The sequence below is a fragment of the Pantoea endophytica genome (assembly GCF_002858935.1).
Lineage (GTDB): Bacteria > Pseudomonadota > Gammaproteobacteria > Enterobacterales > Enterobacteriaceae > Pantoea > Pantoea leporis.
In genome coordinates this window covers 112035-169705 of sequence record NZ_PJRT01000020.1, presented here as the reverse complement: position 1 = coordinate 169705, position 57671 = coordinate 112035, and the positions used below count along the sequence as shown (strand labels likewise).

The 57671-nt window shown below is 50.5% G+C and carries 50 protein-coding genes and 2 pseudogenes (2 of these 52 cut by a window edge); 23 read left to right on the top strand and 29 right to left on the bottom strand.

The window, feature by feature from the left end:
* Both PZBJ_RS13905 and PZBJ_RS13900 read right to left on the bottom strand, forming a co-directional pair.
* A protein-coding gene (locus PZBJ_RS13905) for a DUF3226 domain-containing protein (protein ID WP_101762953.1) crosses the window boundary here: on the bottom strand, window positions 1–460 show its 5' portion. It extends 377 nt beyond the left edge of the window; the window shows 460 of its 837 coding nt (coding positions 1–460); the start codon lies at window positions 458–460; the stop codon falls past the left edge of the window.
* A gap of 3 nt (window positions 461–463) precedes the next feature.
* A complete protein-coding gene (locus PZBJ_RS13900) occupies window positions 464–2704 on the bottom strand; it encodes an AAA family ATPase (RefSeq protein WP_101762952.1) in 2241 nt (746 codons plus the stop codon).
* A gap of 602 nt (window positions 2705–3306) precedes the next feature.
* Between PZBJ_RS13900 and PZBJ_RS13895 the strand changes: the two genes are divergently transcribed.
* Window positions 3307–4752, top strand: a complete 1446-nt coding sequence (locus PZBJ_RS13895) for a hypothetical protein (RefSeq protein WP_101762951.1) — start codon at window positions 3307–3309, stop codon at window positions 4750–4752.
* An 80-nt stretch (window positions 4753–4832) separates the two neighbouring features.
* On the opposite strand, the gene PZBJ_RS13890 is transcribed toward PZBJ_RS13895, so the two are convergent.
* From PZBJ_RS13890 to PZBJ_RS13875, 4 genes and pseudogenes are all read right to left on the bottom strand, one after another.
* Window positions 4833–5393 carry a hypothetical protein gene (locus PZBJ_RS13890; protein WP_101762950.1) on the bottom strand — a complete coding sequence of 187 codons (561 nt, stop codon included), beginning with the start codon at window positions 5391–5393 and terminating at the stop codon, window positions 4833–4835.
* A 58-nt stretch (window positions 5394–5451) separates the two neighbouring features.
* Window positions 5452–5701, bottom strand: a pseudogene (locus PZBJ_RS13885) (DinI-like family protein).
* Window positions 5702–5718: 17 nt separating this feature from the next.
* Window positions 5719–5910, bottom strand: coding sequence for a hypothetical protein (locus tag PZBJ_RS13880; RefSeq protein ID WP_240632912.1), 192 nt, complete (start codon window positions 5908–5910; stop codon window positions 5719–5721).
* A gap of 196 nt (window positions 5911–6106) precedes the next feature.
* Complete coding sequence (locus PZBJ_RS13875) at window positions 6107–8413, bottom strand: replication endonuclease (RefSeq protein ID WP_101762947.1); 2307 nt, start codon at window positions 8411–8413, stop codon at window positions 6107–6109.
* Window positions 8414–8500: 87 nt separating this feature from the next.
* Here PZBJ_RS13875 and PZBJ_RS13870 point away from each other — a divergent pair, with 87 nt between their 5' ends.
* Window positions 8501–8773 carry a hypothetical protein gene (locus PZBJ_RS13870; protein WP_101762946.1) on the top strand — a complete coding sequence of 91 codons (273 nt, stop codon included), beginning with the start codon at window positions 8501–8503 and terminating at the stop codon, window positions 8771–8773.
* Between the two features lie 31 nt (window positions 8774–8804).
* Here the strand turns inward: PZBJ_RS13870 and PZBJ_RS13865 are convergent, their stop codons facing one another.
* From PZBJ_RS13865 to PZBJ_RS13835, 7 genes are all read right to left on the bottom strand, one after another.
* Window positions 8805–9683 (bottom strand): DNA adenine methylase, encoded by an 879-nt coding sequence (locus PZBJ_RS13865; RefSeq protein ID WP_101762945.1) that lies wholly within the window; start codon window positions 9681–9683, stop codon window positions 8805–8807.
* Complete coding sequence (locus PZBJ_RS13860; RefSeq protein WP_101762944.1) at window positions 9680–9907, bottom strand: TraR/DksA family transcriptional regulator; 228 nt, start codon at window positions 9905–9907, stop codon at window positions 9680–9682. The genes PZBJ_RS13865 and PZBJ_RS13860 overlap by 4 nt, the downstream gene beginning before the upstream one ends.
* Window positions 9907–10137, bottom strand: coding sequence for a DUF2732 family protein (locus PZBJ_RS13855; RefSeq protein ID WP_101762943.1), 231 nt, complete (start codon window positions 10135–10137; stop codon window positions 9907–9909). Before PZBJ_RS13855 ends, PZBJ_RS13860 begins: the two co-directional genes overlap by 1 nt.
* A 68-nt stretch (window positions 10138–10205) precedes the next feature.
* Window positions 10206–10523 (bottom strand): hypothetical protein, encoded by a 318-nt coding sequence (locus PZBJ_RS13850; RefSeq protein WP_240632915.1) that lies wholly within the window; start codon window positions 10521–10523, stop codon window positions 10206–10208.
* Between the two features lie 67 nt (window positions 10524–10590).
* Window positions 10591–10773, bottom strand: coding sequence for a phage filamentation protein Fil family protein (locus PZBJ_RS13845; RefSeq protein WP_101762941.1), 183 nt, complete (start codon window positions 10771–10773; stop codon window positions 10591–10593).
* Between the two features lie 10 nt (window positions 10774–10783).
* A complete protein-coding gene (locus tag PZBJ_RS13840) occupies window positions 10784–11293 on the bottom strand; it encodes a phage regulatory CII family protein (RefSeq protein ID WP_101762940.1) in 510 nt (169 codons plus the stop codon).
* A 30-nt stretch (window positions 11294–11323) separates the two neighbouring features.
* Window positions 11324–11545, bottom strand: a complete 222-nt coding sequence (locus PZBJ_RS13835; RefSeq protein WP_101762939.1) for a regulator — start codon at window positions 11543–11545, stop codon at window positions 11324–11326.
* A 114-nt stretch (window positions 11546–11659) separates the two neighbouring features.
* Between PZBJ_RS13835 and PZBJ_RS13830 the strand changes: the two genes are divergently transcribed.
* The 5 genes and pseudogenes from PZBJ_RS13830 (at window position 11660) to PZBJ_RS13800 (ending at window position 16564) form a co-directional block, all read left to right on the top strand.
* Window positions 11660–12244 carry a phage repressor protein CI gene (locus tag PZBJ_RS13830; protein WP_101762938.1) on the top strand — a complete coding sequence of 195 codons (585 nt, stop codon included), beginning with the start codon at window positions 11660–11662 and terminating at the stop codon, window positions 12242–12244.
* A gap of 1 nt (window position 12245) precedes the next feature.
* Window positions 12246–13277, top strand: coding sequence for a phage integrase (locus tag PZBJ_RS13825; RefSeq protein ID WP_101762937.1), 1032 nt, complete (start codon window positions 12246–12248; stop codon window positions 13275–13277).
* A gap of 288 nt (window positions 13278–13565) precedes the next feature.
* Window positions 13566–14432: a glycosyltransferase family 17 protein gene (locus PZBJ_RS13820; RefSeq protein ID WP_276308737.1), complete on the top strand. Its 867-nt coding sequence runs from the start codon at window positions 13566–13568 to the stop codon at window positions 14430–14432.
* An 891-nt stretch (window positions 14433–15323) separates the two neighbouring features.
* Window positions 15324–16010 (top strand): annotated as a pseudogene (locus PZBJ_RS13805) (phage integrase); the annotation flags it as partial.
* Window positions 16010–16564, top strand: a complete 555-nt coding sequence (locus PZBJ_RS13800; protein WP_101762933.1) for a hypothetical protein — start codon at window positions 16010–16012, stop codon at window positions 16562–16564. The pseudogene PZBJ_RS13805 and the gene PZBJ_RS13800, both read left to right, overlap by 1 nt.
* Window positions 16565–16862: 298 nt before the next feature.
* On the opposite strand, the gene PZBJ_RS13795 is transcribed toward PZBJ_RS13800, so the two are convergent.
* The 4 genes from PZBJ_RS13795 to PZBJ_RS13780 form a co-directional block, all read right to left on the bottom strand.
* The gene (locus PZBJ_RS13795; RefSeq protein ID WP_101762932.1) at window positions 16863–17567 is read right to left on the bottom strand and encodes an MgtC/SapB family protein; all 705 of its coding nucleotides are present in this window, start codon (window positions 17565–17567) and stop codon (window positions 16863–16865) included.
* A 341-nt stretch (window positions 17568–17908) separates the two neighbouring features.
* Window positions 17909–19792: a TolC family protein gene (locus tag PZBJ_RS13790; RefSeq protein ID WP_101762931.1), complete on the bottom strand. Its 1884-nt coding sequence runs from the start codon at window positions 19790–19792 to the stop codon at window positions 17909–17911.
* 5 nt (window positions 19793–19797) lie between these two features.
* Window positions 19798–21039 (bottom strand): HlyD family type I secretion periplasmic adaptor subunit, encoded by a 1242-nt coding sequence (locus PZBJ_RS13785; protein WP_101762930.1) that lies wholly within the window; start codon window positions 21037–21039, stop codon window positions 19798–19800.
* On the bottom strand, window positions 21036–23336 hold the full coding sequence (locus PZBJ_RS13780; protein ID WP_101762929.1) for a type I secretion system permease/ATPase: 2301 nt from the start codon (window positions 23334–23336) through the stop codon (window positions 21036–21038). The genes PZBJ_RS13785 and PZBJ_RS13780 overlap by 4 nt, the downstream gene beginning before the upstream one ends.
* 267 nt (window positions 23337–23603) lie before the next feature.
* Between PZBJ_RS13780 and ddlA the strand changes: the two genes are divergently transcribed.
* On the top strand, window positions 23604–24698 hold the full coding sequence (gene ddlA, locus PZBJ_RS13775; protein ID WP_101762928.1) for a D-alanine--D-alanine ligase: 1095 nt from the start codon (window positions 23604–23606) through the stop codon (window positions 24696–24698).
* 16 nt (window positions 24699–24714) lie between these two features.
* Here the strand turns inward: ddlA and PZBJ_RS13770 are convergent, their stop codons facing one another.
* Window positions 24715–26139, bottom strand: coding sequence for a GGDEF domain-containing protein (locus PZBJ_RS13770; protein WP_101762927.1), 1425 nt, complete (start codon window positions 26137–26139; stop codon window positions 24715–24717).
* Between PZBJ_RS13770 and PZBJ_RS24230 the strand changes: the two genes are divergently transcribed.
* Window positions 26047–26337, top strand: a complete 291-nt coding sequence (locus PZBJ_RS24230) for a hypothetical protein (RefSeq protein ID WP_167391194.1) — start codon at window positions 26047–26049, stop codon at window positions 26335–26337. The genes PZBJ_RS13770 and PZBJ_RS24230 overlap by 93 nt on opposite strands.
* 96 nt (window positions 26338–26433) lie before the next feature.
* Here PZBJ_RS24230 and PZBJ_RS13765 read toward each other — a convergent pair whose 3' ends face one another.
* Window positions 26434–27909 (bottom strand): SulP family inorganic anion transporter, encoded by a 1476-nt coding sequence (locus PZBJ_RS13765; RefSeq protein WP_101762926.1) that lies wholly within the window; start codon window positions 27907–27909, stop codon window positions 26434–26436.
* Between the two features lie 682 nt (window positions 27910–28591).
* Entirely contained in the window at window positions 28592–29401 is an 810-nt protein-coding gene (locus tag PZBJ_RS13760) for a 5'-nucleotidase, lipoprotein e(P4) family (RefSeq protein ID WP_101762925.1), read from the bottom strand.
* A gap of 109 nt (window positions 29402–29510) precedes the next feature.
* On the opposite strand from PZBJ_RS13760, the gene PZBJ_RS13755 reads away from it, so the two are divergent.
* Window positions 29511–30230 (top strand): purine nucleoside phosphorylase YfiH/LACC1 family protein, encoded by a 720-nt coding sequence (locus tag PZBJ_RS13755; protein WP_101762924.1) that lies wholly within the window; start codon window positions 29511–29513, stop codon window positions 30228–30230.
* A gap of 30 nt (window positions 30231–30260) precedes the next feature.
* Here PZBJ_RS13755 and PZBJ_RS13750 read toward each other — a convergent pair whose 3' ends face one another.
* The 4 genes from PZBJ_RS13750 to PZBJ_RS13735 all read right to left on the bottom strand — a co-directional run bounded on the left by PZBJ_RS13750 (window position 30261) and on the right by PZBJ_RS13735 (window position 34336).
* Window positions 30261–31580: a gluconate:H+ symporter gene (locus PZBJ_RS13750; protein ID WP_008103467.1), complete on the bottom strand. Its 1320-nt coding sequence runs from the start codon at window positions 31578–31580 to the stop codon at window positions 30261–30263.
* A 78-nt stretch (window positions 31581–31658) separates the two neighbouring features.
* A complete protein-coding gene (gene idnO, locus PZBJ_RS13745; RefSeq protein WP_101762923.1) occupies window positions 31659–32423 on the bottom strand; it encodes a gluconate 5-dehydrogenase in 765 nt (254 codons plus the stop codon).
* Between the two features lie 9 nt (window positions 32424–32432).
* The gene (gene idnD, locus PZBJ_RS13740; RefSeq protein ID WP_101762922.1) at window positions 32433–33464 is read right to left on the bottom strand and encodes an L-idonate 5-dehydrogenase; all 1032 of its coding nucleotides are present in this window, start codon (window positions 33462–33464) and stop codon (window positions 32433–32435) included.
* Window positions 33465–33634: 170 nt separating this feature from the next.
* Window positions 33635–34336: a response regulator gene (locus PZBJ_RS13735; RefSeq protein WP_101762921.1), complete on the bottom strand. Its 702-nt coding sequence runs from the start codon at window positions 34334–34336 to the stop codon at window positions 33635–33637.
* A gap of 481 nt (window positions 34337–34817) precedes the next feature.
* Between PZBJ_RS13735 and PZBJ_RS13730 the strand changes: the two genes are divergently transcribed.
* From PZBJ_RS13730 to PZBJ_RS13720, 3 genes are all read left to right on the top strand, one after another.
* The gene (locus PZBJ_RS13730; RefSeq protein ID WP_101762920.1) at window positions 34818–38450 is read left to right on the top strand and encodes an ATP-binding protein; all 3633 of its coding nucleotides are present in this window, start codon (window positions 34818–34820) and stop codon (window positions 38448–38450) included.
* A gap of 99 nt (window positions 38451–38549) precedes the next feature.
* Window positions 38550–39173: a response regulator transcription factor gene (locus PZBJ_RS13725; RefSeq protein WP_101762919.1), complete on the top strand. Its 624-nt coding sequence runs from the start codon at window positions 38550–38552 to the stop codon at window positions 39171–39173.
* A 322-nt stretch (window positions 39174–39495) separates the two neighbouring features.
* A complete protein-coding gene (locus tag PZBJ_RS13720) occupies window positions 39496–41499 on the top strand; it encodes an NADPH-dependent 2,4-dienoyl-CoA reductase (RefSeq protein WP_101762918.1) in 2004 nt (667 codons plus the stop codon).
* On the opposite strand, the gene rlmG is transcribed toward PZBJ_RS13720, so the two are convergent.
* The gene (gene rlmG / locus PZBJ_RS13715) at window positions 41500–42618 is read right to left on the bottom strand and encodes a 23S rRNA (guanine(1835)-N(2))-methyltransferase RlmG (RefSeq protein ID WP_101762917.1); all 1119 of its coding nucleotides are present in this window, start codon (window positions 42616–42618) and stop codon (window positions 41500–41502) included.
* Window positions 42619–42699: 81 nt separating this feature from the next.
* On the opposite strand from rlmG, the gene PZBJ_RS13710 reads away from it, so the two are divergent.
* A complete protein-coding gene (locus PZBJ_RS13710; RefSeq protein WP_101762916.1) occupies window positions 42700–43200 on the top strand; it encodes a M48 family metallopeptidase in 501 nt (166 codons plus the stop codon).
* On the opposite strand, the gene PZBJ_RS13705 is transcribed toward PZBJ_RS13710, so the two are convergent.
* Window positions 43197–44885, bottom strand: coding sequence for a chloride channel protein (locus tag PZBJ_RS13705; protein WP_101762915.1), 1689 nt, complete (start codon window positions 44883–44885; stop codon window positions 43197–43199). The two genes, PZBJ_RS13710 and PZBJ_RS13705, sit on opposite strands and share 4 nt — an antisense overlap.
* Window positions 44886–45024: 139 nt before the next feature.
* Here PZBJ_RS13705 and PZBJ_RS13700 point away from each other — a divergent pair, with 139 nt between their 5' ends.
* From PZBJ_RS13700 to sstT, 3 genes are all read left to right on the top strand, one after another.
* On the top strand, window positions 45025–46011 hold the full coding sequence (locus PZBJ_RS13700; RefSeq protein WP_101763015.1) for a Gfo/Idh/MocA family protein: 987 nt from the start codon (window positions 45025–45027) through the stop codon (window positions 46009–46011).
* 271 nt (window positions 46012–46282) lie between these two features.
* Window positions 46283–47254: a TerC family protein gene (locus tag PZBJ_RS13695; protein WP_008103489.1), complete on the top strand. Its 972-nt coding sequence runs from the start codon at window positions 46283–46285 to the stop codon at window positions 47252–47254.
* Between the two features lie 232 nt (window positions 47255–47486).
* Window positions 47487–48734 (top strand): serine/threonine transporter SstT, encoded by a 1248-nt coding sequence (sstT, locus tag PZBJ_RS13690; protein WP_101762914.1) that lies wholly within the window; start codon window positions 47487–47489, stop codon window positions 48732–48734.
* Between the two features lie 43 nt (window positions 48735–48777).
* Here sstT and PZBJ_RS13685 read toward each other — a convergent pair whose 3' ends face one another.
* Genes PZBJ_RS13685 through uxaC form a run of 3 tightly spaced genes read right to left on the bottom strand, consistent with a single transcriptional unit; the run spans window position 48778 to window position 53139 of the window.
* Entirely contained in the window at window positions 48778–50268 is a 1491-nt protein-coding gene (locus PZBJ_RS13685) for a UxaA family hydrolase (protein WP_101762913.1), read from the bottom strand.
* Window positions 50269–50272: 4 nt separating this feature from the next.
* Entirely contained in the window at window positions 50273–51721 is a 1449-nt protein-coding gene (locus PZBJ_RS13680) for a tagaturonate reductase (RefSeq protein ID WP_101762912.1), read from the bottom strand.
* Between the two features lie 2 nt (window positions 51722–51723).
* The gene (gene uxaC, locus PZBJ_RS13675) at window positions 51724–53139 is read right to left on the bottom strand and encodes a glucuronate isomerase (RefSeq protein WP_101762911.1); all 1416 of its coding nucleotides are present in this window, start codon (window positions 53137–53139) and stop codon (window positions 51724–51726) included.
* Between the two features lie 373 nt (window positions 53140–53512).
* Between uxaC and PZBJ_RS13670 the strand changes: the two genes are divergently transcribed.
* From PZBJ_RS13670 to PZBJ_RS13645, 6 genes are all read left to right on the top strand, one after another.
* The gene (locus PZBJ_RS13670; RefSeq protein ID WP_101762910.1) at window positions 53513–54814 is read left to right on the top strand and encodes an MFS transporter; all 1302 of its coding nucleotides are present in this window, start codon (window positions 53513–53515) and stop codon (window positions 54812–54814) included.
* Between the two features lie 88 nt (window positions 54815–54902).
* Entirely contained in the window at window positions 54903–55676 is a 774-nt protein-coding gene (gene exuR, locus PZBJ_RS13665) for a transcriptional regulator ExuR (RefSeq protein ID WP_101762909.1), read from the top strand.
* 334 nt (window positions 55677–56010) lie between these two features.
* Window positions 56011–56688: a DedA family protein gene (locus tag PZBJ_RS13660; RefSeq protein WP_101762908.1), complete on the top strand. Its 678-nt coding sequence runs from the start codon at window positions 56011–56013 to the stop codon at window positions 56686–56688.
* Window positions 56685–57053, top strand: coding sequence for an EnvZ/OmpR regulon moderator MzrA (mzrA, locus tag PZBJ_RS13655; RefSeq protein ID WP_101762907.1), 369 nt, complete (start codon window positions 56685–56687; stop codon window positions 57051–57053). Before PZBJ_RS13660 ends, mzrA begins: the two co-directional genes overlap by 4 nt.
* A 174-nt stretch (window positions 57054–57227) precedes the next feature.
* Window positions 57228–57599 carry a DUF1090 domain-containing protein gene (locus tag PZBJ_RS13650; RefSeq protein ID WP_146001298.1) on the top strand — a complete coding sequence of 124 codons (372 nt, stop codon included), beginning with the start codon at window positions 57228–57230 and terminating at the stop codon, window positions 57597–57599.
* Window positions 57600–57634: 35 nt separating this feature from the next.
* On the top strand, window positions 57635–57671 hold the start of the coding sequence (locus PZBJ_RS13645; protein WP_007890363.1) for an ElaB/YgaM/YqjD family protein. Its footprint extends 269 nt past the window's final position; only the first 37 of its 306 coding nucleotides appear in the window; its start codon is at window positions 57635–57637; its stop codon lies beyond the right edge, outside the window.

Below are 57671 nucleotides of genomic sequence, written 5' to 3'. Positions count from 1 at the left end.
CATTATCAGGTGTAACGCTAAGATTGAATTCTTCCTTAATTGAATTTAACCTTGCAGGTACACCTTCTTCATCAGCATCAAAAAAGAAAAGAAACTTGAAGCTGTAACCTAAATCTTTTGTAAAATCATCATCACCTTTAAGTTCAGAGTAAGCTTTAACCAACTTACTCCTTTCATCTTGCCTTCCATCCCCGCTAAGATTATGGAGGAAAACGATGCTATTCTCTTTCTCTAAAGCCAGACATGGAAGAAGATAGTTAGGACTTTGATAACCTAACTTTCTATCTGTCAGCACCATCGATTCTGCTATTTTCCTGAACAGAATATTAAAGGGCATTGGGAAGTTTTTTATTTTATCATTTTTAGTAACAAAACCCGCAACCTGTAAAATGCGTGTTATAAAAGCAATATCATGCTGGCCTTCGCAGGCTACGACGACAACTTTATTATGAGAGTTCATGTCTTAGCCCCTAATATCAAGATCGATACTATCAATTAAATATTTAAAACGCTCACCATCTACTCTTTTTGTCGAAATCGTTCCACTTTCATTCAACATTCTAAACCCAGTGAGCTGTTCAGTTTTGTAGTCGTTTTCAACAAAAGCTCTAATACATTCATCTGAATGGGACGTTAAAAAAACCTGAACATTGAAAGTATCAGCTAGCTCTTGAGTTAATCGCGTAAATTGCTTTAATAAACTAAAGTGAATTGCAGTTTCAAATTCATCAATGAGTAGAACACCATTTCTACAAGATGCAAATGCTAGAGCAATGTAAAATATCCTTTGTATTCCTTCACCATAGCTAGTTAGATCGAAACTTCTATCTAGAGAATACTTAGATTCCACCAAAAATCTTTTTACATCCATCTCTTCGGTATAACGTACGTCCACTATACTTTCGTCGACTCTTTTCATGAAGTCAATTACAAGATTCAGAGCTAATTTAGTGTCTCCATTAGGCAGTGTGATTTTCAATTCAACACTTTTGTTATAATCGCTAACTGAATCATCGATATCATGAAAATACGGGCTTTTAAATGAAGATGCACATAAGTGTGAGACTTGATCTGAAATGCGCTGCATACTTTCGTGTACATAAGTATGAACGGTGTTAGTAACTTCAGTATTATCTATTTGAGAGGATAATTTATATGATGCTACGTAGTCGTCTTTTTTATCAATTGTAGCAGCATCAAACTTCTCCATGTGAATGGAAACATCCAACCCATTAAAATTACCACTCACATCAATTTTATCTTGGAACACTGCATTCAAAAAAACGGGGCTTAATGTGGGACATTTGTTTTTATGCCTAATTAATTTAAAATAAGAAGCCATATCGTTTCTTTGCGTCAAGAGGTAAATAGCCTCAAGCAAACTTGTTTTTGCAGTATTATTCAAGCCAGCAAATATATTAATTCTATTTAAATTATCAATATTGAAGTTTTTAATTTTTTTGTATTTATTTATTCTTATTGTGTCGAAATGCTTTTTAACTGCAAACTCAAACACTGTAGTGTGGTTTCCACCTTCAATATTTAAAGTGCTTTTCTTAGGGATTATTTGCAAGAGATTTTCTTTTGCTTCATCTAAAATCTTTGTGTCATCAACACCAATCAAAGTACGATAGGTTAATAATCCTTTAAGAGAGTCCGAAAGATTATTTAATGCATTATGGTAATTTTGCTTATCAACCGAACCACTTGAAACCAGGCCCCTTGCTAAACTTCTTTCATCCTCCATTACTTTTAATGCATTTTCATTATCAATGAAAAGTGCGAGATCCCTTATTTCTAAGGACTTAGTAATTATTGGTTCAACCTCTTTATAATCATCCCCATTATCATAAAAATCATCCTCATCCTCTTCGTTGTCTTCAGGTTCTGAGTATACCTCCGTTTTAGATATCCATGAAAATAGCCGCTCAAGATTTATTTGGTTACTTGCAGAATATCCCGCATCATTCCATCCCAGCCAATTTTTAAGAACTGGTTTTTTCATTACCTCTTCGAAAATACCAACCATATCAGGTGAAAATTGCTCACTATAATCACTTAACTTATATAGCTGTATAAGGTTGTACACCCTTAGCATTGAACGTAGGCGATGTTTAGTAATCCCCAAGGAATTCACCAGCTCATTTTCTTTATTCACATAATCATCACGACCTTTTTCCTCATAAGGTTTCAGAAAGTCATGAAGTAATTTAGACTGATTAAATGTAGACCACTTTTTATTTCCGCTTATATGCTTCAAACCCATGACAATCAGATGTTTTTCATTCTCCTCTTTGCTATGGATTTCAAAGGGAACGCTTCTGAAAATAGCAGGATCTAGTTTCCCTATATCAAAGCCATTATCATGTGCTTCCTGTAAGGCTTTAAGAGCGGTAACACGCCTATTCCCTTCTAAAACTAGATAGCGGTTATCACCAAGCTCTCTAACCTGAATTACGTCCACATCCAAAAAACCATTGGCTTTGAAGCTTGCAATTAAATCTCTAATATTTTCCTGGCCTTTTCCCTCAATAAATGTACGACTTCTTTTTTGTATTTGGGAATCAAGAAGATTTTCTTCATTAACTGGTTTGTGATTTTTATTATCAACAAACCTATAGTTGTTTGGATCTAAATATAAATTCTTTAGGTTTCTGCTCAGTCGGGTAGTTCTGAGATTGTCTTTAGTCAGATCAGTTGTCATAGAGTTTTCCTATTGATTATATCTGATAATGTATAATGGGTTGTGTACCAAAACAACTACCATATTTTGTGCTTGCGCGCGCTCGTACCCCCGCCACGCCTGCCCGCTTTATGATGCGGTTTTCATGCACCTGCATGGCATAGACGAAAGACCGTCAGAACTGGTGGGCCGAGGATTAAGCGCTCATATTCGAATCATGCGGATTCATGCGGCATAGTCATGCACTCTCCCCTCTAGTTTAGGGTCATCCACAGAAGCGGGTTTGTGGGCGCTTTATCCCTCTGCTTCACAACGACCTTCTGAGCACGCACCGCGTACAGCCGTAAATGATACGAATTCTTTCCGATAGCATCGGCGGGTTGGGTGATGCGGTAAAGCGGCGCAGGTGTTTGTGAGAAATGAACTGACACTGCGGCTAAAACGGATGAAAAGATAGATTATTGAATTAGGTATGAAGCCGTCTCATTCAAGCAGCACATTTGTAGCAATCCATCTCAATTGAGTTAACAAATTGGCGCTCACACATGCATCCAATCAAGGAGTGGTTTTTTTTTTGATTTGTTTTATCTTGTTTGAGAAGCCATGCAGATTAAAGGATTATCATGAAAAACTATAACACTCGGATAGACCCAAGGCTAGTTTCAATATGGGAGCGTATTAAATCCCTACCTGAATTACATACTTTACCGATAGAACATATTTACAAGCTTGCACTTGAAAAGGGCTTAACAGTTATTGAAATAAAAGATGTGACATTTGGTAGTTTTATAACAGTACCTGGAATTTTGCTCAGTACAAATTCAGGTAAAGTTATCTATCCAAGGATCAGAGCTGAATCATTAAATTTTTACACTGAAAGCATAGCTCCAAGAAAGGAAATGTCCGATTTTTGGCGCTCAGTTGATTGGTTCGTTCCAGCATATGTCACTAATGGCGATATTCATGATGCATTTAAAACAGCAGGGGTTGACCCTGGAAATTTCCGTCTGCGGACCGACAGTTTTAATCAAAAGCAATTCGATTATGCCATGCCTAGTATTTACAGCGTTGGTCAAATGGTTTTAGTCGTAAATCAAATATTACCTAAGTCAGAAATCATAAAAAAACACCTCCCAATAATTAAAGAGTCAATGCTTGCTTTTTACAGCGGAATGAGGGTGGCTGCGATAGCTTCTCTAATTCCAATAATGGAGGACATTTTAAGATCCCTCGTAATTGAAGGTGACAAATCCGATGACTTAATTACCAATATAAATAAATGCATTGATGCAGCTTGTATGACAGCATATAAGATGGATATAGATTATGTTGATTGGGTCCCAAATGAATATGCATCAAATGAATTTTTAAAATCTACAAATGAAAGAGTTTTTATACTTGAAAGCATTCGAGCTTGGCTATTAGACAGTTTTTACATTGACAGCAAGAAATATTGCAATGAATCTGGTTTTAATCGGCATCATTTTGCGCATGCATTATCTGATATTTGGCACAAAAATACGAATTTCTTTCGAGCCATTGGACTCATTCAAGCGCTGGCATTTGTTGAGTGTTTTGCTCACCCAGATAGTAAAATTAGTATTTTTTTACCTGAGCCAAATGAAACGACAAAATCATTTCATATAGAAATAATTGCTTGTACTCAAATGCAAATGCAAAAAAAAATAATTATAAATAAAATCCAAAGTGAAAACGGCCTGCCTCATAGTGTTACAGCATCGGATGATGGCTGGTTACTAAGATCTGCAATATTAAGTGATTTAATGGATAAGGAAATAATTAGATCGTTAAGGAATAATGGATGGCAATGTTGTGATTTTATAGACCCGGTAAAGGATGGTGAGTACATAACAGTCAAAGCCTTTAAAAATGGTGAATCTTTAAAAATTGCCCTTCTGTATTCTTGCGCATCTTCGCGGCAACTCTATGAAAAGCTATCATTAGAATGTGATGCAATTCTTTTCCATGGGGCTGCTTATCATATGAAGGAATATGCGGGGGCCGTTGAAAACGTTTATCCTTTGAATGCATGGATTGCCCCTATGTAAACAATAAACATGCTTACCTTGTCGCGCGCAATGCTTTCCCTGCCACGCCAGTATGCTTATTGGATTATTTAATGCATTAGCTAACCTAAGCTCAACTTACCCCGGCGGTGTAGCTCAGATACCGTGAAAAAGGCTGATTTAAGGGCAAGCAAATATGTTGCATTAACTAATCTAATAACATCTGGATTTATACTATAGTTCTCACTTCCGAGAAGCTTAGATCCAGAATCGAAGTAGCTTGCAACTTCTTTTGCATTCAGAGGGCCATCATTTGTAACATCCTCCAGCGGGATTTTACCAACGTCGCTTTCGAATTCAGAAATAGCTTTTTCAGTTAAGCAATAGTCAAGCTTGTGAGCAAAGCTATTACGGAGTCCTGAAAGCCTGTTTATAGCAATAATGATTGACTCAGGAAGACCAAGAGTTTTTGCAACATTTAATTTAAAATGCTGCTTTTGTTTTTTATCTAAGAAAAGATCATGATATTCCTCATGAGACACTTCCTTGATGTAAACATTCGTGAAGTTTTCCATGATAAGAGCCAGATTAAGCACAACAGATAAAACATCATTATTCTTAATTAACCTCTCATATCTTTTATTATCTACAAAAACTTTAAAGTCATGATTTAAAGGTATCATTTTCATCATCCTTAACTACAAAAATAACGCTAATAACCTGATAACTTATATGGAACATTTACCATATTACAATACTTTTTTGCTGTTGCCAGCTATCGTTTTCCCAATGAACTGGAGGATATACATTATTTTTTATCTTCGTCCATCCTCAGGCCACTTAACTCAACACCATTTGCGCTGCCCTTGCGGATGTGGATTGCCATTCTTGGGTATTGGGGGTGCAGGTTTTTAAGCAATTCCGATTCCAATGCATCAAGCGTTGATTGGCTAATCTTTTGCTCTTTATCGATCATGATTTCAATTCGCATCGCAGCTACCTCAAGGATTATTTTTCAAGGGGTACAGCCGAAAATACGACTGAAAATTGTTTGTTCGCCATCGCAGTATTGCTCGCGATTTCAGCTATCAGATTCAGTGCAATCTCTCTATCACGTTCTCTGCACATCCCTTCACTAGTTAGCCGAGCAATCAACTCGACACGTTCAAGCATTACCCGCTCTTGTAATTCGTTGTCCACGCGCCCTCCCCAACAATCACTGTTCATCCATACAGTAACATAGCATTTAGTTTAAGCGGAAGAAAAATGTGTCAGTTGAAACAGGTTTTTATCTGCATGATATGAAAGATCTTTATCACTATTACCCTAGCGACTCACATCAACCGCACAACCCCTGTTGTTGCCTGACAATTTTTCCAGTTTCGTTAACCCTAGCCTATTGGTGAGCATTTTTTGCTCTAACCGAATCTGCTAATCGGTTAAATCTCGCTAATATGCAGCCCTCTTTTGCTTCTGGTTTGGCTCTCAACAAATCGCCGCACGCTGAAGCACGACACATTTTTCCAGCTATCTCAGTCTGAGTTCCACCGATTAGGCGCACAGCAAGCCCGCGGCTAATAGTTTCACCGCAATAATCTCTCACCTGGCTAATCACTTTGTCGCAAGCAGCCTCTATTTTTTCCGATCGCCTTAACTTCCTAAGCCGTTTTCTAGGCTGCTCAACCCTGATTCGGGCAAGAAGCTGGCGCCGTTCTTTGCGACTCATACCGTCAAAGTCGATTTTTGCGTAACTTTCCGGCGGGTTCGAATCCTCAGCTCTCAAACCTTCCGTACAGTTATTGACAGAACTCCGAGAGGACGCAGGCGCGTCCAAAAATTCAAAGGCCAAATCAAGGTCAACATCCAGTGCAGAAAGCGGCTTCGGTGCGCTTTCATACATGGCATCGATTGAACGTTTTGGGACGATCTTCCACTGTGCCAAACGAGTTAGTATTGGCGTGTCTGCTCCGACTTCAGTAGCAAAGACTCCTTTAATGCGCACGGTTACTTCGCCGTACTCATTAACATCCTCGCCTGGCTGGTACCATGTCCGCACAGCCAAATCATCACGACGAACAAACGGACCACCCTGTGCGTTAACGTAACCAGCCCAATCACCGACGTCGGCTGCATCATGTGCTGCAGCAAACTCAACACTTAAACCGTGCGCCGTTTCGCTGTCAGCCATGCGACGCAGCTCGCGGTATACAGTTACCGGCGCGCCGCCAACAAACTGGAACTGGCGAATGTGCCAGCGTGCAGCCCACGCAGAAACCGCTGGTGCAGTCTCCTTAAGTTCTTTTCCGCTTTCGTCGTCCAGCTCGCCATCGAGAGCGTAGCCATCGATATTCTTGGAAATATATTTAGCTACGTACCCAGTGGCGCTGCCTTTTTCCGGGTCGATAGCTTCAGCATGAAAACGCGCTTTGCGTGCTTTATCTGTTGTCAGCTCGCCGCTGTCTTCCTGATATGCGTAATCGCGGATAATCCGACGAACTTGATCCACGTCTTCAGGGCGCATAAACATCAGCATATGCCAGTGCGGTGTGCCGTCGTGGTGCGGCTCGGCTACGCGAATACCGAAAATGCGAATATCCTCGCGGTGCAATTTGGCGCGGATTCTTTGCCAGACGTTGCAAAGGTAACGCTGCGTATCCGCCGGGCTTGCACCATTCCATTTCCGATTACGGTGTCCGGTCTTGATTGTTGCGTGAAAGCGAGCCGGGGCGGTAAGTGTGTAGAACTCACCAATAAAACCCATTTCATTGCAAATATTTTCAAAGCCACGGATGCGCGTCATTAACTCGCAGCGACGGATCGCTGGATTGGCCACACTTCCGTCGTATTTGTCGATCAGGCTGATGCGGTTGCCTTCTTCGTCTTCCAGCTCAAGCGACTTTAGAAATTCGCGCGTGCGGCGCTTTTGCTCGCGCCATTCCGCGACATTCATATTGCTGGCGTAAGGGGTGTGTTTTTTGCTTACGTTCGCCAGCGCGATCTGTAAATGTTCGCGCCATGAGGCGGCGACGCGGCGCAGTCGACCTTTCCACCACTTTTCGGTATGCATGCGCCGGATCGCAGGGGTGACTTCTTCCGGGTCAAAGAGTCGGGATGTGACTTTTTCCCACAGTGGCGGGGTTTGGCTGAACTCGCGTGTGATGGTTGCTGCTGTCATGTATACGCGATGAGTGTATTTGTAATCTGACTCATCTTTTGCCTGATGGTGGGCTTGCACCAATTCAGCGAGGATTAGATTAGCAATATCGCCTGCCAGCAAATCAACATCAGCGCGCGCCATATCTGGAAGGCGATTAAAGCGGCGCATCAAATTATGTAATTGCCCGCCAGCAACAGCTGTGTTTTCACGATCAGTAGCATTTCCGCCAAGGAGATTCAGGGTGCTACCTTTCATTACACCAAGGCGATATTGAGTGCTGACAATCTCAACGCGTGGCAATGTGCGCTCTACGAAAGTCTTCGTAAAGTATGCATTGGCACGGGCTGTACCCTGTGTTTTTTCAAGCTCACTGGTGCGGCGCTTTACGTCGAGCTGCACCAGTGCCGGCTGTTGCTCAAGTAATTCCTGCGCACGCACTAAAGCCGCATTCATTTGATTGCGGCTGTGCATTTCCTCATAGGTGGGATAAGGGCTGGCGATAGCTTCCCGTGGAGCGTTCCACGGATAAGCGTATTGTTCAGTCATTGCGTTTCACCTCCCACGACTGGCGTTGATTAGAACCATTAGAGCTGTGTAAAATCGCCTATCAAATGGACTTTTAAGAGAACAAAAATGAAAGATAATTACGTTGAAGGCATTGCCAAATCTCAGCTTGATGATGAAATTACTCGCATAGCAAAAAAGGCTCAGCGCCGCGAACTCAGCGGAAAGGAAATGGTTACCGCAATTCAAAATGAAGACGGAACTATTTATCGTGTCATATGCATTGAAGGAATGGGTGCATATATTTACTTGGCAATGGAAATTACGGGCATCGGTCTTGTTGATTTGCATGCTGAAAACCTTAATCCTGGTAAATACGATTCACTGTTCATTTTTAAATAATTAATCACTGGCGGCTTTGTGCCGCCATTTTTCAGCCATGTTTTAAATTGTATTTTTCAATATATCTTTCGGTTCTTGTCTTACTTTCTGCACTGTATGAGATCCCCCCTAATCGCTCATTTGCTGGACCACGCTTCGCAATAATTTCAGATGCGCACTTACCTTTACCGGCGGCAACCCCAACCGAGCGAGCCACAGTGATTTTGGTAATGTCGAAAGCGCGATAAATACTGCGGGTGAAAAGCGTGTCGCTATTGGACAGGATTACCGGGTTATGCTCGGAAATGCCCAGCAGATAACAGGCCAGAGAGTGCTGGTCGTCCTCATTAAATCCACCTGTGTGATATTCGGTGAACGTGCCGTGATATGGCGGATCGCAATAAACGACATCATCAGCCTTTACCATGCCAAGCGTTTCCTGATAGCCAGCGCAAATGAACGTCGCGCGCTGCGCCTTCTCAGCAAACATTTCAATTTCATAAAGCGGGTAATAGGGTTTCGCGTAATGTCCGAAAGGAATATTAAATTCCCCCTTGAGGTTGTAGCGGCAAACTCCGCGATAACCGTGGCGGTTCAGGTACAGAAAATGTGCCGCACGCTCCAGCAGGGGCATTGATGCATTTTCATTAAATTCTTTGCGCGCACGGTAATAGCTTTCTTCAGTCGTGTTTTGGCTGAATAAAGCCATCGCCACCACGATAAACGGACGCGTGTGTTCTTTAATCTGGCGGTACATATTGATGAGGTCGGGATTAATATCAGCGACCAGATATTCGGGGTAATCGGTATTCATCATAACCGCGCATGAACCTGCGAACGGCTCAACAAGGCGATTACCAGCAGGAAGATGTACCGACAGCTCAGTCATTACACGGACTTTACTTCCCGGCCATTTCAAAATGGTATTCATAAGGCAGCCCCTTTGTAATGAGCGCTTTTAAGCTCGCTGACTTCCTTGCATGTCACGCAAACAGAAACGCCCGGCAGCGCACGGCGTCGGGCTTCAGGAATTACGGCATCACATGACAGGCAGAAAAATTCGCTTGCGCCGGTAGGGTGCTGTTTAGCGTTTGCCAGATTGCGCGCCAGTTCTTCTTCAACGCGCTGCTGCACCAAGTCCATTGAATCCGCCATTAGTGCAACGCCTCCCGCGCTTCGCTCTCATAACGCTCAGCTTCCTGACGCAGAAGCTCTGCAGCTTCAACACCGCTCAAGCCTTTTTGCTGAATGCGCATAGCAAGATCAGTTAAACGTCGAGCTACCTGCATGCCCCGCTCGGCACGTTCTTCTGCGCGGGCGGATGTGATGATTGTGGAAAGCTGCTCGACATTTGCGTCGAATTTCCGTGTTTCGATATTTCGCATATTTAAATCTCCAGAATTTGGGCAAAAGAATGCCCGGCGGGTTTACGCCATTAATTTTTGAGTCTTATTTACTCAGGTAAAAAACAGTCAGCAGTTGAAAAGCGGCCAGGCAAAATTCTGCCCCAACGCGCAACTTTATTCATTGCGATGATTATTAACTCGCGGCGGCGTTCATCGAAATATTCAAAAGGCTTTCCGATTTCCTCCGGTTTGAATGTCTTGGGATTATCACGATTAGCCAAGGTCATTACGCAGAACTTAAATTCATCATTCTGGTTGTTGAAATAACGCAGTGCCGGGTTTGCGTTGTTATCACGCATCTGACGCCACTTTTTGCGAAATTCATCAAACGTCATTGGCTGAAGCTTATCAACACGTGCACCCATCAAATGAATTTTGGAAAAACTGGCGGCTTCGTGTTGTTTCGGTACTTCCCATAAAACTCGCGGCATATTAACCACCGATAAGTTTACGCAAGCGGATTAACAATCCGGCGCGTTTTGATGTTAGATCACGTAGCAGAGATTTCTGGTCAGCACATGGATGCCAGCGCTTGCCGTTCTCGCCCATAATCCAGCCGTTACCATATGACATAGACGGGCTTTGGCGCTTGAGGTGGGCTGCAAATGAAATCATCGCGCGCCTCTCAGTTCAAACCAACTGAAGCGCTTAGGCCGCTGATCGCATCAACGGTAGACGCTAAAGTGGGGTTTGAATGAATGCGGCTCTGGACTGCAATTGCGGCCAGCATCAGGCAGCGAATGCCAGTATTGGCCGCTTCGACAACACCACGGCGGCAGGTGGCTGTGATTTTCTCAGCGCTTGCCGCTTTAGCTGCCAACATGCCAACCTCGGCAGTTGCTTTCAGCACGTATGCTGAATACTTCTCGTCTGCTAGTTCATTCACCGGCACACATGGAAGACATTGCAGTTGTGCTAACGCTCCATCTATCAACGTCGCGTCTTCTGTCAGATCAGTCAGCAGAAGCATTTCGGCCACAGTAAGTTGATGCACTTGATCGGGATTCAACTTATTACGTAAAGCCTGAACTTTCATATCGGCTTGCTGAGCCAGCTCTGTCATGTTGTGCGTAAGAGCGAACTTGCGGCAGGCTTCGTCAAAGTGGCTGTGGGTGGAAACCTTAAAATCAAACATGATTAGTCCTTGTCTAATATCTAAGATTTATTACGCATTAAGCGAAATATCACATTCGCTCAGCGCTTGGATTGTTAGTGCGGCCATGTTGATTTCGATTAAGGCTTTTTTCTGAGTTCCCTTAGGTTTAATGGGCAACTTTCCGTATTCAATCAGGTTTTTAGCTGTTTCGTACTTTGTGCCAGTGCGTCGGCAGTATTCATCTAGCGGGAGATAAGGCTCAGGGATGACGATTGTAATGCTAGGTCGCATGATGCAAACTCCATTAGGTTTACCGATAGGTCAATATCGGTCAATGTAGGTCAATATGTTCACTTAAGCTAACGAGATGGAGACTATACCTCCATAAATGGAGAGTCAAGCTACATGAGTTCACATCTAAATTTTTCTTTCCCGTCTTCAAGCGCTGAAGCCCTTGACAGAGTTGTCGAAGCCTACGGATTCAACTTAAAAGTTGAACTCGCAGAACACCTTGGCATAGCTTCCAGCAGCCTGTCTTCGCGCTATAAACGTGAGGTTTTTCCAGCTGATATCGTTCTACAGTGTTCGATAGAAACCGGTGCCAACATTGATTGGTTAATTTCAGGAAAAGGTGAGAGCTTTGGAAAAAGCGCACCAGTGGGCAGTAGCATAGATAGACTAAAGCTAATTGATGGCCGACTTGAGGATGCAGGCAGTCTAATTTTTGATTTTTCTTTGCTTAATGATGATGTGGCTAGCGACCAAAATTTGGTTAGTGTTAAAGATAAAGACGTGAACTACATAGTCGCACGTAGATTGGATGAGATTCAGGATGGGCACTGGTTAGTGGAGATCGAAGGAAAAGTCGGTTTTCGCTCCCTTACGCGAATCCCTATTAGAAAATTACGCGTAGGCTCTGGTGAAACAAGCTTTGAATGCGGAATTGATGACATCAAAGCAATTGGTAAAGTCGTTCTGACAATAAGTTGATATGACGGTACGAAAACTCCCCACAGGCCAATGGGTCGCTGACTTCTACTCTGTTAACCGGAGTGATGGAAAGGAAGGAAAGCGAGTCCGAAAAAAATTCGCCACCAAAGGCGAAGCTTTGGCATTTGAAAATTACACTCTTCAAACGATAGAGGACTCACCTTGGCTCGGTGATGGAAAAGATCGCCGCCGCTTAGCTGATTTGGTTCATTTGTGGTTTGACCGACACGGCATCACATTGTCTGATGGTGAAAAGCGCAAAAGCACTATGCTATGGGCTGCCGAGTGTATGGGCTCTCCTTTAGCTACAGAATTCAGTGCGCCACTATTTACTGCTTACAGAGCAAAGCGCCTTAAAGGGGAGTTTGCTCGTACCAAGCGTATTGCTCAAGTCTCTCCTCGTACCATGAATCTTGAACACGCCTACTTTCTGGCCGTTTTTAATGAGCTTAAAAGGCTGGGTGAATGGTCTCCACCCAACCCACTTGAAAACGTGCGCCAGTTTCGCATTGATGAAAGTGAGATGTCTTATCTGACTGATGAGCAGATAGATCGATTATTGGAAGAATGCCGAAACAGTAGCGCTAAAGATTTAGAAGCGATTGTGAAGGTGTGTTTATCCACCGGTGCGCGCTGGGGTGAGGCTGAGACTCTGAAACGCTCGCAGATCACGCCGGGTAAAATTACTTTCATTAAAACCAAAGGTAAACGTAACAGAACCATACCCGTTGACGCAGCCCTGCTTGAACAGTTACCAAAGAAAACAGGCGCAATTTTCACACCTTGTTACTACGCCTTCCGAAATGCTCTGGAGCGCGCTGAAATTGAATTACCTCCTGGACAACTGACGCATGTTTTACGCCATACCTTCGCCAGCCACTTTATGATGAATGGCGGCAATATTCTCGTGCTGCAGAAAATCCTCGGACACACCGACATAAAAATGACAATGCGCTATGCTCATTTCGCTCCAAACCACTTGGAAGAGGCGATCAATTTAAACCCGTTAAAGTGTCGCAAAAGTGTCGCATGAAGTTAGGATTATTGACCTATATTGCCCGATATTGATTTTATAACCCATTGATTATTATCTAAGTCATTGATTATCGGTTGGCTGTTATGGTTCTCATAATCGCTTGGTCGCTGGTTCAAACCCAGCAGGGGCCACCAAATTTAGTGATGAAAATCATGCAGTTAAGCCACCTTCCTTGAGGTGGCTTTTTCGTATTTGGCTTTCATTGCCCCCTTTTTGTCCACCGAGATCCAAAAGCTAGACAGCAGCATCTATCATTTGTGAACATAAGACGCTGGAACTAACTCAATGCGTAAGGAATACCTAATGATTTATGATTGTTTTTTATACTACGACGAAGATATGCTACTTGATATAAGATTAAATACTTTGGACGATGCCGTAGATTATTTTGTCATTGTAGAATCTACTCATACATTCACTGGGAAACCTAAGAAATTAAATTTCGATATAGATAAATATGAAAGATTCAAAGATAAGATTATCTATGTTGTCTTTGATGAGTTACCAATTCTAAAAAATGGTAAAGCAGGGAACTATGATGCCTGGGCAAACGAGGCTGCAACAAGAAACGCTATAATGCGAGGATTAAAAAAGGCTAAGGATGAAGATTTGATATTAATTTCCGATGTTGATGAAATTTTTAACTCAGCAATTGTAAAAAAAATAAACCCCAAAAAATTATGTACGATATTGTATATGCCTTTTTATAATTATCAATTTAATCTTCAAGTATTCAATGCTGACGGATCAGAGCGTCAATGCCGATTACCACGGGCTACTAATATGCATAATCTCAAACATTATTTTGACGGTAAGCCAGAGTTGTTCCGAAACATAAAGAAATCAGAATTATACAGTCATTTTATTTCAAGAAACTGGTTTAAGTTACGCAGCAAGGTCATAAAAAATGCAGGCTGGCATTTCTCATGGATTATGACTCCAGAACGGATATCAGAAAAAATGTCTTCAATTTCTCATACCGAATATGATTTACCTCATTTAAATAATAAAGAGCACATTATTGATGCGCTGAAAAATGGTAAAGATTTATGGAATAGGGAAAGAAAACTTGTCAGGCAAGAATTAACTAATGATAAATTCCCATCTTACCTTGTTGCGAACAGAGAAAAATTTAAACAATTCGTCTTGTGATAATTTTAGGTTGACAATAAACGGTTAATTCTTAGCGTCATTTAAACTTTTGGAAAGCACAACCACCTATAATCGTGCTAATTTTTAATGACGCCTGACACTGTTTTTACCCCTCTGTTTTTCAGTCCATTCGAATCAGTCAATTTTACCGCAGCCCCCTAACCAATCATGGCCAAATGGACATTGCTTACGCTCAAGCAGCAGATCCATTCAAGATCCAATAATCTGCAAATAACAATCTTGTCTTTTTCTCATTGATCTGTGCAATTACCAAGATCCAACATTGATCCTTCAAACTGAAAAGCACTCAAAATCTTTTCAAGATTTTAATTTGCCTAATTACATCAGAAAGCCAGCAGCCGCGTGCACTGGCGCATCGGTTTGCATAAAAATAAAACTGAAAAATTTTTATGATGTAAAACCCACAGCCGGGTGCGATGTAGCGCCGTTTTCGTCATTGTGGGGCTGTTGCTGCACCTGTGCCCTACTGTGCGGATGATCCATGTGAGGGTGATTAGTCGAGTGGCTGTTCTGATGCGTGCGGCTACGTGCGTTCTGTGTGGTGTGATAGCAGGCATAAAAAAACGCTGTGTTAGCAGGTCTGGTGAAGTGGATAATTTACCGATAACTTGAGAATATTTCGCGGCGAGTGCAGTGACATGTATGGCACTTTTCCCGATGGCGACTCTGTTGGTTGGCTGCCCGGTAGACGGGTGCGTATGACTTGCCATTCACTGCATAAGCGCAACACTGTCAAGCATCAACTGCGCCACGTTGATTTGCTCTGAACCAATCCAAACCACTGGCGCGATAATCTCCTGACGTGTAGCCGCGACGCTTTGCCTGATTTCGTAAAAGATTAGGCTCAACATAAGCCTTGGCTGGGAGATAAAGCGGATAAGCGAGAAGATCACCCGCTCCAGCCGAGTGAAGACGGTTACGCCGCGCACTGTTAATTTGGAGCTGGCATATTTTAGGGCAATGTTTAACGAGCTACGCCGGTTAGATTAATGAACTGCTCCGAACTCGCTTGAAAACGTGCGCGAGTTTAAAATCAGTGAATCGGAGATGGCGTTTCTCACCATTGAGGAAATTAAAACACTCCTCGCTGAATGTGGGAACAGCCGTTCTAAAGATTTAACTACTATTATGAAGATCTGCCTGGCAACTGGCGCACGTTGGAGTGAAGCCGAAGGCTTAAAGGGCAACCAAATCCGCGCCGGTCAGTTCATCTATGTGAAAACTAAAGGCAAGAAAAACCGCGAGGTGCCGATAACTAAAAAATTACAAGCTGATCTGCCAGCCTGCAGGAAAGCACAGGTGCTCTTTAAACCTTGTTACTTAGCCTTTAGGAAGGCCATGCAACGTGCCGGTATCGAAACACCTGCTGGGCAGTTTTTGCACGTTTTGCGCCACACGTTCGCGTCTCATTTCATGACGAACGGCGGCAATATTCTCGTACTTCAGCGGATACTGCGGCATACAGATATTAAGGTAACAATGAGATATGCGCATTTTGCGCCAGATCACTTGTCAGAAGCTATTTTACTTAACCCTCTCAGCAAAATGGAATCGTGATGGAGAAGGAAATTCCGTGTGATGATTTAGAACTCGAAGAACTCCTATGCGTTAGGGTTTTCAGTAATACATTTCATGTAATTGGCTTGGATAGGTATTACAAAGCGATAACAGAATGGGCTGAAAGAAAAGACTTAATAGGCGAAGAGTCTGATACTCTCCTTATTCTGGCATCTCTGAATTTAGAGCCGATACCTGATCGTAATGAAGTAGAGCAATATCTAAAAATTTACCAGCGAGAGATGAACATACAAAATCCACATCCTCATTACAGCGTATTAGTATGGCTACGGATGCAAATAGGATATTTGATTGCTTCTAAATCCGGTGAAGATGTTGAGGGCAAGCTTGCATTATTTACTCATTATTTCTTAGATTTTCCGCCAAGAGTTTTCGCCAGATCAGCGAATATTCTATCCAATTTTTATTGGGAACTGTTTGACGAAGCAATACCTATCTTTTATTCGAAAGCTTCTGAAATGAGTGAAAACGAACTCATTTTGCATGTTAAAGAGCGTCTAACCCCCCCTCTACAGGAAGTTAGACAACTCTGACTGGATGGGAATTCTAGCTAGAGAAATTTTTGTGTAGAAATGGCAGCAGAGCGCAACGCTATGTGCCACTTTTCATCACTATTCGGTTCAAAGAAAACATTAAATTCAGTAAATTACCGATTCCACTCGCTATAAATTTTAACTTGTTACCGCTTGGTCGCTGGTTCAAATCCAGCAGCGCCACTAATTTTAGTAATGTAAATCATACTGTTAACCCATCTTTTTCAAGGTGGCTTTTTTGTTTGTCATTCACAGTGGCGATCAAATGGCGATACGTTTTCTAAAGCGATTCTAAATATCAATCACGCTCCAACTCATTCACCTGCCAACGCACCGAACTTACGCCCTTCTCCAGACTAATGCGGCTCACCAGGCTTTCCAGCTGATCGGTTAAAGTGGGATTGCCAATCACCTCAGCATTCACCTCCATGCGATGCGGCGGATCCAAATCCTCACTGTGCAGTGATTGCAGGCGCAATCCGCTGCCGCCCAGCGTGTGCAGCATTAGGCTGCGAACCTGAACCTCATCCTGCGCGAGGCAGATGATTTGTACTTTGTAGTGTTGCATCGCTTCGGCTGCTGAGACGATGGTTTGGCGGTTGATACCCAAAGCCAGTTCACGCAGCAGTATATTCGCGCACAGGATCACCACGCAGCCGAGGGCCGCCTCCAGCAGCAATCCCATGCTGCACAGCACGCCAATGGCGGCGGTGCACCACAAGGTGGCGGCGGTATTCAATCCGCGGATGTTCAAGCCATCGCGCATGATGACTCCGCCGCCGAGGAAACCGATACCGGAAACCACATAAGCCGCAACGCGTGACGCATCCGTAGCGATGCCGGGCACGCTTTGTGTCATCAGAACGAAGAGACAAGCGCCGGTGCTCACCAGCGCATTGGTGCGTAATCCGGTCATGCGTTGACGCAGTTGGCGCTCACTGCCGATCAGCGCACCCAAAACCAGCGCGACAGTGACGCGCAGTAAAAAGATTTTCCAATCCATGATAGACCTCAATCCGCAGCTTTCTGTTTGCGGAACAACAGGTTAATAAATGGATTACAGACAGTGCGAATACCGCTGGGAACCAGCCGCATTGTGCTTATGAAAAGGGGTGATTCTGGAAGGAAATTCACCGTCTTAACGCGCAGTTAAGACAGCGTGAAGGCTATCTTACCGCGAGGTCCTGCTGTAATCGTTTGGGACTTGTGTCCAATGCCGTTCTCCTCTTGGGTAAAAATTCGCCGCGATTCTAAAGTGACTTACGCAGCATTGCCAACTCAAATAGCCCGTTCGTTTACGTTGGGTTAAAACAAAAAACCCGCCGAAGCGGGTGTATGGAATTGTTATCGCCCCGTCGTTAGCCAACGACTTAGCGTGCCCGAGTTAGCATATCCGCTGATAATGGCGGCATAGCTATCGAAACGGTTGCTGACTTCACTGACCTGGTTGTTGTACAGATCGCTTTCTGCGCTCAATACATCCAGCAATGAACGGCGGCCTAAGTGATACCACTGATCAAAGAAGTCCTTACGAATCCGATCGGATTCCACAATCAGGTTTTTATACAGTACGGCGCGTTCCGCTGTTGAGTGGGCATTCTGGTTGGCAGCACGCACACGATTTTCCAGATCGCGGCGTTGCTCCTGCACCTGCTGACGACTCGCCTCGGCACGTTTAATCGCCGCAATTTCCTGAGCGTTGGTTGAACCGCCGCGGAATAAGCCCCAGCTAACGTTCAGGCCGGTTTGCCATGCCTGTTGTCGTCCGAGCTGGTCTTCACGAGTGTTTTTGCTTACCGTCCAGTTGAGCTTTGGCAGGCCAGAAGCTTTGATCGCCTCTGCCTCTTTGAATGCTGCTCGCTCCTCAGCGCTGGCGCGCAAGATCAGAGGATGGACATCCAAACTCGTCAGTTGGCGGTTTAAATCACCAAAGGAAAGCGCCCACTTATCGCTGGCTGGTAACGTCACGCGGTTGTTGCCCATCAGGCGATTCAGAGTAATTTCAACATCCCGCGCGCGAGACTCGGCATTTTCCAGGTAGCTTTGCGCTTGCAGTAAGCGCCCTTTTGCCTGCGTCAGTTCACTGCGACGTCCAGTATCTGACTGAACAATACCGCTGAGCATTTTGGTCAGCTCCGCCATACGCGCCAAATACTGTTTACTGATGGCGATGACGTGCTGCTGTTTATTCCACTCAATCAAGGCGTTACTTACCTGCATCGCCAAATCTTCTCGCTGTGCCTGCACCGACTGTAAGGCTGACTTAACGCGCTCTTCGCGACTTTCAATGGTGCGACTGGTTTGGCCAAAGTCGATTAGATTAGTCGCTACTGAAACACCTAAAGACGGCATATTCCCTTGGTATTCATAATTTTTAGTTCCACCACCAAACTCTTTGGTTGCCGAAGCGGCGCTTACATCAACTTGTGGCCAGCGCTGACCTTTCGCTTCATCCACGCTGGCTTCAGCCGCATCACCCTGAGCAATATAGGACTTCAGCGCCGGGCTGATTCGCCAGGTGATACGCGCAGCTGAGAGAAACTTTTGCCGTATTTCACTCTCGGCAACTGTTTCATTAACTCCGCCGCTTAACGTAACGGGTGAAGTCGTTTCTGCCGCTGTAGTCGCTGCTGGAGGGCTAACATAACTAAAATCTGCCTTAGCGCTTTCAGCTGGAGCATAGGTTTTCGTTGCTGCCGCCTGCTGCTGACCCACATTTCGCGACGGTTGCATCGGGTTAAACGGCTGTGGTTCAGGTCGACGCTGATCCTCCGTCAGGAAACCTCCGCCCTGAATTTCAGCATGCTGGCTGGTTTTCGCGCTGATCTGTGCAGGACGTTCGGCGGCTTCGCGCTGGTGCGGCGCTTCTGCTATTGGGGCCGGTACGATTGACGCAACTGGCGGCTGAACTCGTGGAGTAATCGCGACCTCCGGTATCTGTCTTTCAACAAACAGCGGCGCAGGCGCAGTGAACGTTGGTTGCGCAACCTTTGCCGCAGGTGTCGTTGGAGCAGATGCAGGCGCCGTAGAAACTGGCAAACGTTGCGTTCGCACCGGCGCTGCCGCAGGAGCGACAGGACGCTGGCCGCTCATTTCCGCAAACATCATCAACTCACTGGTGGAATCAGCCATCACGTTGACCGCTGGCGCCATCACAACGGCAATACAAACGGCAAGCAGAGAGAGATGACGCGCCTGTGCATGGCGCATCTTGTTATTATTTTTCATGATTATTAACGCTCGCGGAATGCTTCTTTAGCTTTCAGGACCGGCTTCAGCAGGTAATCGAGAATGGTTTTCTCACCCGTGCGCACCTCGACGGTAGCGATCATGCCGGGAATGATAGGCAGCTCTTTGTTACCTGCGTGCAGCGTGCTTTTATCCGTCAGGATCAGTACGCGATAGTAGGTATCATCCGGGCGTCCACTGGCGGCTTTCTGATCGTCTTTTAAGGTATCCGGACTGATATACTCCACGTGCCCATCAAGCCCGCCGTAAATGGCAAAGTCATAGGCGGTGATTTTCACCTTGGCCGGTAAGCCTGGACGCAGGAAGGCGACATCCGACGGACGGATTTTCCCCTCCACCAGCAACTGCTCTTCCAGCGGAACGATTTCGAGGATGTGCTCACCCGGCTGAATAACCCCGCCAATGGTGTTAACGCGTACGTTTTTCACCGTGCCGCGCACCGGTGCGACGATCGTGGTGCGATCAACAATATCGGCACGGCCAATCAGGTTTTCGCTAACCTGGCTCAGTTCTAATTCCAGGCGTCCCAGCTCAGTGTGGGCATCTGATTGATAGCGGTTACGACGTTCGACGATTTGCGCCTGAATGTCATTGGCCTGACGCTGCATACGCAGTAGTTCAACTTCCGATAAGAGACCTTTGGCCGCTAACGGCTCAGCCAGATGAATCTCGCGCATCGAAAGTGCGTAACTGCGTTGCAATGAGTTGATGCTGTCACTTAGCGCACGTTTGCGCGATTCATAAGCTTTAGTTTCCTGCGCCACAACGGCGGGATCGCTCTGTACCTGCTCATCAAACGCCAGTGGCAATGAATAAGCTTCAGCACGTAAGCGTGCAATGCTGCCCTTCAGACCCACCACTTTACTCAGTACTTCGCGATAGCTGGATTGCGCACGCGTTGGGTCAATTTTCAGTAGCACATCACCGCGATCTACAACCGTACCTTCACGCACATTCATCTCTGCCAGAATGCCGCCTTCCAGGCTTTGAATAACCTGTTCACGGCTGCGTGAGATGACCTTGCCATCGCCTTTAGTGATCTCTTCGACTCGTGCGTAATTGGCCCAGGTAAGGCCACCAACTAACACCGCAATGATGATCCACATCACTAGCTTGGAACCCGGCGTGGTTTGCGACAGCAGAGAAGCCTGCACGTCATTCATAAATTCGGCATCAGCAGCAGACATACCTTTCTCACTCTTACGCCATGACATTAACTTGCTCATACTGCGGCCTCCTCTGCTGCTGCTTGCTTCGGCGCTGAATCGTTAGCGGGAGCTGGCGCACGTACCGCCGGTTCAACCGCCTGACGCGGCTGTTTGCGGGCTTTATTTTTTCCTTCTAAAGCGGTAAGCACCTGATCTTTCGGGCCATCCGCCACCACTTTGCCTTCTTCCACCACGATGATGCGATCGACCAATGCCAGAATGGATGGACGATGCGTCACCACAATCAGCGTGTGTCCTTCACTGGCGCGACGTAAATGCGCGAGGAATTGGTTTTCCGTCATGCTATCCATGGCGCTGGTTGGCTCATCCATCAGCAGCACTTTAGGCCGGGTGAGAAGCGTTCGCGCCAGAGAAACCAGCTGACGCTGACCGCCAGACAAGCCTTCGCCGCCCTCGCCAACCGTTAAATTGATACCACTTGGATGGCGTGCCGCAACGTGGTCCAAACCGGTCAGATTTAGCACGCGCAGCAGTTCATTGGCGGTGGCGTCCGGGCGCCCAATCATTACGTTTTCGCGCAGCGTGCCGTAGAACAGACGCGCATCCTGACCGACAAAGCCAACAGCCTTGCGCCAGTCCGCCGGATCAATCTGGTTAACATCCAGACCATCGGCCGAAAGCTGACCTTTCACCGGTTGGTAAAGGCGCGCCATCACACGTAATAAGGTGGATTTACCGCTACCGATGCGGCCAAGAATCGCGACGCGTTCCCCGGCTTTAATGCTCAACGAGATATCTTTGAGGATTTCCGGGTTGGGCTTCATTGGCGGTGCCGGATAGGAGAAGTTGACGTTGGTCAGCGTGATCTCACCACTCAACGGCGGATCGGTGAGATAGGTTTTGCTGCTGTCACGATCAATAGGCATCTCCATCAGCTTGTTGAGTGACGTTAGCGCCGCTTTTGCCTGCTGATAACGTACAGCCAGGCCAATAACCTGACCGAGCGGGCCAGTCGCGCGGCTGGCAAGCATCACGGTGGCGATCATCGCACCCATGGTGAACGTGCCTTCATTGATCAGATAAACACCGGCCACCACCAACATCACCGTCTGAAACTGCTGCAGGAACGTCACCACGCCGGTTGCCAGCGTTGAGTAGCGTTTTGATTTCATCGAGTTAGCGGATTGCAGTGCGCTGAAGTTTTCCCAGCGACGCTGCATGTGTGCTTCACCGCCCACCGCTTTCAGCGTTTCCATACCTTCAACCGACTCAATCAGTACACCTTGCTTGAGTGAGGCGTCGCGCAGATTCTCTTTCATGATGCGCGCCAGCGGCCACTGGATCGCGGCACTGACGATGATGATCAATGGGATCATCATCAGTGGAATGATCGCCAGCGGACCGCTGATAAAGAAGATCACACCCACAAACATCAGAATGAAAGGAAGATCGGAAATCGCCGCCAGCGTGGCAGATGCCACGAAGTCACGTACCGATTCATACTCACGAATCTGGTTGGCGAAGGTACCGGAGGAAGCGGGTTTGTGTTCCATCTGGATAGAAAGTGCCTGACGGAACAGCATACTGCCGAGCACTAAATCGGCCTTTTTACCCGCCATATCCAGCAGATGCGCGCGTACGAAGCGGGTAACGGCTTCGAAGATCATCGCAATGGTCACGCCAATCGCCAGTGACCACAGCGTCACGAATGCCTGGTTCGGCACCACACGGTCATAGACGTTCATGGTGAAGAAGATGCTGGAAAGACCGAGAACGTTGATCAATACCGCCGCAATCGCGGCACTGCGGTAATAGCGGCGATAGCGCCACAGAGTGGTGAACAGCCAATGGCCTTTTACTTCCGGCAGCATTTCACTGGCGCGCTCATCGACCACAGCAGTGGGTTTCGCCATGACGGCGAAGCCCGCGTAGATCTCATTCAGCTCGGCCAGATTCATCTCAACGGCTGAAGCGCTGACTTCTGGCATCACCAGTTGGAAGCGCAATTCGCGTTGATTTTCCTCATTAGTGTGAATGCGGCGCGACAGCACAATGCAACCGCCGCCCCCTTTGCGCAGCAGAATCATCGGCATCAACTGCTCCGGCAGATCCTGCAGACGACGCTCAACCATGCCGCCGGTAATGCCGGCGTTTTCGAGCGCTGTCATGGCCTGTGATGGTGAGAGCAATGTCGCTTTTGGCAAACCTGCCACCAGCGCTTCTTCACTTTTCTCGCGTTTGTAGTGTTTGCAGATCCAAGCCACGCTTTTTAACAGCGTGTCATCTACCGTGGTTTCAATACGAGCAACAGAACGCGCATCCTGCTCCACAGCATCCTGCTTCTGGTCGACCATTTCCCGACTCCTGTAAACCTGACAAAAAAACGGTGAGCACATTGCCCACCGTTGCACCTGTTTGAATTGGGAAAATTCTGACAGAAGGCAGGTTTTGAGCAGTCCAAGACTTGTCTCAAACGGTTAGGAATAATTGTTTAAACTCGTGATTGCAGGCACGGAGGCGGGCTTTTTGCACTGCCTGGCGCAGAAAAATGCAAGGCTGTTGATGCTCGTCCTGGGCGTGTTATCTTACTGGCTCGCTTTATCGCAATCGGACAAATAGCAATGGTAAAACAGCGCGTAGGGATCGTGTTTGGCGGCAAATCGGCCGAGCATGAAGTGTCATTACAATCGGCCAAAAACATCCTCGAAGCCATCGATAAGAGCAAGTACGAGGTGGTGTTGCTGGGAATTGATAAACAGGGTGAATGGCATCTCAATGATGCTTCGGGATTCTTGCTCAACGCAGAGAACCCGAAGCTGATTGCGCTTAATCGTTCAGGTGAAAATGTCGCGCTGGTTCCGGGCAGTTCTTCCCAGCAGCTGATTACCCGTCAGCAGGCGCTGCCGTTGTCACAGCTGGATGTCATTTTTCCCATCGTGCACGGCACGCTGGGTGAAGATGGTTCGCTACAGGGCTTATTGCGTATGGCGAATCTGCCGTTTGTCGGCTCTGACGTGCTCGGGTCTGCCGTCAGCATGGACAAAGATTTTACCAAGCGGCTGCTGCGTGATGCCGGACTGAACGTTGCACCCTGGCTGAGCGTGACGCAGGCACAGCGCGCGAACATTGATGCTGAGGCCGTGATTGCACGCTTTGGCCTGCCGCTGTTTATCAAACCGGCTAACCAGGGATCGTCCGTTGGCGTGAGCAAAGTCGAGAGCCCTGAAGCGTTCGATGCCGCGCTGGATCTCGCCTTTACGTTTGATCGCAAAGTCTTGATCGAGCAAGGGATTAAGGGGCGCGAGATTGAATGTGCCGTGCTGGGCAACGATACGCCAGAAGCCAGCCCGTGCGGCGAAGTGGTGGTGCATGATGCCTTCTACTCATACGACACCAAATACATCAGCGAAAGCGGTGCGCAAGTGGTGGTGCCAGCGGCAATCAGCGATGAAGCCAGCGAGGCAATTCGTCAGGTGGCAATTACTGCGTTTCAGGCGCTGGAGTGTTTTGGCATGGCGCGTGTTGACGTGTTCCTGACGGAAAGCGGCGAGATCATTGTCAATGAAGTGAATACTTTGCCAGGTTTTACCAATATCAGCATGTATCCGAAGTTATGGCAGGCAGCGGGTTTGAGCTACAGCGATCTGATTTCCCGTCTGATTGAGCTGGCTCAGCAGCGTCACCAGCAAACCAGCCAACTGAAAAGTAGCGTTTGAATCGCCATGACGTGGCTCAGGCCACGTCATTCATCATGCTGCGCGGCTCCATCGCCGGTGAGGTTTGATTACGGCCATTGCGTTTGGAAAGATAAAGATTCTTATCCGCCGCTGACACTAAGCGATTGATCACGCTTGGCCATTCACGTTCGTTCTGCGCACTGCCGCGCGCCAGACCTAAACTGGCAGTTACCGTCACCGTGTTGCCCTGAATCCAGAACTTCTCTTTGACCATCGCCTGACGTACCGTTTCGGCGAGTTGGTAAAGCTGGCTATGGTTACAATCGAACATCACCATCACAAACTCTTCGCCACCAAAGCGACACACCATGCCACGATTGCCAACCACGCGCTGAATGCGCCGCGCAATCTCTTCCAGCACGCAATCACCGGCATCGTGGCCAAAATTGTCGTTAATGGCTTTGAAATAGTCGACATCAAGCATAATAACGCCAGCTTCCCGTTGTAGCGAGAAAGGTTCATTTCTTAAGCTTTCATACAGACCGGAACGGGACAGCAACTGGGTGAGAAAATCAAAATTAGCGCGGAGTGCAAGGCGATGATTTAACTGGCGGATCGCATCCATGCTCACCGCCACCAGCAGCGGGCTGAGCGCAACGGTGGCGACGCCAAGCCGTGCCGAGGTGAGATGGCTAATCGGTAGCAGTGCATCGTCACCCTGGATGTTCATCACACCATGCGACACCAGCACAATCTCCGTGATACCGGTTATCAGGATCACTAAGCTAGTCAATGGAATCGGTAACACAATGGCGCACCAGATCAGCGCAGGAACCGGGAATGTCAGGCTACCGGCCCCGCCAATTAGTGCCCCAACAGTCAGCGATAGAATCACCGCCGCCAGCGGCAGCAATTTGCCGGGATGCATTAAGGTGCGCGGTGAAACCGTTCGCAGCGGGCGTGCCAGCATCACCGGCAGCAGCATCAGCGAAGTAGAGAACTGTTCGCTGAACCAGTCGCTCCACGCCACAATAAAGCGCGCATTGAAATCAATATCCTGTGCCCACGCGCCCCAGGTTGCACAAGCCGCCGCGCCAAGAAAACAGGCGGGAAAAATGCGCATGGCATTGAACACCTGGCTGTGGGCGGAAGGACGTTGCAGATGTTTGATCAGCATGCTGACCGCGACGAGAATAAACAGAATGTTGGCAAAATTGACGGTAAACGCTGGCAGCGCCCAGCCGGAAAATACCGTGTCGTTAAAAATCATCGCACTGAAGCACACCAGATAGCTGGAGGTAGTGTGCAAAAACGGATTCCTCACTATTAATCCCGCCACCAGCGCATTCACCGGCCAGAATAGTGAGAACTCTTCGGGGATGCGTAAATGGCTGCCGATAAAGCAGAAAAACAGCGTAATGAAGAACAGCGTGAGGGCATTCTTTTTAAAATTATTCTCTTCAAACAGCATAACGCGCATACGTCTGAACCCTGTAACCTGGAAAGTGCCGGCATCAACCCTAAGCATCAGCAAGCATTAAACCGGAAATACCCGTGCGATGATTCGGTAATTAAGCAAGTGTTCGCCATCCTACTCTGCGGCTGGGCGGCGCTCACCTGCCATAAAAAGCAGCGTCGCGCCAAATGGCATTGTGGAAACGCCAGAGACAAAGGATAAAACTTGTGGCAATTATGCCCTGTAAATAAAAAAATCGGCTATCCGAGATATCCGATTTTTTAGTTTTAAAGCGGTTGTTCCAGCACAGACTTATGGCTATTTCACCGCAACAGGCCATTGACTCAGACGAATGCCACGTTTACGTGCGTTTTCACCAAAGTCTTTTAGCACCGCTTTAACGTCGGGATCCATATATTGGGCATTGCCGTGCTCAGCAATCACCACGCTGTTTTCCGGGATCTCTGCCAGCAATCCCTGCAGCTTTGGATTGTGCATAAAGGTCAGATTTTGCTGCAGGCGTAAAACGTAGTGATCGTCATGTCGCGTGAGCTGCAAGGCGTTGCGATGGCTTTTATAGATGCTGTAGAGGATTTGCGTAGCGATGCCAATTCCGATGCCGGCCAGCATGCCAAACACAATAATGCCGCCGATGGTGGCAAGGAATGGCACATATTGCTGCGGTCCCATGCGCATCTGCTCAATGAACAGGCGCGGCGTGGCCAGCTTATAGCCGGTATAAAGCAGCACCGCCGCAAGGCTGGCAAGGGGAATCGCGTTAAGCAGATTACTGAACCACAGGCCGCAGATTAACAGCAGCACACCATGAATCAGAATCGACAGTTTGGTTTGCGCGCCAACGCTGACGTTCACCGAACTGCGCACAATCACTGCAGTAATCGGCATCGCGCCAAGGAAACCGGCGGTCAGGTTACCAATACCCTGCGCAAACATCTCTTTGTTAGGTGAAGTTGCAGGATGTTGCGGACGCAGTTTCTTCAGCGCTTCCTGGCTAAGCAGCGTTTCAAGGCTCGCGACCAGCGCCAGCGTGATCGCCACCATCCACACTGCAGGATTCTGCCATGCTTGCCAGTCTGGCGTTTCCAGTTCAGCCACCAGCGCCGACATGCTGTCGAACGCGGGCAGCGCGATACGCGGCAAGCCATCAGCTAACGCTGGAAACAGGCGATCCCCAAACACCGTCGCCGCACAGCCTACCAGCACCGCTACCAGCGGACCGGGCATCCAGCTCAGCACTTTAACTGACTTGATCAGCGGCGTGGTCCACAGCCATAAAATAGCCAATCCCACGCCAGCAACCAGCATCGCGCTGCTGGAAAAATGAAATTCCCCGTTTACCAGCGACAACAGCTCAACATCGCCCGCCGCGCCGAATGCTACCGGAATTTGCTGCATAATCAGCAAAATACCAATCGCCGCCAGCATGCCTTTAATCACGCTGCTCGGCACTAAGGCGATAAAACGTCCTGCACGCAGTAAGCCAAACAGGCACTGCAACACACCCGCCAGAATCAGCGCGGTGAGAAAGGCGGAAAAGCTGCCTAGCGTGGCGATCGACGCGACCACAATCGTTACCAATCCCGCCGCCGGACCACTAACCGCAAAACGCGAGGGGCTCAGCGCAGTCACCAGCAACCCACCAATCACGCCGGTGAGCAGACCCGCAAAGGGCGGCAATCCACTCGCCTGCGCGATGCCAAGACAGAGCGGCAGCGCGACCAGAAACACCACCAAACCAGCCGGAATATCCTGACGAAGCGTGCTTAAATTCATGGCGTTGATTCCTCTGCAGATGACTGAATTAACCGCGCGCGGCGCCGCAAAGCCAGAGTACGATTTATCACTAATAAGGGTTTCAGGGTCATCACAATAATCTTCTCTCAACATTTAAAAAGATCGCTTTCAGGCAGATAGCGACGTCATTAAACGCGGCTATGGAGAACCATTGAGGATGAAAGCAGAACTTCCTCACAAAAATAGTTTATAGACGCTTAAGCATTACCTTGCATCATGAATATTTCTGACGTCGGCAAAACGAATATTTTTGTAAACCAAACTTCAATAAACGTATGAATCAGGTAAGTTTATGCAAGGAGCGGAATGATGAGCAGGCTCGATAAAAAGTATTATTAACAATTAAATAAGAGCGATTTTAAATGTGATATTTTCGGTGCAATTACAAAACAATACACGCAAAAATTATATGCCATTTTAGCGACGCTATAATTTAATCCTTATGAGCTGGGAGAATTCCTAATTAAAAAATTTATGATTAGTGCGATTCACTGCCATTCAACAAATAAGACGAGATATTTCGCTATTCAGTTGCCATGAATTTAGTAAGAGATCAGGAAAACAGTGAGGGGAATAATAGTTACGGAGTTATGTAAATATTGATGGACCTGAAAAGGACATGAATGCGCCTGCCTAAGCAGACGCTATTTCACCTGACGAATTATTTACCGTTCCACGCTTTCATACGCGCTTCACGCACCTGCAGTTGCTGCTCAGGCGTGAGTTTGTTGTAGTTTTCCGCCATGCCACTTTCCCAGTCGCCATACAGCGGGTTCGGTAACACGATGAATTGGGTGCCAAAACGCTGATGATTAAGGCTAACGAACTGCTGACGCTGCGCATTTCCCTGATGCCAGGTTGAACCGCCAAAGTCATTCAAGTTGTCGCCCACATACAGCACCACGTTGTAACCGGCATTCTTAACCGCGTCGAAGCGCTCTTGCTTGTTAGAATTACCGGTACTCAAGCGCACCGTCTTCTCGCTCACGCCGCTGAAGCCCAGCTTATTCAGGTTCTCAACCGTTGCGGCAAAATCTTTTTGGTCGCGGTTGGAGATATAGAACATAGTGCCGCCGTGGCTGTTGACGTAGTTGGCAAACTCCACTGCGCCCGGAACGGCCGTTGCCTGACGCGCCTGCGTCCACGCTGACCAGGTTTTACCCGAGAAGGGCTGGCCGTTTTTCGCCTGCCACGCGCTGTAGGCGCTGTTATCAATCATCGTTTCATCTAAATCGACGATAACCGCTTTCGGTTTACCCGCCAGCGATGGCGCCTGATCGAAGGCCATGCGCGCGCTGTTAAATGCCTGCCAACTCAATGCCTGATATTCGCCGGATTGCTGGAACCAATTTACTGCCAGCACCGATTGCTGGCCGAGCTGCTGCTGAGCCTGCTGTTTAGAAGGCTGCGCACAACCGGTTAATGCCAGCGCCATTAAGCCGGATGCCGCCAGCAAGGTGGTTTTCTTCATCATTTCATCCTTAAGTGATTAGGGTCAGTTTTTGTAAAGCTTTAAAAATGTAGCAGTTAACGTAAGCTGTGGGCAGCAGAAAGCAGCGGTTTGGTGAGAGGAGACACTTATGGTACAGCACCCCCACAGCGGTCCACGATCAAGACTATTGGATGACTTTTCCTGGCTGGAATACGCCTTTCAGCCGGCTGGCCAGCCCGTTCCGGCAGAGGCGGCTTATGGTCAACAGCGACACAGCGCCAATGTGTTGCTGGCAAGCCAAAACATCCCGCCTAAACGTTGCGAATCGGATGGCTTGATTGGCGAAGATCATCTGCCGGTCGCGGTGTATACCGCCGATTGTCTGCCGGTGTTATTTGCCGATCCGCAACAACAGCAGGTTGCGGCGGTGCACGCCGGATTAAAAGGCACGCTCGGTGGTGTATTGAACAACGCGATTGATCGTCTGCTAGAGCGCGGCGCCAGCCGTGAAACGCTGCGTGTGGTAATCGGTCCAGCGATCGGGCCGTGCTGCTATGAACTGGGTAACGATCTGGTGACACATATGCAGGATCGTCACGATCTTCCGCCGTTACCCTACTCCACCCAGCAGCCGCACAACGCACAAGCGATCCGTCCGCAGGCGCGGGCCCAGCAGGATGGAATCTGGTTTGATCTGCCTAACCTGGCGCGAGGCTTGTTGTTACAGCGGGGAGTGGTGGCGGAACATATTGAAGTGCTGAACGTCTGTACTTACTGCATGGCGGAAGCGGGTTCCAGCTATCGCTACAACACCCATTTTGACAGCGGCTATCAGTCACGTTTCTCGTGGATCCGCACGCGCGGTTAAGGGCTTCACATCCTTGTGAAGCTTTATCGATCAGTGAATTATGGCATTGAGCGCCAGTACGCCGGCTAAACCGAGAATTGAGATCAGCGTCTCCATCACCGTCCAGGTTTTCAGGGTTTCCACCACGCTCAGGTTGAAGTAGCCCTTAAATAGCCAGAAGCCGGGATCGTTCACGTGTGAAGCGATCACGCTGCCGGAACCCACCGCCAGTACCATCAAGGCAGGATCGGCATGCGTGGCAGCGATAATTGGCGTCACAATACCGGCGGTGGTGATCGCCGCCACCGTGGCTGAACCCAGCGCCACGCGCAGCATTGCCGCAACCGTCCAGCACATCAGCAGCGGTGACAGTGACGATCCCTTCATCATATCGGCGATATAGTTACCTACGCCGCTATCCACCAGCACCTGTTTAAATGCACCGCCGCCCGCGATGATAAAGATGATCATGGCGATGGCGGCAATCGACTCGCCGCACATATCCATCACTTCTTCCATCTTACGGCCATTGCGCAGCCCCAACGTCAGCACCGCTATCACCACCGCGATAAACAGCGCCACTGCCGGATTACCGATGAATTCGAAGAACTGACGCAGCGCGTTCTCTTTCGGCGTGGTCAACTCGAAGACGGCGGCAATCGCCATCAGCACCACCGGAATCACTGCGGCAAAAATACTGATGCCGAAGCCTGGCATCTCCTCTTCCGTGAAGATTTTTGGGTTGTAGAGCCCTTCCGGCGGTGACTTCTCAAAGCTTTTAAGGAACTTCGAGAAAACCGGTCCGGCAATAATCACCGTTGGAATGGTGATGATCATGCCGTAGAGCAACGTGGTACCGAGATTGGCCCCAAAGATAGTGGCAATCGCCGTTGGGCCAGGATGCGGCGGCAGGAAGCAGTGAGTGACCGAGAGCGCGGCGACCATCGGCACGCCGACGTACAGCAGCGGCAACCCGGCAGCCGCCACGATAGTGAACACCAGCGGCAGCAACAGTACGAAGCCAACTTCATAGAACATCGCCAGGCCGACGATCAGTCCGGTCACCACCAGCGCCCATTGCAGCCGCTCTTTACCAAAAGCGGCGATCAGCGTGGTAGCCACGCGTTGTGCGGCACCGGTATCGGAAACCAGCCGCCCGAGCATGGCGCCGAAGCCGAGGATCATGGCTAATCCGCCCAGCGTCGAGCCGATACCTTTCTGGATCGAGGCCATTACATTCAGTGGCGTCATGCCTTCGGCAATACCGACCACCGCCGAGACAAACACCAAAGCAATGAAGCCATTGACCTTAAATACAATCATCAACACCAGCAGCAGTATCACACCCAGCACAATGATGGTTATTGGCATTTTTATTATCCTTAGGAATACAGAGGGGTGATTAAGGTTTAGGCGCGGCCCGATGATAATGCCAGCCGCGCCCGGTCATCACACGGCGACGCGCATGCCACCGTCAACGAACAGCAGATGCCCGTTAACGAAGTTCGACGCACCGGAAGCAAGGAACACTGCCGCGCCAATCAGCTCTTCCGGTTTGCCCCAGCGAGCGGCTGGCGTGCGCTTGGTTAGCCAGCCGGTGAAGGCAGGATCGTCAGCCAGCGCCTGAGTCATCTCCGTGACGAAATAGCCCGGCGCAATGGCGTTCACCTGAATATTGTGACGCGCCAGCTCCACGCACATGCCGCGCGTCAGCATAGTCACCGCGCCTTTGGAGGCCGCGTAAGGCGTGATGGTGTCGCGCCCTAATTCGCTCTGCATCGAACCGATATTGATGATTTTACCCTGCTGACGCTCGACCATTTTTTTCGCCACAGTTTGCGAAACCAGGAATACGGCGGTCTGGTTGACCGCGATAACGTCATTCCAGTCCTGCTCCGGGAATTCAAGGAACGGCCGACGACGCTGGATGCCAGCATTATTCACCAGCACATCAATCGCGCCCCACTCCGCTTCGATCTCATCTACCGCCTGTTTCACCTGCGCCGATTGCGTGACATCAAACGCTTTGGCGTGCGCGCGTAAGCCCAACTCACGCAGCTGCGCCGCGCCCTTCTCTGCGCCTTCGTGCGTGGTGGCGTTGACGATCACGTCAGCACCGGCTTCCGCCAGGCCGCGCGCCAGCAGATATCCAATGCCGCGCGCCGAACCGGTCAGCAGCACACGCTTGCCTTCGAGGGAAAATAACTGGCTCATCACTGCTCCTTAAAAGGTTAACTGGACTTTAGCGGCACGGGTTTTATCGCCGGCAAACTGCAGCGCGGCATCGATATCCTGCAAGGCATACTCACCGCTGAACAGCGGCAACGGGTTTACCACGCCGGTGGCCAGCCATTCGACGGCGGTGTTGAATTCATGAGTAAAGCGGAAGGAACCAACCAGATTAATCTCTTTGGCAATCAGCGCCATGATCGGGAAATTGGGAATGGTGCCGCCCATGCCAACCTGCACCAGCGTACCTTTGGCGCACACCACATCGAGGCAGCGCTGCAGCGAAGAAGGATGGCCGGAGGCTTCAAACGCCACATCGAAATAGCCTTTGTCGGCAAGATAGGGCGCGAAATCGCCGTCGGCGGCATGAATCACCTCGCTTGCGCCCATCTGCTGCGCCATCTCCAGTGAACGCTCGCTGATATCGCTGCACACAATGGAGGCCGCGCCGCGCGCTTTGGCCGCCGCCGCAATCAGGCAGCCAATCGGACCCACGCCTGAGATAAACACGTGCTTGCCGGTGAGATGACCTGCCTGCTGCGTGGCGTGAATACACACCGCCAGCGGCTCAGCGAACACCATGACCGTTTCATCAGCATCCTGCGGGAACGGCACGCATTGCGCGCTATCCACCACTTTGTATTGGGTAAAACCGCCGTCAACGTGCGGCACATACATGGCGCTGCCGAAGAAACGCATGGTGGTGCACTGGTTTTCCTGATCGCGCTGGCAATATTTGCACGCGCCGCAAGGCTTAGAGGGATTTACCGCGACTTTTTGTTGGGGTTTAAGTGCTGGATTGTCGCTCTCCACCACATAACCAATCACTTCGTGGCCCAGGATCATCGGCATTTTGATCTCAAAACTACCGACCTTGCCTTCCTGATAGTAATGCAGATCGGATCCACAAATGCCGCCACGCGTGATACGCACCAGCGTACCTTTGCCGTCCCATTTCACCTGCTGCTGCGCAACGCTGACTTGTTTTTTTCCAGTGATTACGCCGGATTGCGTTTCGATATTCATAACGTCCCCATAAGAGCTGTAGCAATGGGGGCCATCAGACCGGGTTATGCGGCTTAAAACTGTGATGAACATCACCTAAAAACATGTTACGGAAAGCTGTTACCTGGAACGTGAAGTCTGCGATGCCGAAGAGGAAACAGGCGGCCGTAAGTGGCCGCCCGTGAAGAGAATTAATAGCCTGACATCAGGTCGTGGCTGTATTTGAACAGCTCAGAATCCGAACGTAAACCGAGCTTTTTCAGCGCCGATTGTTTCTGCCCGCTCACGGTTTTACGACTGCGCTTAAACTTCACGGCAATTTGCGACACGCTCAAACCATCGAGAAAACAACGCACCACTTCAACTTCACGCGGGCTGAGGGTTTTCACCTTCTCATACATATTGCCTTTGCTGCTGAAATCGAGGCTGTCATCCAGCGACTCTTCGCTCATGACATAGAGATTTTCAACCTCGTAAGCGACTTCTTTAGACAAGAACAAACGGCCCTGCGCCACCTGACGAATCGCATGGGTAATTTCCTGCATATTGTGGCTTTTGCCAATAAAGCCCTTCACGCCTGCGCTTAGCACCATTTTGACGATGGCCGGACTCTCCATCGAAGAAGAGATCAGAATTTTTTGCTGGGGATGGTGATTACGCAGTTGCTTCACCAGCGCCAAACCATCCAGTTCACGTTCACCCAGCAGGAAATCCAGTACCAGCACATCGACTACGGTACTTCTCAGCTGATTAAATAATTCATTACTTGAAGCCCAGGTACCCACCAAATGAATATCGGGCTCATGTTTCAAACACAACTCGAAAACGGTACGGACCATGGGGTGATCATCAAGGACAGCCACACGCACTTGTTTATTGTGTGCATATACCATTTGTTTATTCCTTTATTACAGCATTAACTTTGTCCAATTCTGACTGTCACACCCGCTTCAATAAATAAATGGTGTCGATTACAACAGCTGTGAAAAAATAGCCTTCACAACATCAGAATTCTAAATCGATAGCGTCACCCTAATAGCGGTCATTTTTATATACCCCTTTTAGGTTTATATTTTTCCGTGATAGATTCTTACTTGCCTGCTCACGTAAAAGTGGGAAAAGTCTGACTTAACTCCTTAACAAGACCACATAAGAATTGTCTTGAAAGAAAAGGAGCAATCTAACTAACTGAATAAGCTAAGAAATGAACATCATATAGTGACATCGTCATCACCCTCTCTCTTTCGCTAAAAATCAAATATTTGAGAATGGTCGCAAAATTTTAACAGTAAAAGAATAGAACGAGCGAAAGATAATAATATCTTTATAATCCCTGGTCCTAATAGATATTAATGGATACCTTAAGAAGGCAGCGTGCTAATTAATCTTAATACTTTTCGCTTGTTGGCATTATTTTTTCTGGCTTTAGTTTCATGTTCATTAATAGCATCAGAGAAAAAACTGCAATTACTGGCGCGATATGATGTAGCTCAACCTGCTTTACAACTGGCTGAACCAATCTCTTCGGAGTTTCGTCATCACGTTCTCAAAGTTGCTGTCGCTGGGCAACCACAACCGCCCCTTTTTATGGATATAGATACGCGACGATTCGAAGGCGTGAGTGCGGATTATCTCTCTCTGATTCAGAATATGCTGGATACCACAATAGAAATCCATTATTACGCCAGTCATAGCGCGGCCCAGGAAGCGGTAACCAGCGGAGAAATGCAACTATTAGCGATCTATGTGGAACCCCCCTCAGTATCAAAGCCGCAAACCTTGATCGCCAGCGACCCCTGGATGCTGGATTATGCAGCGATCGGTTTTAAGTCTGAGCAGAACGCTCCATTAAAAATTGATGAACCCAATCGCATGGCCTGGTCTGGTTCAGCGTTGATGCGTGCACATTTAGAAGAGACTTTTAAGAGCGACCTTTTAGTTCGCTTTCCTGGTTACTACGATGCTGTCGCAGCAACAGTATTTGGCCAAACAGAGCGTGTATGGGGCAATGCCGCCACACTTACGCACCTTAATCGCTTCATGTTCGCAAATGCGCTGGAAATAACCAAAGATAACCACGCTATTCCGATGAATTTCAGCTTTGGCATTAGCCCGCGTTATCCACAACTTGCCGAAGCGATTAATTTTGCCTTAACACAAATTCCTCTCTCTATTCGCATGCAGATAGCGAAGCGCTGGCAACTGGATACGTACCATGTGCTGCAGCGTAATCCGCTTGCACTCAAGCATGAAGAGGAGAAATGGCTACAGGCACACCCGCGTATTAACACCGCACTACCGCAAACCCTCGCTCCACTCAGCAGTCGCAACGGAAGCATGCCGTTTCGCGGCATGATCATTGATGTTTTAGATCTGATAGCCAACCAAAGTGGCATTACATTTAATTCAGAAGTTCAGGAAGAAAGTGGACGTAACCAAACCGATAAGCATTTTCCACATCTGTATGCGCTTGAGATGCTTACCCCGGATATGCCCCCTCAGTTAATAACCCGCCCATGGCTGGTTTCACACTGGGTCATTATTCGCCATAAACGCCCTCGGAATATTATGGCTCGGGATCCTTTTCCCTTTGGCTCGGCTCTCATGCTGAACAATCGGCAGATGAAGGATTGGATGCTTCTGCATTATCCCCATCTGAACCTCGCCTATATCAACGATCCTTTGCAGGCCTTGCGTGAATTGCAGGCGCATGAAATCGATGCGGTAGTGCTGCCAAAGATTTTTGTGGATTATCTGCTCCACAACCATTACGCAGATGACCTGATTATTGAAACCACGTTGGGTGCAGACCCGGCACGTTTTGTCATGCGTGTTGAACCCGGTAATGAAACGCTGATTAGCATTCTCAATAAAGCCTTGATCGCGATTCCTCCCGAAACCATGTTCAAGTTGCTGGCACATTGGCGTCAGTCAGAGATGCCGTTCCTCAGTGCTTCATGGCAGAGTTACAAACAAGTTATCTTGCTGATCGTGTCCGTCTCGGTCGGATTGATAGCCCTTATTTTGCTGTGGAACCGTCATCTGCGGAAGGTTATTCAGCAGCGTATTCAGGCTGAAAATGCATTGAAAAATCAGCTCAATTTCACCCATACACTCTTCAATGACTCGCCCGTTGCCATGTATATCCGCGATAAACAAACCCGATTAGTGGATTGCAACAATGCCTACCTACGTTTTATGGATTTCCAGCGAGAAGATGTCATCGGTAAACGACTGTCGGACGTTCTTACTGGCAATAACGCCAGTATTCACAGTATTGAAGATGGCTATCAAAAAACCTTACTGGATGGCGAAGCCGTCATGCGCGATATACACATGGATTTTGAACAGCGGACATTCCAGCTTTATCACTGGACGCTGCCGTTTCGCGATCGGCACGGTGATGTCGCAGGTGTTATTGGGGGCTGGCTGGATGTCACTGAACGCAATGCGCTGCTGCAGGAGTTACAGCTCGCCAAAGATGTGGCTGATAAAGCCAACCGCTCCAAAAGTGAATTTCTTGCCAGCATGAGCCATGAAATCCGCACGCCATTGCATGCCATGATTGGCTTACTGGAGCTCGAAACTCGCTTGCAACCGGCTGATTCACTCTCAGAGAACATCCGTGTTGCGTACCATTCGGCACGCGCGTTGCTGTCATTGATTGGCGATATTCTCGATTTGTCGAAAATCGAGTCCGGCCTTTATCAACCAACGTTAGAAACGGTCTACCTTCCTGATGTTCTCGATCAAGCGGTTACGCTATTTCGTAATAAAGCAGAGATTAAGGGACTTGAACTGCGGGTAGAGATGGATATTGCTGCTTACTGGGTGAAGACAGACCCATTGATGCTGAATCAAATTCTCTCCAACCTATTGAGCAACGCCATTAAGTTTTCCGATTACGGTACTGTCACTGTCGTGCTCATGCAGGGCATTGCGCAGGAGGAGGACGGTTGTGAATTCGTGATCGAAGTTAGCGATCAAGGTTGTGGCATGACGGAGGACCAACAGCACGCCATCTTCGAACCTTTTGTGCAGGTGGGCGATCGTCAGCAGCAGCAAATTGGCACCGGATTAGGATTAAGCATTTGTCGTAATCTGGCGCATTTACTGGATGGTGAGCTGATTGTGGAAAGTGCGCCAGGGGAAGGCGCGGTGTTCTCTTTTTATTTCCGTGCCTTGCCCGGTGAACCGCAGGATCAAACACAGCCTCATTTGTCGCAGCCGCTGATCTCCGACAAGCTCTCCGTGATGATCATTGACGATCACGCACCCAACCGATTACTGCTTGGGAAACAGCTTGAACTGGCCGGCCATCAAGTCATGGTGAGTGAAAGTGCGGCAGAAGCACTGACGTTATGGCAGCAGGATCCATTACGTTTCGACCTCATCATCACAGACTGTAATATGCCGGGCATGAACGGCTTTGAGTTCGCTGAAGCGCTGCGTCTATACGAGCATGAGCATCTGTTAACACCGATCATGCTCTTCGGCCTGACTGCATCGGCTGAGCAGCATATTATGCAACGCTGCCTTCAGGCGGGAATGAACGATTGTCTTTTCAAGCCGCTGGATTTAGAGAGCTTACTTGCTCAGGTTGCACGTTGTACCCGGCGCAGCGCCATAAAACCAGAAATCCAGGCCCCGCCGGCAGCGAGTATCTCCTCTTTCCCACAGCTGTTAACACAACTGGCCGAACAGGATAGTGAAGGTTGTCTGGTGTTACTCAATAGCATACGAACCAGCCACGAAGAGTTGTTGGTATCACTTCAGCAAACCGATGATGCCAGCGCCCTGTCACAGCTGGGTCACAAATTAAAAGGAGGAGCAGCAATGCTAAATGCTCCAACCTTGACTGAACTGGGCCGCAAGTTGGAGAAACACCGCGAGGAAGCCCTCGATCCGCAAGCGTTAATTCAGCAGATTGTCGAGGAAATGAAACGTGTTAATGAGTCCTTGCAAGAATTTGAGAAACATCGCCTGAAAAAACATCAAGATTTATAGAATCATAATCTTATCGAGACATTTCTCGGTTCGCCCTATTAATCTGCCGGACATAATGGCCGTCAACGTCATCATTACGGTGCCGTTAAAGGGAGAGATATGTTTAATGCAAAAATTCTCATCGTTGATGAGCATCGTTTGGTTGCCGCCGGCGTGCAGGCTTTATTATTAATGAATGGCTTTAATTGTGTCACTACTGCGCACACAATTAACGATGGTATTGATGATATCATTCATCAACACATCGACATACTAATATTAGACCCTGACTTTAAAGAAAAAAATGGCATCGCATTTCTACGCGATATCGTCAAATCAAAGACGTGGATGAAAGTCATATTGATTAGTCGGGATAGCAACAACCATCTTTCAATACAGTCACTTAGCCAGGGCGCGAACGGGTTCGTGTCAACTTACGATCCCATTCAAACACTGATCGCCGCCATTGGCTGCGTTTCTAATAATGTGAATTATCTACCGGGCGACATTCTGGACAAACGTCAGCGTTATGCAAATGAGCAAGATATGCTTTCTCGCCTGACTGACCGTGAAAATTTAATTTTGCGACAGCTCGCACAGGGGAAGTCCAATAAAACCATCGCTTGCGAATTGGGATTAAATAATAAAACAATCAGCACTTATAAAACAAAAATATTCCAAAAACTTGAGTCAAAAAACCTGGTTGATATCATCGAACTTGCACGTCGCAATGGGGCTTGTTGAAAGAAAAATCAAGACTAGTCTTGCTGATTAATAACGTTATGGCGTGGCATGATATGCCTTGTCCTAACCCCGGACAGTTTTTAAAAAGATTGAGTTATAAAGGAATTAATAACCACAGAGCTAATTTATTAGCCCCTTCTTCATGCTATTACAGGGCGAGTAGGTTTCTTCCCGTGCCTGCCGAAAGAAGTCCGATACTTTCGTCTGCGACTTACCGCCCTGCTTTTTTTTGATACTTCTCACAGGCTGAACGCCACACACTTCCTTCCCTGCAAAATCCCGCTAGAGTTCACTCATCCGACCACTCTCTGAGTATGTGATTATGTCTGAGCATTATGCCCACCTGTTCGCCCCGCTGGATTTGGGTTTCACCCAGCTTAAAAATCGTTTCCTGATGGGTTCGATGCATACCGGACTGGAAGAACACGCCGAGGGCGCAGAGCGTCTGGCCGCTTTTTACGCTGAGCGCGCGCGTGAAGGCGTGGCGCTGATTGTCACTGGCGGTATCGCGCCCAATCCGCAAGGCGTGGTGGCACAAGGCGGAGCGATCCTTAACCAGGAAAGTCAGTGCAACTGGCACCGTATCATCACCGATGCGGTGCATGCAGAAGGCGGCAAAATCGCGCTGCAAATACTGCATGCCGGGCGCTACAGCTATCAGCGTGACCTGGTTGCCCCATCGGCATTACAGGCGCCGATCAATCCTTTTACGCCCCAAGCGCTCAGCGATGCGGATATTCAGCAAACCATTCAGGACTTCGCGCACTGCGCCAAACTGGCGCAACAGGCCGGCTATGACGGCGTGGAGATCATGGGCTCGGAAGGTTATCTGATTAACCAGTTTCTGGTGGCGCGCACCAATCAGCGTGAGGATGACTGGGGCGGCGATGTGACGCGACGCCAGCGCTTTGCGTTAGCGGTGACGCAAGCGGTGCGTGATGCCGTCGGCAGCGACTTCATCATTATCTTCCGCCTGTCGATGCTCGATTTGGTCAATAACGGCAGCTCGCTGGAAGAGACGCTTTCACTGGCGCAAGCGCTGGAGCAGTGCGGCGTTACGCTGTTTAACAGCGGCATTGGCTGGCATGAAGCGCGTATTCCCACCATCGCCACCTGCGTGCCGCGCGCCGGTTTTGCCTGGGTCACGCAGCACCTGCGCGAGTGCGTATCGGTGCCGGTCATCGCCACCAATCGCATCAACCATCCCGATGTAGCTGAACAGCTTTTGCGTGATGGCATCGCTGATATGGTCTCGATGGCGCGCCCTTTCCTCGCCGATGCGGCTTTCGTCCGTAAAGCAGAAACCGGCCAGCCCGAAGCCATTAACACCTGCATTGCCTGTAATCAGGCCTGCCTCGATCAAATCTTTGTCGGCAAAGTCACCTCTTGTCTGGTGAATCCGCGCGCCTGCCACGAAACGCTGATGCCGATAATCGCCACCGAACAGCCAAAACAGCTGGCGGTGGTTGGCGCGGGGCCCGCGGGCATGGCGTTCGCGTTGCAGGCGGCGCAGCGCGGCCATCAGGTCACGCTATATGAAGCCGACGCGCAAATTGGCGGGCAATTTAATATCGCCAGGCAGATTCCCGGCAAGGCCGAATTCAGTGAAACGCTGCGCTATTTCCGTCATCAACTTGCTGCTGCGGGTGTGACGATTAAAACAGAACATCGCGTCACCGCAGACGCACTGGAAGCCGCTGACGAAGTGGTTATCGCCACCGGTATCTTGCCGCGCCAGCTGACGATTCCTGGCATCGATCATCCTAGCGTGCTGAGCTATCTCGACGTCATACGCGATAAAAAACCGGTGGGAAAACGCGTGGCGATTATTGGCGCGGGCGGCATTGGTTTTGATACCGCCGAGTTTCTGCTGCATCAATCCAGTCATGACGATTTCTACCAAAGCTGGGGCATCGACCACAGCCTGCAGGCGCGTGGCGGTTTGATTGCGCCACAGCCGCAGCCCGCCGATCGGCAAATCTGGCTGCTGCAGCGCAAATCTGGCAAGCCGGGCGCAGGCTTAGCGAAAACTACCGGCTGGATCCACCGCGCCAGCCTGCAGGCGCACGGCGTGCAGATGTGGGGCGACGTCGAATATTTGCAGATTGATGATGCAGGACTGCATCTGCGCCATCAGGGCGAAGCGATGACGCTGGCGGTAGATAACGTGGTGATTTGTGCCGGACAGGAACCGCTGCGTCTGCTGGCGGACCAGCTCAGCGCGCGTGGCAAATCCGTACGTGTGATTGGCGGTGCAGATGTGGCGCAGGAGCTGGATGCTCGCCGCGCCATCGCTCAGGCGACCGAACTGGCGCTGAGTGTGTAATTAGCGCAGTTTGACCGAACGCAGCACTACAAATTTGGCGTTGGACGCCACCAGCTCGCAGTTGCCAAACAGCTTTTTCATTTTGACGTGATAACCGAGGTGGCGGTTGCCGACGATGCGCAACTCGCCGCCATACTGCAGGCAGCGTTTCGCATCGCGCAGCATTTGCCACGCCAGATGATCGGTCACCGCGTGCTGCTGATGGAACGGAGGGTTGCACAGTACCGCGTGCAGGCGATCGGACGGGAAGCCACTCAGCACGTTGTTAACCCGGAACTGGCAGCGCGCCATATCCTGCGGACGGTTCACTTCCACGTTCAGTTTGCTTGATGCCACCGCCATATAGGATTCGTCATAAAACAGCACCTCCGCATTTGGGTTCTGTTCCAGCGCCAGCAAGCCAATCACGCCATTGCCACAACCCAGATCGAGAATCTCACCTTCAATGTCAAAAGGCAGATGCTGCATAAAGAAGCGTGCGCCCACATCCAGCGACGCGCGGGAAAACACGTTGGCGTGGTTGTGGATCTGGTATTCAGAATCATCCAGCGGCCAAACGGTGGTCGCAGGCTGATCCGCTAATTGAGGCGCGGTGAAGCGGCTGTAAATCAGACGCGCTTTTTTCCACGCCAGCGAGGTTTTGCTCTCGCCGAGGATGCGCTCGAACAGTTGCAGCGTGGAGTTGTGAATATCTTTGGCCTTCGCCGCCGCCAGAATCAGCGTGTCCGGCGTCACCACTTCGCGCAGTGCACGCAGTTGATGCTCAAGCAGCGCCAGCGCTTTGGGGATTTTGATCATCACCACCGCCGGCGCGACCGGCAATGGCGCGAGGCTGTCGATAAAGTGCACCTGATCTTCATCCATCTCATTGAGACGCAGGTTCTGTTTTGCCGCCTGTTCGCTCAGCAGCGAATCGCTGACGTGCCACACCGGACGTGCGCCCAGCCCGCAGGTCAGCGCGCCAAAGCTGTCGTTGAACACCAATACCGGTCCCTCAGGCAGCTCTTGCTGCAACAGGTATTCATCGGCGGAATCCCACGCCTGTAGCGGGCTTTCCTCACGCATTGGCGGGAAGCGGTGCAGCGTCAGCGTGCGATTGGTCAGTTCAAGTTGGCTCATGGAATCTCCGGCGTGGTACACTTTGCGCGATTTTCGCCCTAAAAAGGGGGCGCAGTATACTGTCTTTCGCCGGGAATCCCAATGTCATTAATCTATCTGCAGGGTTACCCTGAAAACATCCTCGAGCAGGTTCAGACGCTGATCGAACATGAGCGCTTAGGTGCCTTTCTCCAGCAACGCTACCCCGATACGCATAATATCGTCAGCGACCGCGCGCTGTATGATTACACGCAGGCGCTGAAAAACCGCTATATGCGCAGCGCACCGCCGGTGAGCAAAGTGATTTGGGACAATAAAATCAAGGTGATGAAGCACGCGTTGGGGCTGCATACGGCGATTTCGCGCGTGCAAGGCGGCAATCTAAAAGCCAAAGCGGAGATTCGCATCTCCACTTTCTTCCGCCTCGCACCGGAAGCGTTTTTGCGCATGATCGTGGTGCACGAGCTGGCGCACCTGAAAGAGAAAGAGCACGACAAAGCGTTTTACCAACTCTGCTGCCACATGGAACCGGATTATCATCAGCTCGAATTTGACGCACGCTTGTGGATGACCGATCAGGCGATGCGCGGCAACGCGGCTTAAAGAAACTCCTGCGCTTTTTGGATCAGGCTGGTTTTGGTCAGTGCGCCCATAAAACGGCGCTCCTGCGGATTATTTAGCACCGGCAGGCGTTCAAGCGTGACGCGGGCAAAGGCTTCCCAGCCTTCGCGCATGCTTTGATTCTGATAAATGCAGGGAAAGTTATTGTCCATCACGTTACTGACTGGCGAATGCAGCGTGATCTCCTGCGACAACACCTTGCGTGAGATATCGTGTATCGACACCACGCCGAGAAATTGCCCTTCACTGTTAATCACATAGACATAACGTTCCCGCTTGAGCGAGCTCACCGCCAGCGCCTGCCCTACTGACTCTTCTGGCTGCAACGCCGCGCCGGGAATGATCAACTGATCGACACGCATGTTATCGAAATCATACTTGGCTTCGGAACGACTGAAATGGCTGCTCACCACCGGATAAGTGCTGGACGATTGCAGGCGATACACCACCATCGAGGCCAGCACTGACGCGATCATAATCGGGAATAGCAGGCTGCTATTCAGCGTCATCTCAAGCACCATCAGCATCGCCATTAACGGTGCCTGGCTGACCGCCGCCAGCACCGCCGCCATGCCGATGGCCGCATACAGCAAAGTATTGCCGACCGGTAAATGCAGCATCACACCCATCTGCGCCAGCGCCACGCCGAGCAGTGCGCCGATCAATAAGGAAGGGGTAAACAGCCCGCCCACCGCGTTGGAACCCACCGACAGCGTGGTCGCCAGCGTTTTGAGCACCAGCAATCCCAGTAAACCCATCAAAACATATTGGCCATCAATGATTTTCACGATCACTTCGTAGCCGTTACCGAGAATATCGGTGGAGATCAGCGCCAGAAAGCCCACCGCTAACCCACCCGCGCCCAGCCGCAGCGGCAGCGAATGCACGCGACCAAACAGCGCCTTGCTGCGCGCAATCAGTTTGATCAGCAGCCAACCGGCGATACCGGCGACGAAACCAATCAGCAGCGTCATCAGCAAGCTGCTGATATCCATCTGGAACAGCGCTTCGGATAACGGATAAAGGGCGCTGCGAAACCCCAACGACCACATGGTCATCACCGCTACCGCCGATGACACAATCAGCGGAATCAAGCGTTGCAGCGCCGAGATGCCAAACGCGATTTCTGCGACAAATATCGCCGACGCCAGCGGCGCGTGATACACCGATGAAAGCCCAGCAGCAGCGGCCATCGCTACGATATCGCTGTTACGCAGATTCAACGATTTCGGCAGCCAGCGCCCGATTAAACTGCCGCTCAGCGCCGAGAGCTGCACCATCGGCCCCTCTTTACCAATCGACGCGCCGCTGCCGATGCTGGCCATCGATGACAGCGCACGGAACAGCGAGGTTTTGGTTGGTACCGCATCGAGCCGCGCGTTAATCACCTCCAGATAATCGGTCTGCACCGTTTCCTGTTTCTCAATCGCCACCGCATAGCGCAGGAAAAAACCGGCCAATACGCCGCCGGCGCCCACCAGCAGCGGCCAGAAGATCCACGGCCAGACATGCATCGCCACGGTGATTTCACTGTCACTGTTGAATAGCAGATGGTTGATCAATTCAATCACGCCGCGAAAGGCCAGCGTCACCAGCGAGGCCACACATCCAACGGGGATGGCAATCAGTAATGTGGTCCAGTTCAGAGCATGTTTACTTCCACTCACCCGCGCGTCCCCGCTAAGTCGGTTAAAAAGTTGTGCGGCATCATCATATTGGAATGCGGATCTCAGGATCAAATTTCGCCTGCCTGGCGCTCAGATGAACATGTTACTCTGCCGTTTTACTTTAGCAGGAGAGCAGCACGTGATTCGTTTCGCCATCGTGGGAACCAACTGGATTACCCGCCAGTTTATCGACGCCGCGCATGAAACCGGCAAAATGAAGTTGAGCGGCGTCTATTCGCGTAGTCAGCAGCAGGCCGACGCGTTTGTGGTGGATTATCCCTGCAAGCTGACCTTCACCTCTCTGGATGAGCTTGCCGCCAGCAGTGAGATCGATGCGGTGTATATCGCCAGTCCAAATGCGCTGCACAGTGAGCAGGCGATACTGTTTATGTCGCACGGTAAGCATGTGATTTGCGAGAAGCCGATGGCGTCTAATCTGCGTGAAGCCGAGGCGATGATTGCCTGCGCGCGCCAGCATCAGGTGGTGCTGTTCGAAGCCTTTAAAACCGCCAGCCTGCCCACCTTCCAGCAACTGCAAAAAACGCTGCCGCAATTGGGCAAACTGCGTAAAGCCTTGATCAACTATTGCCAGTATTCCTCGCGTTATCAGCGCTATCTGGATGGCGAGAACCCGAATACCTTTAATCCTCGCTGGTCAAATGGCTCGATGATGGATATCGGCTTTTACTGCCTTGCCGCCGCTGTCACCTTGTGGGGTGCGCCACAGCAGGTCAAGGCGCAAGCTTCCCTGCTGGAAAGTGGCGTTGATGCGCATGGCGTGGTGGTGCTGGGCTACGGCGATTTTGATGTCACGCTGCTGCACTCAAAGGTCAGCGATTCACTGATCCCGAGTGAAATTCAGGGCGAAGCGGGATCGCTGGTGATTGAAAAGATCTCCGAGTGCCAGCAACTGCGCTTTATCCCGCGCGGTGGCGAGAGCCAAAACCTGACGCAGCCGCAGCACATCAATACCATGCTGTATGAAGCCGAAACCTTCGCTAAATTGGTGGAAGCCGGTGAAGTTGAGCATGCGGCCTTAGAAAACTCACGTATTACGGCGCAACTGCTCACGGAAATCCGCCGCCAGACCGGCGTGGTATTCCCGGCGGATCAGGCTGAAGTGTAAATATTGCAAAACATTTCCAGAGCCCTCTTGAAAGCGATTATCGAACTCCGTATGTTTAGCGCTGCAAAGGGGAGTAACTTCTACGCTGATTGATCGTCATTACGATGCGCCACGCAATATACGTTACGCATCCGGTCGTCAGGCAACCCGGAATCTATTCTGAGTTGTAAGTGAGACCTTGCCGGAAGGCGAGGTTTGCTTGCAGCACGATCAAAGCGGCTGACGTCTTCTGACTTCAGCCGCTTTTTTATTTCTGGAAAAGGATACGACTATGCACTCAGTTGGCACACCGTTACTTTGGGGCAGCTTCGCTGTCGTAGTGCTCATCATGCTGGCGATCGATCTGCTATTACAGGGCCGACGCGGCGCACAAACCATGTCATTCAAACAAGCAGCGGTCTGGTCGCTGATTTGGGTGTCAGTTTCACTGCTGTTCAGCGCCGCCTTCTGGTGGTATCTCGACGGCACCGCCGGGCGCGAAGTTGCCACCGCGCAAACCCTCGCCTTCCTCACTGGCTACGTTTTAGAGAAAGCGCTGGCGGTGGATAACGTCTTTGTCTGGCTGATGCTGTTTAGCTACTTCGCTGTACCGGCCAACCTGCAGCGCCGCGTGCTGATTTATGGCGTATTGGGCGCGATTGTGCTGCGTACCATCATGATCTTCGCTGGCAGCTATTTGGTTACTCAGTTCAGCTGGATCCTATACGTGTTCGGCGCCTTCCTGCTGTTTACCGGCCTGAAAATGGCGCTGGCGAAAGAGGAAGATGACAGCACGGTGGGTGACAAGCCGGTGGTACGCTGGCTGCGCAAGCATCTGCGCATGACCGATAGTCTGGACGGCGAGAAGTTCTTCACCCGCAAAAACGGTGTGCTGTTTGCTACGCCGCTGCTGCTGGTGCTGATCATGGTTGAACTGAGCGATGTGATTTTCGCCGTGGACAGCATTCCCGCGATCTTCGCGGTGACCACCGATCCGTTCATTGTGCTGACTTCCAACCTGTTTGCGATTCTCGGCCTGCGCGCCATGTACTTCCTGCTGGCTAACGTCGCGGAGCGTTTCTCGATGCTGAAATATGGCCTGGCGATTGTGCTGGTGTTTATCGGTATCAAAATGCTGATTGTCGAGTTCTATCACATTCCCGTCGGCATCTCGCTGACGGTGGTGGGTGTAATTCTCGGCGGTACGCTGCTGATCAACGCCTGGGTAAACCACAGAAACGACCAGAAGAAGATCTCACCATAATCTTCTGCAGGGGCGCTAATCGCCCCTGCTTTGTTTCGCCAGTGGCAACCTTCACCTTTTATATATCTGTCACACTTCCCATCATCAGCAGATCAAAAAACCGATCTGCTGCGCATGCACAGAATTATCTCTTTCCTCATAAGCTCTTTTCCTTATACTCCGCCAGGCAAACCGTTGTGCGTGGTGGAACCGCGCACAATACTCATGACCGCGAATATAAAAAGACTGTGATATGCAAAACAACTTTATTGGACGTCTGGGCGCACTGTTCGCAGGAAGCCTGGTAAAACAAATCATGATCGGCCTGGTGGCGGGCGTGGCGCTGGCGTGGTTCTCACGCGATGCCGCACTGGCCGTTGGCTTGCTGGGTGAGCTGTTCGTGCGTGCGCTAAAAGCCGTCGCGCCGCTGTTGGTTTTGGTGCTGGTAATCTCTTCGATCGCTAACCATCAGCAGGGACAAAAAACCAATATCCGCCCGATTATCATGCTGTATCTGCTCAGCACGTTCTTTGCTGCGGTTGTGGCGGTGATCTTCAGCCATCTGTTCCCTCAGACGCTGTCGATGAACGTCGGCGCCACGCAAATTACGCCGCCGTCGGGTATTACCGAAGTGCTGCACGGTTTGCTGATGAGCATGGTGTCGAACCCGATTGAAGCGCTGATGAATGCCAACTACATCGGTATTTTGGTGTGGGCGCTGGGATTGGGGCTGGCGTTTCGTCATGCCAGCCCAAGCAGCAAAGCGTTTCTTAATGACGCGTCCAATGCCGCGACCTGGGTCGTGCGCTGTGTGATCCGCTGTGCGCCGCTGGGAATTTTTGGTCTGGTGGCCTCTATTCTCGCCTCAACCGGCTTTGACGCGCTGTGGGAATACGCCAATCTGCTGGCGCTGCTGCTCGGCTGCATGCTGATTATGGCGCTGGTAATCAACCCAATGCTGGTGTTCCAGAAGATTCGCCGCAACCCGTATCCGCTGGTGTTTACCTGCATGCGTGAAAGTGGCGTCACCGCGTTCTTCACCCGCAGTTCAGCGGCCAACATTCCGGTCAATATGGCGCTGGCGAAACGTCTCAATCTGGATGAAGACACGTATTCCGTGTCGATCCCGCTGGGTGCCACCATCAGCATGGCTGGCGCATCCATCACCATCACGGTGTTGACGCTGGCGGCAGTACATACGCTGGGTATTGCGGTGGATGTTCCAACCGCCATTCTGTTGAGTCTGGTAGCGTCACTGTGTGCTTGTGGCGCATCCGGTGTGGCCGGCGGTTCGCTGCTGCTGATCCCGGTAGCCTGCAACATGTTTGGTATTCCAAATGATTTGGCGATGCAGGTAGTGGCGGTGGGCTTTATTATTGGCGTGCTGCAGGATTCCGCCGAGACTGCGCTGAACTCCTCGACGGATATTCTGTTTACCGCGGCCGTATGCCAGGCCGAAGCCGAGCGCCAGCCGCGTCGTACGGTGTCAGAATCGGAGTAAGGTAAGGTTTTTTGAATAGGTCGCCATTCATGGCGACCTGGTTTTACAAGGTCACACCGCTTTTAAAGATGGCTAACTCGCGAAAATCATTAGTTTCGTTGCGCGCGGGTTGGCCATTGGCAATCGCCACAATCATGTCGACGAAGTCCTCCAGCATCTCCGCCATACTCATTCCTTCAAGCAAACGCCCGGCATTAAAATCGATCCAGTGCGGCTTCTTCTCGGCGAGCTGCGTATTGGTGGCGATCTTCACCGTCGGCACAAAACCGCCGTACGGCGTGCCGCGTCCGGTGGTAAACAGCACCATATGACAGCCGGCGCCCGCCAGCGCGCTGGTTGCAACCGCATCGTTGCCCGGCGCACTTAACAGATTCAGTCCCGGCATATGCAGGCGCTCACCGTACTTCAGCACATCCACCACCTGACTTTGTCCGGCCTTTTGCGTGCAGCCGAGCGACTTCTCTTCCAGCGTGGTGATGCCGCCCGCTTTGTTGCCGGGTGAGGGATTCTCATAAATCGGCTGCTGGTGATCGATAAAGTAGCGCTTGAAGTCATTTATCATCGCCACGGTTTTTTCAAAGGTGGCTTCATCGCGGCAGCGACTCATCAAAATGCGCTCTGCGCCAAACATCTCCGGCACTTCGGTCAGCACCGTGGTACCGCCGTTGGCAATCATCTGGTCGGAGAAACAGCCCAGCATAGGATTGGCGGTGATGCCGGAAAAACCATCCGAACCGCCGCACTCCAGACCAAACTTTAGCTCGCTGAGTTTGCCCGGCTGGCGTTGATCCGCGCGCATGGCACCATAGAGTTCGTGCAGACGTTCCAGCCCCGCTTCCACTTCATCATCCTGCTTCTGGCACTCCATGAACTGCACGCGATCGCTATCGAAGCCACCAAGCGTTTCACGAAACACATCAACCTGATTGTTCTCGCAGCCAAGCCCAATCACCAGCACCGCGCCGGCATTGGGATGACGCACCATGTTCTGCAACATGGTGCGGGTGTTCTCGTGATCCTGCCCAAGCTGCGAACAGCCAAACGGATGGCTGAACAGATGCACGCCATCAATGCCTTCGGCGTCATTGGTCTCTTTCATAAAGCGCGTCAGGATTTGCCGTGCGATGCCGTTGACGCAGCCCACGGTGGGCAGGATCCATAACTCATTACGGATGCCCACTTCTCCGCTGGCGCGACGATAGATCTGCACGTCGCGATCGCCAGCTTGCGGCGGCAGATCGAGAAAATCGGGTTGATAGTCGTACTCATCCACGTCGCTTAGGTTGGTGCGCGCATTGCTGGAGTGAATGATCTCGCCGGCCGCAATCGGTTGAGTGGCGTGTGCGATCGGCAAACCGTATTTGATCACCAGCGCGTCGGTGGCTAAAGGCTGCAGCGCAAACTTATGGCCGCGTCCAACCTCCTGCTGCAAGATGATCGCCTGTTGATTGATTTCGACCTGGGTATTGGCTGGCAAATCGCGCAACGCCACAGCAACGTTGTCGCGTGAATGGATTCTAATGGCATCTTGCATAGCGTTATCTCAGTTGTGTCAACGCCGTCCGCATCCCGTGGACGATGATGTTTTGCAGGTGTTGGCTGACCGCAGCCACTAATCCGGGCTGCTGAGTGAGATCTTCGCCCCAGTGATTGGCGTCGCTGAGTACCGCGCGCACCAACTGTTCTGGAGTCTGTTTATCGTTATTTACTGCTGACCACAGTTCAGCGAAACGCTGCAGCCACTGTTCGTCGTCCTGCAGCGGCCAGTGACGTTTGCCCTCTGCACCACGATAAAAGGCCAGCAGCGCGGCAAAGGCGAAGGTCAGCCGCACAGGCCATTGCCCGTTTTGCTGCTGCGACAACAACAATTGCGGCAGCAAACGGGTGCGGAATTTGGTCATGCCGTTAAGGGCGATGGAGAGCAACGCATGGCGGATAAAGGGATTGCGGAAGCGACGCTGCACCGCGTCGGCAAAGGCGTGCAGCTCGTCGCGCGGCAGATCCAGCGTGGGGATCACCTCATCGCGCAGCAGCGCATCGACAAAGCCAGCCATCTGCGCATCATCCATCGCCTCTCCCACGCTCTCCAGCCCGGCCTGAAATGCCACCGGCACCAGCGCGGTGTGCGCGCCGTTAAGGATCGCCACCTTTTGCGCTTTGTACGGTGTGATGTCCTCCACCAGCTTCACTTCCGGTGCCAGCGCGTGCAGCTGCAGCTCCTGCGCCAGTGCATTTGGTCCCTGAATCACAAACTGGTAATAGACTTCGCCCGCCACCAGATAGCGATCTTCGTAGCCTAATGACGCTTTGATCGCCGCGCTATCCGCCGGATAACCGGTGACAATGCGATCCACCAGCGTGTTGTAGAACGCGCAGTGATCCTGCACCCAGCGGGCAAACGCCGGCGGCAGCTGCCAATGCTGGCTGTAGCGCAGCACCAGCTCACGCAGCGTGTCGCCGTTGTAATCGATCAGTTCACAGGGCACCACCAGCCAACCTTTATCGCTGGCACCGGCAAAATGGTTGAAGCGCGCCCACAGCAGCTGCGTCAGCTTGCCGGGGAAGGATGAGGCGGGCGTGTCGTCCAGCCGATCCTGCTCCGCAAAGGCAATGCCGGCTTCTGTGGTATTGGAGAAGACAAAGCGCATCTGCGGTGCGCGTGCCAGCGCGAGAAACGCATCAAACTGCTGATACGGCTGGATTTCACGATTCACGCTGCGGATCAGGCGGGCTTCACTCGCCTGCTCGCCCGCCGCATTGAGTCCGCGAATCAGCGTGGTGTATAAGCCATCTTGCTGATTCAGTGTCTCTTCCACCACGCGGTTGCGCGGCCGCACCACCACCACGCCCGCATCGGTATTGTGATGCTGATTGAGCCAGTCGAGCTGCCAGTCGATAAAGGCGCGCAGGAAGTTGCCTTCACCAAACTGGATAACGCGCTCGCTGTAGTGCGCGCCAGGAAAATCGTGACGGTTGAGTCGCTGCATTATCAGGCTCCCAGCTCAATACCGAAGTAATCGCGCGCATTGTTGAAACTGATGTTCTGTACCATCTGCCCTAACAACGCCTCGTCTTCAGGCGCTTCGCCCCGCGCCACCCAATTGCCGATCATCTGGCACAGCAGACGACGGAAATATTCATGACGCGTGTAAGAGAGGAAGCTGCGGCTGTCGGTTAGCATGCCGACGAAGCGGCTCAGCAGGCCGATTTGCGCCAGCTGCGTCATCTGCCGCTGCATGCCATCCAGCTGATCGTTAAACCACCACGCCGAACCAAACTGCATCTTGCCGGGTTCGCCTTCACCCTGGAAATTGCCTGCCATGGTCGCCAGCACTTCGTTGTCGCGCGGGTTGAGGCAGTAAAGAATGGTTTTGGGCAGCGCGTTATTGCGGTTTTGCGCATCCAGCAGACGCGCCAGCGGAATCGCCAACGGCGCATCGTTAATCGAATCGAAGCCTACATCCGGCCCGAGGATATCGAACTGGCGGCGATTAGCGTTGCGCAGCGCGCCAATGTGATACTGCTGCGCCCAGCCGCGACGCGCATATTCGCTGCCGAGCCACACCAGCACAGCAGTTTTAAACTGGGCCGTCTCTTCAGCGGAAGGCGCTGCACCTTGCAGTCGGCGCGCCAGAATGCCATCCAGCGTGGCGTCATCCGCTTCCGCAAACACCACCACATCCAGCGCGTGATCGGAAATTTTGCAGCCATGCGCGGCGAAGTGATCGAGTCGCTGGCTTAAGGCGCGGCGCAGATCGTCAAAGCGCTGCACGTTAACATCCGCGACCTGCGCTAAGCGCTGAATCCACGGTAGGAAACTCTCCAGCTCAATGTTAAAGGCTTTGTCTGGACGCCAGCTCGGCAGCACTTTGACGTCAAAGCTGCTGTCCTGCGCCAGCTTGCGGTGATGCTGTAAGTCGTCGAGCGGATCGTCGGTGGTGCCGACCATTTTCACCTTCATCTGCTGCATGATGCCGCGCGCGCTGAAGGCGTCCTGCGCCAGTAGTTCATTGCACTGCTGCCAGATGCGATCTGCGCTCTGCTCATTCAGCAGCACATCGGTGATGCCAAAAGGGCGGCGCAATTCGAGGTGCGTCCAGTGATAGAGCGGATTGCCGATGGTATGCGGCACGGTACGCGCCCAGGCGTTAAATTTCTCACGATCGCTGGCATCGCCGGTGCATAACGCTTCCGGCACGCCGTTAGCGCGCATTGCACGCCATTTGTAGTGATCGCCTTTCAGCCAGATGTCATAGAGGTTGGTGAAGCGGTAATTATCGGCAATCTGCTGCGGCGGTAAGTGACAGTGATAGTCGAAAATCGGCTGGTTTTTAGCGTAGTCGTGGTACAGACGACGGGCGAACTCGGTGTCGAGTAGAAAATCCTCACTCATAAAACGCGACATACCTGCTTCCTCATTTTGTAGCCAGATGGCTTTTAACTAAAAGTTATCATACCAATTTAAACGGGCGGCAAAATTGTTTGCGATCCGACTCACAATAATGACAGTTTCACTGTGGGTATATGGACGATTATGTTGCGGATAATGCGTTAAATGGCTGTTTTAACGATCTTTAGCCCTAACACACACTGGCCGCAAGGTTTATGTGATGGCATTCAACTTTTAAAGCGGTATAACAAGTTAACCTCTCGCTCCGTTGCTAACGGGATTAATGGCACAGGCAAGGAACTGCGGGAGTGAACAGCACTGTTCACGTCTTCCCGCTCCAGATAACTACAGCGGTAAAACCGCAACGACAGACTGGACGAGGTTAATAATGCGTAAGATCAAAGGGCTACGCTGGTACATGATTGGGCTGGTGACGCTGGGCACCGTGCTCGGTTACCTGACGCGCAATACCATTGCCGTCGCTGCGCCCACGCTGGAAACGCAGTTGGGTATCACCACGCAACAATATTCTTATATCGTCGCCGCCTACTCGGCGTGCTACACCATCATGCAGCCGGTAGCCGGTTATGTGCTGGACATGCTCGGCACCAAAATTGGTTATGCAGTGTTTGCCGTGCTGTGGGCAATCTTCTGTGCGGCAACCGCGATGGCGGGCAGTTGGGGCGGCTTTGCGCTGGCACGCGGCGCGGTGGGTGCCGCCGAAGCAGCAATGATTCCCGCAGGCCTGAAAGCCAGTAGCGAATGGTTCCCTGCCAAAGAGCGTTCGGTGGCGGTGGGCTATTTCAACGTGGGCTCGTCAATTGGCGCAATGCTGGCTCCGCCGCTGGTGGTGTGGGCGATCATGGCGCACAGCTGGCAAATGGCGTTCATTATTACTGGCGTGCTGAGCATGGTGTGGGCCCTCTGCTGGCTGGTGTTTTATAAGCATCCTAAACAACAAACCAAGCTGAGCGATGAGGAGCGTCACTACATCATTGCCGGCCAGGAGTTGCAGCATCAAACCGGTAATAATAAGAAGATGTCGGCACGCCAGATCCTGCGCAATCGCCAGTTCTGGGGCATTGCGCTGCCGCGTTTCCTCGCCGAACCCGCGTGGGGAACGTTTAACGCGTGGATCCCGTTGTTTATGTTTAAGGTGTACGGCTTCAACCTGAAAGAGATCGCCATGTTTGCCTGGATGCCGATGTTGTTCGCCGATCTCGGCTGCATCGTCGGTGGCTACTTGCCGCCGCTGTTTCAGCGCTGGTTTGGCGTCAATCTCATCGTCTCACGCAAACTGGTGGTGACCATGGGCGCGGTGTTAATGATTGCGCCAGGCACCATCGGGTTGTTCACCAGCCCGTATGTGGCGATTGGGTTGTTGTGCGTCGGTGGTTTTGCCCATCAGGCGCTTTCAGGCGCGCTGATCACGCTCTCTTCGGATGTATTTGGCCGTAACGAAGTGGCTACCGCCAACGGCTTAACCGGCATGGCGGCCTGGACGGCGAGCACCCTGTTTGCGTTGGTGGTCGGTGCGCTGGCCGATACGCTGGGCTTCAGCCCGCTGTTCGCGGCGCTGGCGGTGTTTGATCTGCTAGGCGCGGTGGTTATCTGGACGGTGCTGAAAAACCAGCCGGTTTCTGAACTCGACGATCAGCCTGCGGTGCAGTCCGCTGCAGTGCGCACCTAACCTCCTCGGGCTGGCATCGGCCAGCCCATTTCCTCCGTGCGGCTGAAGTGGTATAACAACTCAACTTTCTCCCACAGCGGACCGCGCAATGGACCTGACCGAATCACGACGCCTTTATCAACAGCTCGCCAGCGAACTCAAACGCCGCATTGAAGCTGCCGACTACCGTGTCGGCGACAAACTGCCTGCCGAGCGTCTGATTGCGGAAGAGATGCAGGTGAGCCGTACCGTGGTGCGTGAAGCGATCATCATGCTGGAAGTGGAAGGTTACGTGGAGGTGCGGAAAGGTTCCGGCATTCACGTCATCAGCAGCCAGCAGCAGAACCGCGTGGTAACGTCCAGCCAGCTGGAGTTCGCTAATTTCGGCCCCTTCGAGTTATTGCAGGCGCGCCAGCTGATTGAAAGCAACGTGGCTGAGTTTGCCGCCACGCAGGTGACACGCCAGGATATCGTGGCACTGATGGCAATTCAGGAGAAAGCGCGTCAGGAAGATCATTCGCGCGATTCGGCGTGGGATATGGAGTTTCACGTGCGCATTGCGCAATCGACGCAGAACAGCGCCTTAGCAGCGATTGTCGAGAAGATGTGGCTGCACCGTCTACACAATCCTTACTGGTTAAAGCTGCACGAACATATTGATGCCAAAAATATCACCAGCTGGTGTGACGATCACGACCAGATCCTCAAAGCCCTGATCCGCAAAGATCCCGCCGCCAGTAAGCTGGCAATGTGGCAACACCTGGAAAATACTAAGCAGATGCTGTTTAACGCCACCACCGACGATTTTGAATTTAACGTTGATCGTTACATGTTTGCTGAAAATCCGGTCATCCTGCCTGAAGGTAGCGAAAACTCACGCTGATCCTGCTTATTTTTCAGGCGTTTTGTTGCTGAAAAAGTCAGTTAGTCTGCAATAGTGTCAGCTCATGTAAAGCTCCTTTTGACCACCTGCGTCTAAAGGTAAAACTCCTGTGCGGCAGGCACTTTCCCCTGTCTGGATAACGTTATTTTTGTTACAGTTATCGCCCTTTTATTACCCTTTGCGACAGGGCTTTAAAAAGTCGCTGATTTAACAATCAATTCTGGAAGGATCCGGAAACTCCTGCTCAGGCTGCTTATCTAAAATGTATAACCAACGCCAGTCTGCGCCTAAGCCCCTCACGGGCACGTTTAACAATGATGTTCAGGAATGATTGATGGATATTTTGCAAGCATTGCTGCATGCCTTGTGGCAGCAGGATTACGAAATGCTCTCCGACCCGACGTTGGTTTGGGCCATTTATGGCGTGTTGTTCATGATTCTGTTTCTGGAAAATGGATTGCTGCCCGCCGCCTTTCTGCCGGGCGATAGTTTACTGATTTTGGTCGGCGTTTTGATTGCTAAAGGCACCATGGGTTTCCCCCTGACGCTGCTGATTCTGACCACTGGCGCCAGCCTCGGCTGCTGGGTGAGCTACATTCAGGGTCGCTGGCTCGGTAATACGCCTACCGTGCAAAAATGGCTTTCACACTTGCCCGCGCAATATCATCAACGCGCCCACCGATTGTTCCATCGCCATGGCTTGTCTGCACTGCTGGTGGGTCGCTTTATTGCCTTCGTTCGCACCTTGCTCCCTACCATCGCCGGGCTTTCTGGCCTGAGTAATGCGCGCTTCCAGTTCTTCAACTGGGTAAGTGGCTTCCTGTGGGTGCTGATCCTTACCGTGCTGGGCTTCGCGCTGGGTAAAACGCCGATTTTCCGTCGTTACGAAGATGAGCTGATGTTGTGCCTGATGCTGCTGCCGCTGGTGCTGCTGGTGGTTGGCCTGGTCGGTTCTTTAGTGGTTATTTGGCGTAAACGTCAGTCTGCGCGTAGCGGGAATTCACAGTCATGATCACATTCCGTGGATTCCCAAGGCGTTTCCTGCCTTGGGCGCTGGGTGGCGCGTTGGCGCTGCTGGCGATCTGTTTCGTTCCGACCTTGATGCAGCATGAAACCGTGGTGCAGATCCGCGTCGCCAACAGCGGCACCAATCTGCCCGATGGTTTTTATCTTTATCAGCAACTTTCTGCGCAGGGCGTGCGTATCAAAAGTATTACGCCCTCCGGCGATGCGCTGGTGATTCATTTTGAGAATGAAGAACAGAGCCTGGCGGCGCAAAAAGTGTTGAAGCGCCTGTTGCCACAAGGCTTTGTCGTCGCCGCTGGCCCGCAGGCTTCGCAGCAATATCCTGACGCCAGTCGCCCAATTTTTAGCTAAATTTCACCGCCTGACGTTAAGCCAGGCGGTGAGCTAATCCTCGCTATCCCCGCGTCTTCTTTGAATTTTTTCGTCTGCTGTCTATCCTTAGAGATAGCGTAAGCCTAAGACATGCTGGGAAGCTTCTCCTGTCTGCTCTCGGGCAGGTCATCAACAATGGAAGGTCACAACCTGATGAAACATCAATTACTGCTAGGTGCTATTCTTTTTTCACTCTCGGGTTCGCTGCTGGCGGCTGAATCGCTCTGCCAACAAAAAGAGCAGGATATTCAACGCGAGATCGATATGGCAAAACAGCACGACAACCAGCGCCGCGTTACCGGGCTGGAGCGCGCGTTGACCGAAGTCCGCGCAGGCTGCACCGATGAGAAGCTGAAATCTGCACATAGCGAACGCATCGCTGAGCAGAAGCACAAAATCGCCGAACGTGAGCGTGAGCTGAAAGAAGAGCGTCAGGATGGCGACAAGGACAAAATTGAGAAGCGCGAACGTAAGCTGCTCGATGCGCAGCACGAACTGAAAAAGCTTGAAGCTGAACCTTATTAATCGGACTTAACTCAATGCTGTAAAAGGAGATTTCCATGGCTAAAGAAACAACATCTGAACATCTGCGCGCTG

Bases quoted from the DNA above. Each gene is read 5' to 3' on its own strand.
- PZBJ_RS13650 (WP_146001298.1), top strand. From the start codon at position 57,228: ATGAAACATCAATTACTGCTAGGTGCTATTCTTTTTTCACTCTCGGGT.
- PZBJ_RS13785 (WP_101762930.1), bottom strand. From the start codon at position 21,039: ATGAGCAAGTTAATGTCATGGCGTAAGAGTGAGAAAGGTATGTCTGCT.
- PZBJ_RS13860 (WP_101762944.1), bottom strand. From the start codon at position 9,907: ATGGCGGATTCAATGGACTTGGTGCAGCAGCGCGTTGAAGAAGAACTG.
- ddlA (WP_101762928.1), top strand. From the start codon at position 23,604: ATGGTAAAACAGCGCGTAGGGATCGTGTTTGGCGGCAAATCGGCCGAG.
- PZBJ_RS13875 (WP_101762947.1), bottom strand. From the start codon at position 8,413: ATGACTGAACAATACGCTTATCCGTGGAACGCTCCACGGGAAGCTATC.
- PZBJ_RS13670 (WP_101762910.1), top strand. From the start codon at position 53,513: ATGCGTAAGATCAAAGGGCTACGCTGGTACATGATTGGGCTGGTGACG.
- PZBJ_RS13890 (WP_101762950.1), bottom strand. From the start codon at position 5,393: ATGATACCTTTAAATCATGACTTTAAAGTTTTTGTAGATAATAAAAGA.
- idnO (WP_101762923.1), bottom strand. From the start codon at position 32,423: ATGAGCCAGTTATTTTCCCTCGAAGGCAAGCGTGTGCTGCTGACCGGT.
- mzrA (WP_101762907.1), top strand. From the start codon at position 56,685: ATGATCACATTCCGTGGATTCCCAAGGCGTTTCCTGCCTTGGGCGCTG.
- PZBJ_RS13895 (WP_101762951.1), top strand. From the start codon at position 3,307: ATGAAAAACTATAACACTCGGATAGACCCAAGGCTAGTTTCAATATGG.
- PZBJ_RS13695 (WP_008103489.1), top strand. From the start codon at position 46,283: ATGCACTCAGTTGGCACACCGTTACTTTGGGGCAGCTTCGCTGTCGTA.
- PZBJ_RS13725 (WP_101762919.1), top strand. From the start codon at position 38,550: ATGTTTAATGCAAAAATTCTCATCGTTGATGAGCATCGTTTGGTTGCC.
- PZBJ_RS13760 (WP_101762925.1), bottom strand. From the start codon at position 29,401: ATGAAGAAAACCACCTTGCTGGCGGCATCCGGCTTAATGGCGCTGGCA.
- PZBJ_RS13735 (WP_101762921.1), bottom strand. From the start codon at position 34,336: ATGGTATATGCACACAATAAACAAGTGCGTGTGGCTGTCCTTGATGAT.
- PZBJ_RS13780 (WP_101762929.1), bottom strand. From the start codon at position 23,336: ATGGTCGACCAGAAGCAGGATGCTGTGGAGCAGGATGCGCGTTCTGTT.
- PZBJ_RS13870 (WP_101762946.1), top strand. From the start codon at position 8,501: ATGAAAGATAATTACGTTGAAGGCATTGCCAAATCTCAGCTTGATGAT.
- PZBJ_RS13685 (WP_101762913.1), bottom strand. From the start codon at position 50,268: ATGCAAGATGCCATTAGAATCCATTCACGCGACAACGTTGCTGTGGCG.
- exuR (WP_101762909.1), top strand. From the start codon at position 54,903: ATGGACCTGACCGAATCACGACGCCTTTATCAACAGCTCGCCAGCGAA.
- PZBJ_RS13660 (WP_101762908.1), top strand. From the start codon at position 56,011: ATGGATATTTTGCAAGCATTGCTGCATGCCTTGTGGCAGCAGGATTAC.
- PZBJ_RS13820 (WP_276308737.1), top strand. From the start codon at position 13,566: ATGCGTAAGGAATACCTAATGATTTATGATTGTTTTTTATACTACGAC.
- PZBJ_RS13765 (WP_101762926.1), bottom strand. From the start codon at position 27,909: ATGAATTTAAGCACGCTTCGTCAGGATATTCCGGCTGGTTTGGTGGTG.
- PZBJ_RS13830 (WP_101762938.1), top strand. From the start codon at position 11,660: ATGAGTTCACATCTAAATTTTTCTTTCCCGTCTTCAAGCGCTGAAGCC.
- PZBJ_RS13795 (WP_101762932.1), bottom strand. From the start codon at position 17,567: ATGGATTGGAAAATCTTTTTACTGCGCGTCACTGTCGCGCTGGTTTTG.
- uxaC (WP_101762911.1), bottom strand. From the start codon at position 53,139: ATGTCGCGTTTTATGAGTGAGGATTTTCTACTCGACACCGAGTTCGCC.
- PZBJ_RS13710 (WP_101762916.1), top strand. From the start codon at position 42,700: ATGTCATTAATCTATCTGCAGGGTTACCCTGAAAACATCCTCGAGCAG.
- PZBJ_RS13855 (WP_101762943.1), bottom strand. From the start codon at position 10,137: ATGCGAAATATCGAAACACGGAAATTCGACGCAAATGTCGAGCAGCTT.
- idnD (WP_101762922.1), bottom strand. From the start codon at position 33,464: ATGAATATCGAAACGCAATCCGGCGTAATCACTGGAAAAAAACAAGTC.
- PZBJ_RS13755 (WP_101762924.1), top strand. From the start codon at position 29,511: ATGGTACAGCACCCCCACAGCGGTCCACGATCAAGACTATTGGATGAC.
- PZBJ_RS13720 (WP_101762918.1), top strand. From the start codon at position 39,496: ATGTCTGAGCATTATGCCCACCTGTTCGCCCCGCTGGATTTGGGTTTC.
- PZBJ_RS13825 (WP_101762937.1), top strand. From the start codon at position 12,246: ATGACGGTACGAAAACTCCCCACAGGCCAATGGGTCGCTGACTTCTAC.
- PZBJ_RS13750 (WP_008103467.1), bottom strand. From the start codon at position 31,580: ATGCCAATAACCATCATTGTGCTGGGTGTGATACTGCTGCTGGTGTTG.
- PZBJ_RS13680 (WP_101762912.1), bottom strand. From the start codon at position 51,721: ATGCAGCGACTCAACCGTCACGATTTTCCTGGCGCGCACTACAGCGAG.
- PZBJ_RS13850 (WP_240632915.1), bottom strand. From the start codon at position 10,523: ATGGGTGCACGTGTTGATAAGCTTCAGCCAATGACGTTTGATGAATTT.
- PZBJ_RS24230 (WP_167391194.1), top strand. From the start codon at position 26,047: ATGGCTGCCGATAAAGCAGAAAAACAGCGTAATGAAGAACAGCGTGAG.
- PZBJ_RS13835 (WP_101762939.1), bottom strand. From the start codon at position 11,545: ATGCGACCTAGCATTACAATCGTCATCCCTGAGCCTTATCTCCCGCTA.
- PZBJ_RS13800 (WP_101762933.1), top strand. From the start codon at position 16,010: ATGGAGAAGGAAATTCCGTGTGATGATTTAGAACTCGAAGAACTCCTA.
- sstT (WP_101762914.1), top strand. From the start codon at position 47,487: ATGCAAAACAACTTTATTGGACGTCTGGGCGCACTGTTCGCAGGAAGC.
- PZBJ_RS13790 (WP_101762931.1), bottom strand. From the start codon at position 19,792: ATGAAAAATAATAACAAGATGCGCCATGCACAGGCGCGTCATCTCTCT.
- PZBJ_RS13845 (WP_101762941.1), bottom strand. From the start codon at position 10,773: ATGATTTCATTTGCAGCCCACCTCAAGCGCCAAAGCCCGTCTATGTCA.
- PZBJ_RS13840 (WP_101762940.1), bottom strand. From the start codon at position 11,293: ATGTTTGATTTTAAGGTTTCCACCCACAGCCACTTTGACGAAGCCTGC.
- rlmG (WP_101762917.1), bottom strand. From the start codon at position 42,618: ATGAGCCAACTTGAACTGACCAATCGCACGCTGACGCTGCACCGCTTC.
- PZBJ_RS13865 (WP_101762945.1), bottom strand. From the start codon at position 9,683: ATGAATACCATTTTGAAATGGCCGGGAAGTAAAGTCCGTGTAATGACT.
- PZBJ_RS13900 (WP_101762952.1), bottom strand. From the start codon at position 2,704: ATGACAACTGATCTGACTAAAGACAATCTCAGAACTACCCGACTGAGC.
- PZBJ_RS13770 (WP_101762927.1), bottom strand. From the start codon at position 26,139: ATGCGCGTTATGCTGTTTGAAGAGAATAATTTTAAAAAGAATGCCCTC.